The 55,612-nt window shown below is 71.8% G+C and carries 53 protein-coding genes (2 of these 53 running past the window's edge); 23 read left to right on the top strand and 30 right to left on the bottom strand.

Going from position 1 to position 55,612, the window contains the following annotated elements; translation table 11 throughout:
* Window positions 1-262, bottom strand: the beginning of a protein-coding gene (locus OG439_RS01915; RefSeq protein ID WP_326947606.1) for a hypothetical protein. The gene continues 818 nt to the left of window position 1, outside the view; only the first 262 of its 1,080 coding nucleotides appear in the window; it begins with the start codon at window positions 260-262; the stop codon falls past the left edge of the window.
* Between the two features lie 153 nt (window positions 263-415).
* Between OG439_RS01915 and OG439_RS01910 the strand changes: the two genes are divergently transcribed.
* The gene (locus OG439_RS01910; RefSeq protein WP_326947605.1) at window positions 416-976 is read left to right on the top strand and encodes a TetR/AcrR family transcriptional regulator; all 561 of its coding nucleotides are present in this window, start codon (window positions 416-418) and stop codon (window positions 974-976) included.
* 6 nt (window positions 977-982) lie between these two features.
* Here the strand turns inward: OG439_RS01910 and hsaB are convergent, their stop codons facing one another.
* The 5 genes from hsaB to OG439_RS01885 are packed head-to-tail and all read right to left on the bottom strand — an operon-like array spanning window position 983 to window position 6,079.
* A complete protein-coding gene (gene hsaB / locus OG439_RS01905; protein WP_326947604.1) occupies window positions 983-1,513 on the bottom strand; it encodes a 3-hydroxy-9,10-secoandrosta-1,3,5(10)-triene-9,17-dione monooxygenase reductase subunit in 531 nt (176 codons plus the stop codon).
* 5 nt (window positions 1,514-1,518) lie between these two features.
* Window positions 1,519-2,433, bottom strand: coding sequence for an iron-dependent extradiol dioxygenase HsaC (gene hsaC / locus OG439_RS01900; protein ID WP_326947603.1), 915 nt, complete (start codon window positions 2,431-2,433; stop codon window positions 1,519-1,521).
* Window positions 2,433-3,281, bottom strand: coding sequence for a 4,5:9,10-diseco-3-hydroxy-5,9,17-trioxoandrosta-1(10),2-diene-4-oate hydrolase (hsaD, locus tag OG439_RS01895; protein ID WP_326947602.1), 849 nt, complete (start codon window positions 3,279-3,281; stop codon window positions 2,433-2,435). Before hsaD ends, hsaC begins: the two co-directional genes overlap by 1 nt.
* On the bottom strand, window positions 3,281-4,444 hold the full coding sequence (gene hsaA, locus OG439_RS01890) for a 3-hydroxy-9,10-secoandrosta-1,3,5(10)-triene-9,17-dione monooxygenase oxygenase subunit (RefSeq protein ID WP_326947601.1): 1,164 nt from the start codon (window positions 4,442-4,444) through the stop codon (window positions 3,281-3,283). The genes hsaD and hsaA overlap by 1 nt, the downstream gene beginning before the upstream one ends.
* A gap of 33 nt (window positions 4,445-4,477) precedes the next feature.
* On the bottom strand, window positions 4,478-6,079 hold the full coding sequence (locus tag OG439_RS01885) for an FAD-binding protein (protein WP_326947600.1): 1,602 nt from the start codon (window positions 6,077-6,079) through the stop codon (window positions 4,478-4,480).
* A gap of 101 nt (window positions 6,080-6,180) precedes the next feature.
* Between OG439_RS01885 and kstD the strand changes: the two genes are divergently transcribed.
* The 6 genes from kstD to OG439_RS01855 all read left to right on the top strand — a co-directional run bounded on the left by kstD (window position 6,181) and on the right by OG439_RS01855 (window position 11,734).
* Entirely contained in the window at window positions 6,181-7,845 is a 1,665-nt protein-coding gene (gene kstD, locus OG439_RS01880; RefSeq protein ID WP_326947599.1) for a 3-oxosteroid 1-dehydrogenase, read from the top strand.
* Window positions 7,842-8,978, top strand: a complete 1,137-nt coding sequence (locus OG439_RS01875) for a Rieske 2Fe-2S domain-containing protein (RefSeq protein WP_247063339.1) — start codon at window positions 7,842-7,844, stop codon at window positions 8,976-8,978. The genes kstD and OG439_RS01875 overlap by 4 nt, the downstream gene beginning before the upstream one ends.
* Entirely contained in the window at window positions 8,975-9,232 is a 258-nt protein-coding gene (locus tag OG439_RS01870) for a hypothetical protein (protein ID WP_247063338.1), read from the top strand. The genes OG439_RS01875 and OG439_RS01870 overlap by 4 nt, the downstream gene beginning before the upstream one ends.
* Entirely contained in the window at window positions 9,225-10,265 is a 1,041-nt protein-coding gene (locus tag OG439_RS01865) for a ferredoxin--NADP reductase (RefSeq protein WP_326947598.1), read from the top strand. The genes OG439_RS01870 and OG439_RS01865 overlap by 8 nt, the downstream gene beginning before the upstream one ends.
* 9 nt (window positions 10,266-10,274) lie before the next feature.
* On the top strand, window positions 10,275-11,120 hold the full coding sequence (locus OG439_RS01860; RefSeq protein WP_326947597.1) for a MaoC/PaaZ C-terminal domain-containing protein: 846 nt from the start codon (window positions 10,275-10,277) through the stop codon (window positions 11,118-11,120).
* 161 nt (window positions 11,121-11,281) lie between these two features.
* Window positions 11,282-11,734, top strand: coding sequence for a riboflavin kinase (locus OG439_RS01855; RefSeq protein ID WP_247063332.1), 453 nt, complete (start codon window positions 11,282-11,284; stop codon window positions 11,732-11,734).
* 1 nt (window position 11,735) lies between these two features.
* On the opposite strand, the gene OG439_RS01850 is transcribed toward OG439_RS01855, so the two are convergent.
* From OG439_RS01850 to OG439_RS01825, 6 genes are all read right to left on the bottom strand, one after another.
* Window positions 11,736-12,245: a DUF5134 domain-containing protein gene (locus tag OG439_RS01850; protein WP_326951468.1), complete on the bottom strand. Its 510-nt coding sequence runs from the start codon at window positions 12,243-12,245 to the stop codon at window positions 11,736-11,738.
* A 182-nt stretch (window positions 12,246-12,427) separates the two neighbouring features.
* The gene (locus OG439_RS01845) at window positions 12,428-13,597 is read right to left on the bottom strand and encodes a lipid-transfer protein (RefSeq protein ID WP_326947596.1); all 1,170 of its coding nucleotides are present in this window, start codon (window positions 13,595-13,597) and stop codon (window positions 12,428-12,430) included.
* Window positions 13,594-13,980, bottom strand: a complete 387-nt coding sequence (locus OG439_RS01840) for a MaoC family dehydratase (RefSeq protein WP_326947595.1) — start codon at window positions 13,978-13,980, stop codon at window positions 13,594-13,596. Before OG439_RS01840 ends, OG439_RS01845 begins: the two co-directional genes overlap by 4 nt.
* Entirely contained in the window at window positions 13,977-14,888 is a 912-nt protein-coding gene (locus tag OG439_RS01835; RefSeq protein WP_326947594.1) for a bifunctional MaoC family dehydratase N-terminal/OB-fold nucleic acid binding domain-containing protein, read from the bottom strand. Before OG439_RS01835 ends, OG439_RS01840 begins: the two co-directional genes overlap by 4 nt.
* Window positions 14,885-16,039: an acyl-CoA dehydrogenase family protein gene (locus tag OG439_RS01830; protein ID WP_326947592.1), complete on the bottom strand. Its 1,155-nt coding sequence runs from the start codon at window positions 16,037-16,039 to the stop codon at window positions 14,885-14,887. Before OG439_RS01830 ends, OG439_RS01835 begins: the two co-directional genes overlap by 4 nt.
* 5 nt (window positions 16,040-16,044) lie before the next feature.
* The gene (locus OG439_RS01825) at window positions 16,045-17,091 is read right to left on the bottom strand and encodes an acyl-CoA dehydrogenase family protein (RefSeq protein ID WP_326947591.1); all 1,047 of its coding nucleotides are present in this window, start codon (window positions 17,089-17,091) and stop codon (window positions 16,045-16,047) included.
* An 86-nt stretch (window positions 17,092-17,177) separates the two neighbouring features.
* On the opposite strand from OG439_RS01825, the gene OG439_RS01820 reads away from it, so the two are divergent.
* Both OG439_RS01820 and OG439_RS01815 read left to right on the top strand, forming a co-directional pair.
* Window positions 17,178-18,062, top strand: a complete 885-nt coding sequence (locus OG439_RS01820) for an alpha/beta fold hydrolase (RefSeq protein WP_326947590.1) — start codon at window positions 17,178-17,180, stop codon at window positions 18,060-18,062.
* 9 nt (window positions 18,063-18,071) lie between these two features.
* Window positions 18,072-18,566 carry a nitroreductase family deazaflavin-dependent oxidoreductase gene (locus tag OG439_RS01815; RefSeq protein WP_326947589.1) on the top strand — a complete coding sequence of 165 codons (495 nt, stop codon included), beginning with the start codon at window positions 18,072-18,074 and terminating at the stop codon, window positions 18,564-18,566.
* Here the strand turns inward: OG439_RS01815 and OG439_RS01810 are convergent.
* Complete coding sequence (locus tag OG439_RS01810; RefSeq protein ID WP_326947588.1) at window positions 18,553-19,947, bottom strand: WS/DGAT/MGAT family O-acyltransferase; 1,395 nt, start codon at window positions 19,945-19,947, stop codon at window positions 18,553-18,555. The genes OG439_RS01815 and OG439_RS01810 overlap by 14 nt on opposite strands.
* Window positions 19,948-20,011: 64 nt before the next feature.
* On the opposite strand from OG439_RS01810, the gene OG439_RS01805 reads away from it, so the two are divergent.
* Window positions 20,012-21,244, top strand: a complete 1,233-nt coding sequence (locus OG439_RS01805; RefSeq protein WP_326947587.1) for an alpha/beta hydrolase — start codon at window positions 20,012-20,014, stop codon at window positions 21,242-21,244.
* On the opposite strand, the gene OG439_RS01800 is transcribed toward OG439_RS01805, so the two are convergent.
* From OG439_RS01800 to OG439_RS01790, 3 genes are all read right to left on the bottom strand, one after another.
* Window positions 21,238-22,398: an SWIM zinc finger family protein gene (locus OG439_RS01800; protein ID WP_326947586.1), complete on the bottom strand. Its 1,161-nt coding sequence runs from the start codon at window positions 22,396-22,398 to the stop codon at window positions 21,238-21,240. The genes OG439_RS01805 and OG439_RS01800 overlap by 7 nt on opposite strands.
* The gene (locus OG439_RS01795; RefSeq protein WP_326947585.1) at window positions 22,398-25,448 is read right to left on the bottom strand and encodes a DEAD/DEAH box helicase; all 3,051 of its coding nucleotides are present in this window, start codon (window positions 25,446-25,448) and stop codon (window positions 22,398-22,400) included. The genes OG439_RS01800 and OG439_RS01795 overlap by 1 nt, the downstream gene beginning before the upstream one ends.
* Window positions 25,449-25,756: 308 nt before the next feature.
* On the bottom strand, window positions 25,757-27,811 hold the full coding sequence (locus OG439_RS01790; RefSeq protein ID WP_326947584.1) for an acyl-CoA dehydrogenase family protein: 2,055 nt from the start codon (window positions 27,809-27,811) through the stop codon (window positions 25,757-25,759).
* 146 nt (window positions 27,812-27,957) lie between these two features.
* On the opposite strand from OG439_RS01790, the gene kstR reads away from it, so the two are divergent.
* Both kstR and OG439_RS01780 read left to right on the top strand, forming a co-directional pair.
* Window positions 27,958-28,590, top strand: a complete 633-nt coding sequence (gene kstR / locus OG439_RS01785) for a cholesterol catabolism transcriptional regulator KstR (protein ID WP_247063307.1) — start codon at window positions 27,958-27,960, stop codon at window positions 28,588-28,590.
* Complete coding sequence (locus OG439_RS01780; protein ID WP_326947583.1) at window positions 28,587-29,219, top strand: maleylpyruvate isomerase family mycothiol-dependent enzyme; 633 nt, start codon at window positions 28,587-28,589, stop codon at window positions 29,217-29,219. The genes kstR and OG439_RS01780 overlap by 4 nt, the downstream gene beginning before the upstream one ends.
* Window positions 29,220-29,223: 4 nt before the next feature.
* Here the strand turns inward: OG439_RS01780 and OG439_RS01775 are convergent, their stop codons facing one another.
* Entirely contained in the window at window positions 29,224-30,216 is a 993-nt protein-coding gene (locus OG439_RS01775) for a TIGR03557 family F420-dependent LLM class oxidoreductase (RefSeq protein WP_326947582.1), read from the bottom strand.
* Between the two features lie 46 nt (window positions 30,217-30,262).
* Entirely contained in the window at window positions 30,263-31,093 is an 831-nt protein-coding gene (locus OG439_RS01770) for an LLM class F420-dependent oxidoreductase (RefSeq protein WP_326947581.1), read from the bottom strand.
* A gap of 107 nt (window positions 31,094-31,200) precedes the next feature.
* On the opposite strand from OG439_RS01770, the gene OG439_RS01765 reads away from it, so the two are divergent.
* Entirely contained in the window at window positions 31,201-31,911 is a 711-nt protein-coding gene (locus OG439_RS01765) for a class I SAM-dependent methyltransferase (RefSeq protein ID WP_326947580.1), read from the top strand.
* A 48-nt stretch (window positions 31,912-31,959) separates the two neighbouring features.
* Here the strand turns inward: OG439_RS01765 and icmF are convergent, their stop codons facing one another.
* Window positions 31,960-35,193: a fused isobutyryl-CoA mutase/GTPase IcmF gene (gene icmF, locus OG439_RS01760; RefSeq protein ID WP_326947579.1), complete on the bottom strand. Its 3,234-nt coding sequence runs from the start codon at window positions 35,191-35,193 to the stop codon at window positions 31,960-31,962.
* Window positions 35,194-35,331: 138 nt separating this feature from the next.
* Here icmF and OG439_RS01755 point away from each other — a divergent pair, with 138 nt between their 5' ends.
* The 3 genes from OG439_RS01755 to OG439_RS01745 are packed head-to-tail and all read left to right on the top strand — an operon-like array spanning window position 35,332 to window position 36,534.
* Entirely contained in the window at window positions 35,332-35,676 is a 345-nt protein-coding gene (locus OG439_RS01755) for an ArsR/SmtB family transcription factor (protein ID WP_326947578.1), read from the top strand.
* Window positions 35,669-35,899 carry an SRPBCC domain-containing protein gene (locus OG439_RS01750; protein WP_326947577.1) on the top strand — a complete coding sequence of 77 codons (231 nt, stop codon included), beginning with the start codon at window positions 35,669-35,671 and terminating at the stop codon, window positions 35,897-35,899. The genes OG439_RS01755 and OG439_RS01750 overlap by 8 nt, the downstream gene beginning before the upstream one ends.
* Complete coding sequence (locus tag OG439_RS01745) at window positions 35,896-36,534, top strand: DUF899 domain-containing protein (RefSeq protein WP_326947575.1); 639 nt, start codon at window positions 35,896-35,898, stop codon at window positions 36,532-36,534. Before OG439_RS01750 ends, OG439_RS01745 begins: the two co-directional genes overlap by 4 nt.
* 66 nt (window positions 36,535-36,600) lie before the next feature.
* Here OG439_RS01745 and OG439_RS01740 read toward each other — a convergent pair whose 3' ends face one another.
* The 4 genes from OG439_RS01740 to OG439_RS01725 are packed head-to-tail and all read right to left on the bottom strand — an operon-like array spanning window position 36,601 to window position 43,132.
* Complete coding sequence (locus tag OG439_RS01740) at window positions 36,601-37,164, bottom strand: GTP-binding protein (protein ID WP_247063294.1); 564 nt, start codon at window positions 37,162-37,164, stop codon at window positions 36,601-36,603.
* Between the two features lie 28 nt (window positions 37,165-37,192).
* Window positions 37,193-37,906, bottom strand: coding sequence for a DUF742 domain-containing protein (locus tag OG439_RS01735; RefSeq protein ID WP_247063293.1), 714 nt, complete (start codon window positions 37,904-37,906; stop codon window positions 37,193-37,195).
* 7 nt (window positions 37,907-37,913) lie between these two features.
* Entirely contained in the window at window positions 37,914-38,366 is a 453-nt protein-coding gene (locus tag OG439_RS01730) for a roadblock/LC7 domain-containing protein (RefSeq protein ID WP_247063292.1), read from the bottom strand.
* Entirely contained in the window at window positions 38,363-43,132 is a 4,770-nt protein-coding gene (locus OG439_RS01725; RefSeq protein ID WP_326951467.1) for a sensor histidine kinase, read from the bottom strand. The genes OG439_RS01730 and OG439_RS01725 overlap by 4 nt, the downstream gene beginning before the upstream one ends.
* Before the next feature lie 1,005 nt (window positions 43,133-44,137).
* Here OG439_RS01725 and OG439_RS01720 point away from each other — a divergent pair.
* Both OG439_RS01720 and OG439_RS01715 read left to right on the top strand, forming a co-directional pair.
* Window positions 44,138-44,584: a DUF485 domain-containing protein gene (locus OG439_RS01720; protein ID WP_326947574.1), complete on the top strand. Its 447-nt coding sequence runs from the start codon at window positions 44,138-44,140 to the stop codon at window positions 44,582-44,584.
* Window positions 44,581-46,191: a solute symporter family protein gene (locus OG439_RS01715; protein ID WP_326947573.1), complete on the top strand. Its 1,611-nt coding sequence runs from the start codon at window positions 44,581-44,583 to the stop codon at window positions 46,189-46,191. The genes OG439_RS01720 and OG439_RS01715 overlap by 4 nt, the downstream gene beginning before the upstream one ends.
* Before the next feature lie 65 nt (window positions 46,192-46,256).
* Here the strand turns inward: OG439_RS01715 and OG439_RS01710 are convergent, their stop codons facing one another.
* The 5 genes from OG439_RS01710 to OG439_RS01690 all read right to left on the bottom strand — a co-directional run bounded on the left by OG439_RS01710 (window position 46,257) and on the right by OG439_RS01690 (window position 49,219).
* On the bottom strand, window positions 46,257-46,601 hold the full coding sequence (locus tag OG439_RS01710; RefSeq protein WP_326947572.1) for a DUF3817 domain-containing protein: 345 nt from the start codon (window positions 46,599-46,601) through the stop codon (window positions 46,257-46,259).
* Between the two features lie 23 nt (window positions 46,602-46,624).
* Window positions 46,625-47,029, bottom strand: coding sequence for a hypothetical protein (locus OG439_RS01705; protein ID WP_442788236.1), 405 nt, complete (start codon window positions 47,027-47,029; stop codon window positions 46,625-46,627).
* Window positions 47,030-47,148: 119 nt separating this feature from the next.
* Window positions 47,149-48,066, bottom strand: coding sequence for a lytic transglycosylase domain-containing protein (locus OG439_RS01700; RefSeq protein WP_326947571.1), 918 nt, complete (start codon window positions 48,064-48,066; stop codon window positions 47,149-47,151).
* A gap of 141 nt (window positions 48,067-48,207) precedes the next feature.
* The gene (locus tag OG439_RS01695) at window positions 48,208-48,690 is read right to left on the bottom strand and encodes a helix-turn-helix transcriptional regulator (RefSeq protein WP_247063287.1); all 483 of its coding nucleotides are present in this window, start codon (window positions 48,688-48,690) and stop codon (window positions 48,208-48,210) included.
* Between the two features lie 361 nt (window positions 48,691-49,051).
* A complete protein-coding gene (locus OG439_RS01690) occupies window positions 49,052-49,219 on the bottom strand; it encodes a hypothetical protein (RefSeq protein ID WP_323333010.1) in 168 nt (55 codons plus the stop codon).
* A 101-nt stretch (window positions 49,220-49,320) separates the two neighbouring features.
* On the opposite strand from OG439_RS01690, the gene OG439_RS01685 reads away from it, so the two are divergent.
* Together OG439_RS01685 and OG439_RS01680 are read left to right on the top strand one after the other, a co-directional pair.
* A complete protein-coding gene (locus OG439_RS01685; RefSeq protein ID WP_326947570.1) occupies window positions 49,321-50,094 on the top strand; it encodes a crotonase/enoyl-CoA hydratase family protein in 774 nt (257 codons plus the stop codon).
* A gap of 92 nt (window positions 50,095-50,186) precedes the next feature.
* Window positions 50,187-50,717, top strand: coding sequence for a GNAT family N-acetyltransferase (locus tag OG439_RS01680; RefSeq protein ID WP_247063279.1), 531 nt, complete (start codon window positions 50,187-50,189; stop codon window positions 50,715-50,717).
* A gap of 18 nt (window positions 50,718-50,735) precedes the next feature.
* Here the strand turns inward: OG439_RS01680 and OG439_RS01675 are convergent, their stop codons facing one another.
* The gene (locus OG439_RS01675; protein ID WP_247063278.1) at window positions 50,736-51,872 is read right to left on the bottom strand and encodes a CaiB/BaiF CoA transferase family protein; all 1,137 of its coding nucleotides are present in this window, start codon (window positions 51,870-51,872) and stop codon (window positions 50,736-50,738) included.
* Between the two features lie 23 nt (window positions 51,873-51,895).
* Complete coding sequence (locus tag OG439_RS01670; protein WP_326947569.1) at window positions 51,896-53,047, bottom strand: acyl-CoA dehydrogenase family protein; 1,152 nt, start codon at window positions 53,045-53,047, stop codon at window positions 51,896-51,898.
* Window positions 53,048-53,154: 107 nt separating this feature from the next.
* On the opposite strand from OG439_RS01670, the gene OG439_RS01665 reads away from it, so the two are divergent.
* The 3 genes from OG439_RS01665 to OG439_RS01655 all read left to right on the top strand — a co-directional run.
* On the top strand, window positions 53,155-53,772 hold the full coding sequence (locus tag OG439_RS01665) for a TetR/AcrR family transcriptional regulator (RefSeq protein WP_247063276.1): 618 nt from the start codon (window positions 53,155-53,157) through the stop codon (window positions 53,770-53,772).
* 81 nt (window positions 53,773-53,853) lie between these two features.
* Window positions 53,854-54,891 (top strand): hypothetical protein, encoded by a 1,038-nt coding sequence (locus OG439_RS01660; protein ID WP_326947568.1) that lies wholly within the window; start codon window positions 53,854-53,856, stop codon window positions 54,889-54,891.
* Window positions 54,892-54,984: 93 nt separating this feature from the next.
* Window positions 54,985-55,612 carry the 5' end (the start) of a succinic semialdehyde dehydrogenase gene (locus tag OG439_RS01655; RefSeq protein ID WP_326947567.1) on the top strand. Its footprint extends 983 nt past the window's final position, so only the first 628 of its 1,611 coding nucleotides appear in the window; its start codon is at window positions 54,985-54,987; its stop codon lies beyond the right edge, outside the window.

Here is a 55,612-nt window from a genome sequence, read left to right as displayed (position 1 = left end):
CGGACTCGGCGAACTTCCGCGACGGCCACAGCACGCAGGCGAAGGCGAGGGGTCCGTCGCAGACCGAGCGCAGCGAGGACGCGAGATCGGCGTACAGGTGCCTCGCCGTGACGGGGTCGTCGTCCCAGCCGTGGCTGAGCACGACGAGGTCGGTGGTCGCGCGGTCGGCGGCCAGCTCCCGCACGGCCGCGCCCCGGTCGCCGGCGAGCCCACCAGCGCGGTCGAACCCGACCTCCGCGGCCGGGAAACCGGACAGCTGCACGAACTCCTCCTCGGGCGGCGACGACCCTGTGAAGTCGCCTTCTCGACGGCCGTTGTTACCGCTCGGCCGCGCCGGGCGGACTGCCCGGCACCGCTCCCCCGGGTTAAGCTGACAACTGTCCGGTTACTTTCGCGAGGGAAGGGCGGTGCCGTCGTGCCGGGTCGTGAGCGCCGGTCGGACGCGGTCGCCAACCGCGACCGGATCGTCGAGGCCGCGCGGGCCGAGCTGAGCGAGTCCAACGGCGCGGCCGCCGACCTGAAGCTGCACCGGGTCGCCAAGGCTGCCGACGTCGGGCAGGGCACCCTCTACCGGCACTTCCCGACCCGCGAGCACCTGCTCGCGGAGGTGTACCGGTACGAGCTGACGCAGCTCGTCGACGCCGTGGCGCCGCTGCTGGCCGGGCACCCGCCGCTCGAGGCCCTGACCGCCTGGCTCGACCGGCTGGTCGAGTACGCGCGGGTCAAGCGCGGTGTCATGGCGGCGATCGAGGCCTCGGCGTGGCAGGACCTCTACGCGGGCCAGCACCACCGGCTCGACGAAGCGCTCGAAACGCTGCTCCAGCGGGGAAAAGCCGTCGGTCAGGTACGCGAAGAGGTCGACGCGGCGGACGTCATCCTGCTCCTGGGCGCGCTGTCGCGGGTGCCCGAAGCCGAGTGGGACACGCGGGTGCCCAAGATCGTGACAGTGATCGTCGACGGTCTCCGCCCGCGGTGACGCGGGTCAGAGCCAGTCGTCCGGGCGGGGCCACGGCATCAGCGCGGCGAGCGCATCCCGCGCCGGCTCGGTGACCGAGTACCGCCCCCGGTGGAACAGCAACGGCCGCTCGTCCGACGGCGCGCCCAGCGCCGTGACGCGCCCGATCACCACGTAGTGGTCGCCGGCTTCGTGCACCGCCTCCAGCTCGCAGTCGATCCACGTCAGCGCGCCTTCGAGCAGCGGCGCCCCGGACGGCGCGGGCGTCCAGCCGAAGCGGGCGAACTTGTCCTCACCGCGGGCGCCGAACACCGCGCTGACCTCCTGCTGGTTCTCGGCCAGGACGTTGATCGCGAACCGGCCGGCCGCGGCCAGGACCTGCCAGGTGCGGGACGTCTTCGCCGGGCAGAACAGCACGAGCGGCGGGTCGAGCGACAGCGCGGCGAACGACTGGCAGGCGAACCCGGCCAGCGTGTCGCCGTCGCGACCGGTGACGACGGTGACGCCCGTGCAGAAGTGCCCGAGGACACTGCGGAACGCGGTCCGGTCGACCGCCATCGCCGTCACGGCGCGCCGGGCGGCCGGGCGCCGACCGAGAAGTCGTGGCCCCACAGGGAAACGGCCGTGCTCTCGCGGGTGATCCAGTTCTCGTCGTCGACCTGCCGGCCCTCACAGCCGAACTCGATGTCGAACCCGCCGGGGGTCTTCATGTAGAACGACAGCATCAGGTCGTTGACGTGCCGGCCGAGCGTCGCCGACATCGGCACCTTGCGCCGGATCGCGCGGTCGAGGCACAGCCCGACGTCGTCGGTCTGCTCGACCTCGACCATCAGGTGCACGATCCCGCTCGGGGTCGGCATCGGCAGGAACGCCAGGCTGTGGTGGCGCGGGTTGCAGCCGAAGAACCGCAGCCACGCGGGCGCGCCGTCGGCCGGCCGGCCGACCATCTGCGGCGGCAGGCGCATCGAGTCGCGCAGCCGGAACCCGAGGACGTCACGGTAGAACCGCAGCGAAGCCTCGTCGTCCTTTGTGGACAAGACGACGTGGCCGAGGCCCTGCTCGCCGGTGACGAACCGGTGCCCGTACGGGCTGACCACGCGCCGGTGTTGCAAAGCGACGCCGTGGAACACCTCCTGGGTGTTGCCGGACGGGTCATCGAAGCTGATCAGCTCGTCGACGCGGCGGTCGGCCAACTCCTCGGGCGTACCCTCCTTGTAGGGCACCGAAGCACTGTCCAACCGGGACCGGATCTCGGCCAGCTCGCCGGCGTTCGCGGCCTCCCAGCCGGTGGTCGTCAGCCGGTCCGCGTCGCCGGGCGAGATCACGAGACGCGCCGGGAAGTCGTCCATGCGCAGGTAGAGCGCGTCGGGGTTCTCCCCCTTGCCCTCGACCATGCCGAGCACCTTGAGCCCGTACTCGCGCCACGCGGCCATGTCGGTGGCTTCGACGCGGAGGTAGCCCAGCGACCGGATGCCCATCAGGAACTCCCGAGGAAGTCGAGGGCCAGCCGGTTGAATTCGTCGAACTTCTCCAGCTGGGCCCAGTGTCCGCAGCCGCCGAACACGTGCAGCTGCGCGCGCGGGATGGTCTTCAGCGCGACCAACGCGCCGTCGAGCGGGTTGACGCGGTCTTCGCGGCCCCAGATCAGCAGCACCCGCTGGCGCAGCCGGTGGGCCTCACGCCAGAGCATGCCCTCTTCGTAGGTTTCGGGCTGGGCGAACGACATCCCCATGGCCCGCATCGCGGCGAGCGACTCCGGGGTGTTCGCCGCGGCGAACCGGTCGTCGATCAGTTCGTCGGTGATGAGCGCCTGGTCGTGGACCATGATGCGCAGGAACGCTTCCATGCGCTCGCGGCTGGGTTTCGCCCCGAACTTCCCGAGGTTCTTGACGCCTTCGGTCGGGTCGGGTGCGAACAGGTTGACGCTCAGCCCGCCCGGCCCCATCAGCACGAGCCGCCCGGCGCGCTTGCCGTGGTTCAGCGCCAACCGGACCGCGGCCCCGCCCCCGAGCGAGTTGCCGATGAAGTGCGCGGTTTCGACGCCGAGCGCGTCCATCAGGCCCGCGACGGCGTCCGCGCTGTGGCGGAAGTACTGCGGGTGCGCGGTCGGCTTGTCCGACCGGCCGAAGCCGGGCTGGTCGACGGCGATCGTCCGGTAGTGCTTGGCGAACTCCGGCAGGTTGCGCCCGAAGTTGCTCCACGCCGACGCGCCGGGCCCGCCGCCGTGCAGCAGGATCACCGTCTCGGCGTGCTCGGCGCCGGCCTCGTGGTAGTGCAGCTTCAGGCCCCCCGCGACCTCGGCGTACTTCCCTTCCGGCGCGGCCATCAGTACATCGCGTTCTCGACGGGGAGCCCGAAGGCGCCGGTGCCGTACATGACGTAGGCGCGCTCGGCGTCGTTGGCCGCGTGCACCCGGCCGGCGTGCGCGTCGCGCCAGAAGCGCTGGATCGGCGTACCGCGCTGGATGGCCCGGCCGCCGGAGTTCTCGAAGAGCCGGTCGATCGCGCCGATCGCGCGTTCGGTGCCGCGCACCTGGTCGCGCCGGACGCGCAGCCGCAGGTCCACGGGCAGCCGCTCTTCGCGCTTGGCCAGCTGGTACAGCTCGTCGATGTTGCGGGTCAGCTGCAGCCACGCGGCGTCGATCTCGCTGGCCGCCTCGGCGATCCGGACCTTGGCGAACGGATCCTCTTTGGACTGTTCACCGGCGTACGCGGCGCGCACCCGCTTGCCCTGGTGCTCGACGTGCGCGTCGTAGGCGCCCTGGGCCATGCCGATGATCGGCGCGGTGATCGTGGACGGGTGCACCGACCCGTACGGCAGCCGGTACAGCGGCCCGGGGTTGACGGCCTGGCCCGGCACCTTGCACTTCGACGTCGCGATGAAGCTCAGCGCCCGGTGCTGCGGGACGAAGACGTCTTCGACGACGATGTCGTTCGACCCGGTGCCGCGCAGCCCGACCGTGTCCCAGACGTCCACAATGGAGTAGTCCGCGATCGGCAGCAGGTACGTGCAGAAGTCGACCGGCTTGCCGTCCTTGAACGCCGGCCCGCCGAGCAGCACCCACGTGCAGTGGTCGCAGCCGGACGAGAAGCTCCACCGGCCGGACAGCCGGTAGCCACCCTCGACGACCTCGGCCTTGCCCATGGGGGCGTACGACGAGGAGATCCGGACGTCCTCGTCGCCGCCCCACACCTCTTCCTGCGCCTGAGCGTCGAACAACGCCACGTGCCACGGGTGGACGCCGAGGATGGAGGCGACCCAGCCGGTGGACCCGCACGCGCTCGCGATCAGCTTCACCGCGGTGTAGAAGCTCACCGGGTCCGACTCGAAACCGCCGTACGGCTTCGGTTGCAGCATCTTGAAGAACCCGGTCTCCTGCAGGGCCTTGACGGACTCCTCGGGCACGCGGCGCGCGTCCTCGGTGTCCTGGGCCCGTTCCCGCAGGACCGGCAGGAGGTCCCGGACCCCGGCGATCACCTGCTCGCTCATGCGCGTTCCTCTCTCGCGTTCACTCCCGCAAGACTAGAACACGTTCTCGTTTTTGTCGAGAACGCCCTGCGCCAAGGCCGAGTTGATCCCCGCCCTGCGGCCGGAAAACACGCAGTCGGCCAGCGAGAGACCGCTGACGTAGGACCTGGAACAGATTCCCACCGCGGTGCGCCCGGCGGCGTACAGCCCCTTGATCGGCGCACCCCCGGCGTCCCGGACCGCGCCGGTGTCCTCGTCCACGACCAGGCCGCCGAGCGTCAGCATCGGCGTCGGGTACCCGAGGTTGGGCCGCACCGAGACGTCGATGAGCGAGAACGGCGGGTTGTCCAGGCGCCGGGCGAACTCGGCGGGCTTGCCCATCGGGTCTTCGGCACCGTGGTAGGCCTCGACGCTCGCGCGCAGGCCCTGGGGGTCGACACCGGCCTTGCGTGCTGCTTCTTCGACCGTCGAGCCGACGACGCGCCCGCGCCGCAGGAGGTACCGCAGCTGCAGGCCCTGGAACCACTGGCTCTGCTTGGTGCCGTCACGCCGGGCCTCGGCGACGATCGGCGCGTCGACCAGCAGCCAGCCCTTGCTTTCGTGCCGCTCGATCAGCCGCTCGCCGACGGCGGCGCCGTAGCGCGACTCGTCGATGATCCGGCGGCCACCGGCGTCGACGATGATCCCGCCGAGGAACGCGCTCGGCGGCGTCACGAACCGCCACGCCGAGATCCGGCCCAGTTCCGCGGTCGCGCCCCCGGCCTCGACACCCAGCCGGATGCCCGAGCCGTCGTCGGCGGCGGTGCCCAGCGGCAGGCCGCCGCGGTAGGCGGGCGCGTGCTCGCGCACCATCGCGCGGTTGGCGATGAACCCGCCGGCGGCGAGGACCACCCCGCGCCGCGCGGTGATCCGCAGCTCGCGGGCGTGCGCGCGTTCGAGCCGTTCGACCCGGCGGTGCAGGGGTTTCCGCAGCGCCGGGATGTAGATGCCGGGCTTGGCGGAGTACGACGCGAGCCGCCGGTGCCGGGCCTTCACGGAAGCCGAGGCGTCCCGCAGGCTGTCCGTGACGACCCCGGTGATGCCACCCTGGTCGTCGTGGATCAGCGAGCGCACCCGCGTCTGCGGCAGCACCCGGATCTCCCGGCGCCGCACGGCTTCGGCCAGGCGCGTCATCAGCATCTTCCCGGACGTGCCGGGGCCTTTGACGCGGTGCCCGCGCGGGGCCGGTTTCGCCGCGTCGCGGAACCCGCCGGCGGCCTCGCTGCCGGAGTAGTACAGGTAAAACTCGTCACTCGGGTACGACGTCTTGTACGGGCAGAGGCTGCCTTCGAACGGGACGCCGTTGCCTTCCAGCCAGGTGACCATCTCGCGACTGTCCTCGCAGAACCGCCGGAGCGTCTTGCCGGAGACGACGTCCCCGGCTTCGAGGCGCAGGTATTCGTACATCGCGTCGACCGTGTCGTCGACCCCCGCGTCCTGCTGCTGGCGGGTGCCGCCGCCCGCGTAGACCACGCCACCGCTGACCGCACTGGCGCCACCGCCGGCGAAGCGCTCGACGATGACGACGTCCGCACCGGCGTCGGCGGCTTCGAGGGCGGCGCACGCGCCGGCCGCACCGAACCCCACGATGACCACGTCCGCGACGAGTTCGTCCATGGTTCGCTACCCTAGAACTGAAACACGTTCTCGTCTATGGTGGCCGAAAGCGACCCTCAACTGGATACTTGTCTTGTGGAACACGTTATAGGTGAGGTGGCATGACGGAGCAGTTCGACGTCGTCGTGGTCGGCAGCGGCGCTGCCGGGATGACCGCCGCGCTGGCCGCGGCTCACGGCGGCCTGAGCGTCGTACTCCTGGAGAAGGCGGCCTGCTTCGGCGGCTCGACCGCGCGCTCCGGCGGCGGGGTCTGGCTGCCGGGCAACCACGCGTTGCGCGCCGCCGGGATCGACGACCCGCCCGAGCGGGCGCGCGAGTACCTCGCCTCGATCGTCGGGGACGTCGTCCCGGCCGTCCGGCGCGACACGTTCCTCGCCCACGGGCCCGAGGTGCTGCGGTTCGTCTGCGACCACACGCCGCTGAAGTTCCGCTGGGTCCGCGACTACAGCGACTACCACCCCGAGGCGCCCGGCGGGCGGCCCGGCGGCCGGTCCGTCGAGCCCGTCGCCCTCGACGGCCACCTGCTCGGCGACGAGCTGGCCCACCTCGAACCGCCCTACAGCGCTCCCCCGCTCGGCGTGCCGATCACCCAGGCCGACTACCGCTGGCTGAGCCTGCTCCTGCGGCACCCCCGCGGCGTCGTCCGGCTGCTGTCGCTCGGCACGCAGTGGCTGGCCGGCCGGATCCGGCGGCAGCACCTGCTGGCCATGGGGCAAGCGCTTGCGGCCGGCCTGCGGATCGGCCTGACCAGGGCGAACGTCGAGGTCCGGCTCAACACGGCGCTGGTGGACCTGCAGGTCGAAGGCGACCGGGTCACCGGGGTGGTCACCGCGCAAGGAGTCATCGCGGCCCGCCGCGGCGTGATCCTCGCCAGCGGTGGCTTCGAGCAGAACCTCGAGATGCGCGAGAAGTACCAACGCGCCCCGATCGGCACCGACTGGACCGTCGGCGCGGAGGCGAACACCGGCGACGGCATCACCGCCGGGCTCAAGCTCGGCGCGGCCCTCGACCTGATGGACGACGCCTGGTGGGGCCCGACGCTGCCGCTCACCGGCGGGCCGTGGTTCGCGCTGGCCGAGCGCTCGCGCCCGCGTTGCGTCATGGTCGACGCGCGCGGGCAGCGGTTCGTCAACGAGTCAGCGCCCTACGTCGAGGCTGTGCACGCGATGTACGGCGAGGGCGACGGCCCGGGCGAGCACATCCCGACCTGGCTGGTGTTCGACCAGCGTTACAAGGACCGCTACATGTTCACCGGCGTCGGGCCGCGCCAGCCGCTGCCCGGCCGCTGGTTCAAGGCCGGGATCGCGGTCAAGTCGTCGTCGCTGGCCGGGCTGGCCGGGAAGATCGACGTCCCGGCGGATGCGCTGGAAGCCACGATCGAGCGCTTCAACGGCTTCGCGCGCAAGGGCGTCGACGAGGACTTCCAGCGCGGGCTCAGCACGTACGACCACTACTACGGCGACCCGCGCAACAAACCCAACCCCAGCCTCGGCCCGCTCGACAAGGCGCCGTACTACGCGGTGAAGATCGTGCCCGGCGACCTCGGCACCAAGGGCGGGCTGCGGACCGACGAGCACGCACAGGTCCTGCGCGAGGACGGCTCGGTCGTGCCGGGCCTGTTCGCCGCGGGCAACGTCAGCGCGGCCGTGATGGGCCGCACGTACGCCGGGCCCGGCGCGACCATCGGCCCCGCCATGGTGTTCGGCTACCTTGCGGCGACGCGGCTGGCGCACGAAGATCAGAGGACCACGGGAGGGCAGCGATGACGCAGGAATCGGTACGCACCATCTACGCCGGTGAGCCACCGACGCGGTTCGCCCGGGGCTGGCACTGCCTGGGGCTGGCCGAGCGCCTCCGCGACGGGAAACCGCACGCCATCACGGCGTTCGGCACCAAGCTGGTGGTGTTCGCGGACTCGAAGAGCGACCTGCACGTGCTCGACGGCTACTGCCGGCACATGGGCGGCGACCTCACCCAGGGCACGGTCAAGGGCGACGAGATCGCCTGCCCGTTCCACGACTGGCGCTGGAACGGCAGCGGCAAGTGCGTCGCGATCCCCTACGGCAAGCGGGTTCCGCTGCGCGCGCGAACCCGCTCGTGGCAGACGCTGGAGCAGAACGGCCAGCTGTTCGTGTGGCACGACCCGGAAGGCAATCCGCCGCCGGCCGAGCTGGCGATCCCGCGGATCGAGGCGGCCTACAGCTCCGAGTGGAGCAACTGGACGTGGGACTCGATCTTCATCGACGGGTCCAACTGCCGTGAGATCATCGACAACGTCGTGGACATGGCGCACTTCTTCTACATCCACTACGCGTACCCGACGTACTTCAAGAACATCTTCGAAGGCCACATCGCGACGCAGTACCTCAACACCAAGGGCCGCCCGGACATGGGCATGGCGTCCAACTACGGCGGCGAGGACAACCTGCTGCGGTCCGAGGCGTCGTACTTCGGGCCGTCGTACATGATCAACGACCTGGTGAACTCCTTCCAGGGGTACGAGATCCAGAGCGTGCTGATCAACTGCCACTACCCCGTGTCGCCGACGTCGTTCGTGCTGCAGTACGGCATGAAGGTCAAGAAGCAGGACGGGCTTTCGGACGAGCACGCCGACAAGATCGCGTCGAAGCTGGCGAAGGGCATCGGCGCCGGGTTCCTGCAGGACGTCGAGATCTGGAAGCACAAGACGCAGATCGAGAACCCGCTGCTGTGCGAAGAGGACGGTCCGGTCTACCAGCTTCGCCGCTGGTACCAGCAGTTCTACGTCGACGCCGCCGACGTCACCGAGGACATGACCCGGCGCTTCGAGTTCGAAGTGGACACGTCGAAGGCGAACGAGGCGTGGTCGGCCGAGGTGGCGGAGAACCTGGCCAGGCAGAAGGCGGAGGCCGAGGTGTGACCACGTCGGAGACCGTCGAGTTCCTGACCGGCGGGCTGCGGCCGCACGAGTGCCGCGCCTGCGGGACCTGCGTGCTGGTGAAGAAGAACAGCATCAGCCACACCAGCATCCAGTGGACCACGAACGCGGCCGAGAGCTGCCCGGTCTTCGCCGACGCCGACCGCCCGACCGCGTTGCTCGACACCTGCCCGAAGCTCTCGGACAGCATCGACGACGCGGTGCGCGAAGGCACACTGGCGGTCGCGGATGGCTGAGCGGGTCTACACCCTGACGGTCGCCGACGTCGTCGTCGAGACGCCGGACGCGCGTTCGGTGGTGTTCGAGATCCCCGGCGAGCACGCGTCGGCGTTCCAGTATGCGGCCGGGCAGTTCCTGACGCTGCGGATCCCCAGCGAGCGCACCGGTTCGGTGGCGCGGTGCTACTCGCTGTCGAGCGCGCCGCACGAGAACCGCGTGCAGGTGACGGTCAAGCGCACCGACGGCGGGTACGGGTCGAGCTGGATCTGCGACGAGCTGCGGGCCGGGATGACCCTGGACGTGCTGGCGCCGGCCGGCGTGTTCACACCGTCCTCAGTGGACGAAGACTTCCTGCTCTTCGCCGCGGGCAGCGGGATCACGCCGGTGATGGCGATCCTGAAGACGGCGCTGGAGCAGGGCTCCGGCCGGGTCGTGCTGGTCTACGCGAACCGCGACGAGGCGTCGGTGATCTTCGCCGGCGAGCTGACGTCGCTGGCGAAACGCTACGGCGACCGGCTGGTCGTCGTCCACTGGCTGGAGAGCGTCCAGGGGCTGCCGGACGTGCCGCAGCTGCGCGGCCTGGCTTCCGCGTACCCGGCGCACGAGGCGTTCCTCTGTGGTCCGGCGCCGTTCATGGCGGCCGCGCGGGAGGCGCTCGGGCAGCTCGGCGTGCCGCGGAACCGGGTGCACGTCGAGAAGTTCTCGTCGCTGTCCGGGAACCCGTTCGACTCCGTCGAGGAGCCGGTCGCCGAGCCGGAGCCGGACTCGGACGAGGCGCCCGCTTCCCTGACCGTGACGCTCGACGGCGAGACGCGGTCGATGGCGTGGCCACGCCGCCGCAAGCTCCTGGACCACTTGCTGGAGGCGGGCCTCGACGCGCCGTATTCGTGCCGCGAGGGACAATGCAGTGCGTGCGCGTGCCGGATCGAATCGGGCGAGGTGAAGATGCTGCACAACGAGGTCCTCGACGCCGAGGACATGGCGGACGGCATCGTGCTCGCCTGCCAGTCGCTGCCGGTCACCGACGACGTCTCGATCAGCTACGAATAGGAGCACCGCGTGCCCATCGATCCCGCCGTCGCGATCGGCGCCAAAATCGGGGAAGTGAGCTTCGCCTGGACGTCGTCGGACGTGCTGCTCTACCACCTGGCACTGGGCGCGGGCCCGGACGAGCTGCGCTACACCTACGAGCGTGACCTGGTGGTCGTCCCGACGTTCGCCACGGTCGCGGCCAACCTGCGCGTGTTCGAGCCGCCGGCGGTGTCGTTCCCGGGGGTCGAGATCGACCTGGCGAAGGTGCTGCACGGCAAGCAGGAGATCACCCTGCACGGGCCGATCCCGGTCGAAGGCAAGGCGGTGGCCCGCTCGCGGGTCGCGGACGTCTACGACAAGGGCAAGGCGGCCGTGATCATCCAGGAGGTCGACGTCACGTCGTCGGACGGCAGTCCTCTGTGGACGGCCCGGTCGAGCATCTTCGCCCGCGGCGAAGGCGGTTTCGGCGGGTCACGCGGGCCGTCGGACCGCATCGAGTGGCCCACGCGCGAGCCGGACGCGGTGCTCGAAACCCCGACGCTGCCGCAGCAGGCGCTGCTGTACCGCCTGTGCGGCGATCGCAACCCGCTGCACGCGGACCCGGCGTTCGCGGAGGCGGCCGGCTTCCCGCGTCCGATCCTGCACGGTTTGTGCACTTACGGCGTGGTCGCCCGGGTCCTGATCGACGAGTTCCTCGACGGCGACCCGTCCCGGGCCGGGTCGTTCGCGACGAAGTTCGCCGGCGTGGTCTTCCCGGGCGAGACCCTCCGGACCCGGGTCTGGCGCGAGGACGACCGCCTGCTGGTGACGACATCGGCCGTCGAGCGCGACGACGCCCCGGTACTGGCGGACACGGTCCTGACGTTCGCCTAGCGGGCCTGCCGCGGCTTGTCGTGAGTGGTTAGGGCGGTTCTAACCGCCCTAACCACTCACGACGGCCGGGGCGTGGCCCGGGTCACTCGCGTCCAAGTGGTGATCGACCCGTCGTGCGCGCGCTAACGTGGACGGGAGCGACCTCGGGAGGACGGAACACGATGCCGGAATACTTCGTGGTGCGGGGCACCGTCGAGCACGGTGACGAGCGCGGCCGGGAGCTGGGCTTCCCCACCGCTAATGTCGCTCTCCGTGACCAGGACGGGTCCGTCGGCGACGGTGTGTGGGCGGGCTGGGTGCAGCGCGGGGACGGCACGCGCATCGCCGCGGCCGTGTCCGTCGGGCGGCGGCCGACCTACTACGGGGCCGACGGCTACCGGCTGCTCGAAGCGCACCTGCTGGACTTCACCGGCGACCTCTACGACGAGACCCTCGTCGTCTGGCTCGGCGCCCACCTGCGGGACCAGCAGGCCTACGCCTCCGCCGAGGACCTCGTCACCGCGCTCAAGAACGACATCGCCGTCGCGACGCAGTGGACCGCCGGCCACCCCGCCGCCGCGCTGCCCGAACCCGGCGACAGCCCGCTCGGCGAGGTCCGGCACATCCCCGAATAGGTCACAGGGCCGCGGCGAGGAGCATGTAGCCCATCCCGGCGCCCATCACCACCCGGCAGGCCGCGCGCGAGGCGTGCCCGGACACCGACACCACGGGACCGCGCACCATCAGCACGCCCGTGCGCGCCGCGTCGACGACGAAGTAGGCCGCGGCGGCCACCGCGACCAGCGGCACCGCCAGCCGGGCGTCCATTGTGGACATCGTCAGCCACGGCCCGTGCGCCATCCCGTCGTGGGGCATCGCCGTGACCATGTAGAGCATCGCCGCCGCGGACAGCGCGTGGTGCGCGCAGCCGGACCGGCGGCCGCGCCACCAGCTGACGGCGAACCAGCCCGCCGTCAGCACCAGCACCGCCTGCCAGCCGGCCGCCGGGATCGGGCCGCCGACCGGCGAGAGCATCGCCACCATCGCCACGACCAGCAGCAGCTCGGCCAGGTCGCCGTTGCGGACGCCGTGGCCGAGGCGGACGTAGTCGAGCCGGACGAGCCGCAGCACGCAGGGCAGCACCATCGCGGCGAAGACCGCAGTGAGCACCCAGTCCACGCCGGCCACTACGGGACGGCCGGCGGCTCGGCGGGTTCGCGCATGACGGCCTCACTCTGCGTCGCGGACAGTCCCTCCACCGTGACATCCGGCGCGGACCCGCACCAGCCGTCAAAGAGGTGACACCCGTTGACCCACAAGGGGGACCGTCAGTCACTCGTGAGGACGAGCCCGCTCGTCGGCACGCCGGTGCCCGCCGTGACCAGCACCCGGGACGCGCCCGGCACCTGGTTGACGGCGTCCCCGCGGATCTGCCGGACGCCCTCCGCGATGCCGTTCATGCCGTGGATGTAGGCCTCGCCGAGCTGGCCGCCGTGCGGGTTCAGCGGCAGCGCGCCGTCGAGCTCCAGCGCGCCGTCGGCGATGAAGTCCTTCGCCTCGCCGCGGCCGCAGAACCCCAGCTCCTCCAGCTGCATCAGGACGTACGGCGTGAAGTGGTCGTACAGCACGGCGACGTCCACATCGGACGGTCGGAGGCCGGACTGGGCCCACAGCTGCCGGCCCACGACGCCCATCTCCGGCAGCGCGGCCAGGTCGTCGCGGTAGTAGCTGGTCATCACGTACTGGTCCGGCCCGCTCCCCTGCGCGGCCGCGGCGACGACCGCCGGCGGGCGGGCCAGGTCGCGAGCGCGTTCGACGCTGGTGACGACCAGCGCGACCCCGCCGTCGCTCTCCTGGCAGCAGTCGAGCAGGTGCAGCGGCTCGGCGACCCAGCGCGACCCCTGGTGCTCCTCGAGGGTGATCGGCCGGCCGTGGAACCAGGCGTTCGGGTTGGTCGCCGCGTGCTTGCGGTCGAGCACCGCGATCCGGCCGAAGTCCGCGCTCGTCGCGCCGTAGTCGTGCAGGTACCGCTGCGCGACCATGGCGACCGTGGCCGCCGGGGTCGCGATGCCCATCGGGTAGTGGAAGGCGTTGTCCACACCGGACGAGTTGACCTGGCCGGCCGCGGCCGAGGACACCTGACCGAAGCGCATCCCCGAGCGTTCGTTGAACGCGCGGTAGGCGACCACGACGTCGGCGACGCCGGTCGCCACCGCCATCGCGGCCTGCTGCACGGTCGCCGCCGCCGCGCCACCCCCGTAGTGGATGCGGCTGAAGAACTCGAGTTCGGGGATGCCCAGCTCACGCGCCAGCGCGATCTCCGCGTTGCCGTCCATGGTGAACGACACGAGCCCGTCCACTTCGGACGGCGCGATCCCGGCGTCGGCCAGTGCGTGCGACACGCATTCCGCGGCCAGCCGCAGCTCGGTGCGTCCGGAGTCCTTCGAGAACTCCGTCGCGCCGATGCCGGCGATGGCCGCCTTGCCCGAGAGCGTCACGGCAGCGTCACCTCCACGGTCCCGGCGACGTGCTCGCCGAGACTGTCCACACCGGACACGGAGACCACGGCGTCCCGGCCTTCGCACGAGACCACGCGGCCGGTGAACGTCAGCGTTTCGTAGGCGTAACACGGCACGCCGAGCCGGATCTTGATCGACCTGATCAGCGCCTCCGGCCCGGCCCACGCCGAGACGAACCGCTGCACCAGGCCGGTGTCGGTGAGGATGTTGAGGAAGATGTCCTTCGAGCCGCGCCGCACCGCGGCGTCGCGGTCGTGGTGGACGTCCTGGAAGTCACGGGTGGCCAGCGCCGTGCTGACCACGAACGTCGGGGTCGCCTCGATCGTCAGCGGTGGCAGTTCGGTTCCTTCGGTGACGGTCATCGGGCCACCTTCCAGGCGGGCAGGGTCAGGTCGTCGTCCACGGTGACGAAGGCGGCTTCGACGGGGAGTCCGATGTGGACGTCGTCCGGAGCCGCGTCCAGCAGTTCGGCCATCACCCGGACGCCCTCCTCCAGTTCCACGAGGGCCACGACGAACGGGAGGTCCTTGCCCGGCACCGGCGGGTGGTGGTGCACGACGTAGCTGAACACCGTGCCGCGGCCACTGGCCACGACGTAGTCCGGCTTGGCGTCGAGGTCGCCGTCCGGCGGCATCGGGCCGGGCGGGTGGCGCAGCGTCTCGCCCCAGCGCTGGATCCGCAGCTCCCCCGCTTTCAGGCCGTCCCAGAAGAACTCGGTGTCCTTGCTGATCACCGGCCGCAGCACCGGCGCCGGCGGCGGCTTCGGCGCGGGCGGCCGGAACTTGAGCACCCGGAACATCATCTCCGCCACGGCTTCGCCTTCGACGTACCAGGTCACGCGCGTGGTGACGAACCAGCCTTCGCCGAGCGCGGTCTTCTTGGGCCCGACCACGCTTTCCAGCGCCGTCCGCGCTTCGACCTGCTCGCCGTGACGCAGGTACCGGTGGTAGGTCTGCTCGGAGTTGGTCGCGACGACCGAGGTGAACCCGGCCTCGTCGAGCAGCTCCATCATCAGGCCGAGCGGGTCGTCGCTGCCGCGCAGCGAGTTCAGGCGGCCCATCGTCCACACCTGGGCCATCGCCGGCGGGGCGACGAGTCCCTTGTGGACGCTCTTCGCGGCGAACTCCGGGTCGACGTACACCGGGTTGTCGTCGCCGATGGCCTCGGTCCAGTTGTTGACCATCGCCTGGTTGACGGGGTCGCGCGCGAGGCGCGGCGCGCACTCGCCACGGGCGGCGATCTCGGCTGCGGCTTCCTTGATGTCGGTCATCGTGGCACCCTCGGCAGTCCCAGGCCGATCGAGGAGATCAGCTCCCGTTGGATCTCGCTCACCCCACCGCCGAACGTCAGCACGATGTTGCGTTTGGCCTGCAGGTCCAGCCATTCCGCCAGCTCCGCGGTGTCCGGGTCGGCCAGGTCGCCGTGCCGCCCGATCAGCTCCTCCATCGACCGGCCGATGCGCTGGATGACCTCGGAGCTGAACACCTTGGTCGCGGACGCGTCGGCGACGACGACCGGCGCGCTCGCGGCGGACGCGGCGACCTGCCAGTTCAGCAGCTCGTTGACCCGCGTCACGGCGAAGGCGTCGGCCAGCACGGCCCGGACGTCCGGCAGGTCCAGCAGCGCGTGCGCGGCGGCCCAGGTCCGCACCCGGTCGTACAGGCCGCCGATCCGCCCGGCCGGGCCGAGCATGACGCGCTCGTGGTTGAGCTGCGTCGTGATCAGCCGCCAGCCCTCGTTCTCCTGGCCCACCAAGCGGTTCACCGGCACGCGGACGTCCGAGTAGTACGTCGCGTTGACGTGGTGGGCGCCGTCGCAGGTGATGATCGGCGTCCACGAGTAACCGGGGTCGCTCGTGTCCATGATGAGGATCGAGATGCCCTTGTGCCGCGGCGCGTCCGGCGCGGTCCGCACGGCGAGCCAGAGGTAGTCGGCGTCGTGGCCGCCGGTGGTGAAGATCTTCTGGCCGTTGACGACGTACTCGTCGCCGTCGCGCACCGCCGTCGTCCGCAGCGCGGCGAGGTCGGTGCCGGCCTCGGGTTCGGTGTAGCCGATGGCGAAGTGGATCTCCCCGGCCAGGATCTTGGGCAGGAAGAAGGCCTTCTGCTCGTCCGTGCCGTACTGCTGCAGGGTCGGCCCGACCGTCTGCAGCGTCACCGACGGCAGCTGGACGTCGGCGCGCGAGGCTTCGTCGACGAACAGGTGCTGCTCGATCCCGCCGAAACCCTGCCCGCCGTACTCCACCGGCCAGCCGACGCCGAGCCGGCCGTCGCGGCCTATCCGGCGGACGATCTCGCGGAACACCGGCCCGTGCCGTTCGCGGCGCATCGCCTGACGTTCCGCCGGGCTGATCAGCCCGGCGAAGTACTCGCGCAGCTCGGTGCGCAGCTCCCGTTGCGCCGCGGTCAGTTCGACGTGCATCCCACTCACCCCGCCACTCGTTCGCTGAGCCTGCCGAGCCGGTGCGCGGCGCCGCCGAGCGCCCGGCCGAGGTCCTTCACCTGCGACGAATACCGGTGCAGCGGATAGGTTTCGTCGACGCCGACGCCGCCGTGCAGGTGGTGGCAGGTCGCCAGCGCGACCGGCGCCTGCTCGGCGAGCCAATAGGCGGCGACGTCCAGTTCGGCGCCGGAGTCGAGACCCGAAGCCAGCCGCCACACCGCCGACGTCACGGCCAGGTGCACGGTCCGCGCGGCGACGTAGACGTCCGCGATCTGGCCGGCCACCGCCTGGAACGTCGCGAGTGGACGGCCGAACTGGACCCGCTCGCCGACGTGTTTCACGGTCAGCGCGAGCGCGCCGGCCAGCAGGCCGTCACCCAGGGACAGTGCGCCGGCCAGCGCGAACCGGTGCAGCGTAGCGATCGCGCCCCGGTCGGCGAGCAGATCGGACTCCTCGACGACGACGTCGTCCAGGCGCACGGTGTATTCCGGCGGCCCGGCGGAGGTGCGCGTCGGGACCAGCGTGACGCCGTCGGCGCGCGGGTCGACCAGGAAGACGGCGGTGCCGCCGGGTGTCGTCACGGGCGTCAGGATCCGGACGGCCTCGCCGGCGTACGGGACGGCGGTCTTCAGGCCGCTGAGCAGCCAGTGGCCGTCACCCGCCCGGGTGGTCGTCGCCGGCTGCTTCACGAGTGGCGCGGACGGCTCGTGCAGCGCCGCGGTGAGCAGCGTCTCCCCCGCCGCGACCTGGGGCAACAGCTCCGCGCGCTGCCCGGGCGTGCCGAGCGCCGCCACCGGCAGCACCCCCAGGGCGAGCGCGGCACAAGCGGGCACGGGCGCGGCGGCGCGACCGACCTCGGTGAGCACCTGCGCGACTTCGGCCACGCCCAAGCCGTCGCCCTCCAGGTCGGGGGGCAACGCGAGGGCGAGCAGGCCCGCGTCGGCGAGCGAGCGCCACGGGTCGTCGGCGCTCAGCACCTTCGCGGCGAGTGCGCCGATCTCCGTCTGCGTATCGTCAAGAGTGAAGTCCACGCCTGTCCTCCGGATCGGCGCAATACTGAAACCTGTTCTAGTCTTAGCCGTAAACGTCCTGGACGGCAACCCCTTGGAGGAGCGGAATGCCGGTGATCGAACCGGGCGGCGCGGGCTGGCGCGCGACCCGGCGGCTGGTCACCGTGCCGCCGACCGCCGGGGTGCCCGACCCCGTCCCCCTCGACCTGCCCGGCCGCGGCAGGACGGTCGTCACCGACGTCGGCCGGCGGCACGCGCCCGCGCTCCTGCTGCTGCACTCGGTGGCCTGCACCGGCTTGCTCACCTGGTACCCGGCCCTCGACCGGCTGGCGCAGCACTACCGGGTCGTCGTGTTCGACCAGCGGTGGCACGGCCAGGGCAGCCGTTCGCCCGAGTTCCGGCTCGCCGACTGTGCCGCCGACGTCACCGCCGTCGCCGACGCGCTGGGCATCGGCCGGTTCGCCGTCGGCGGCTACTCGATGGGCGGGATGGTCGGGCAGCTCGTGGCCCGCACGGAACCAGAACGTGTTACCGGATTGGTGCTGTGCTCGACGGCCAGCAACTTCCGCCGCGGCCTGCGCCAGCGCGTCGCCCTCGACGTCTTCGGCCGCACGTTGACGCGGCTGCGCGAACGCATCCGGCTCGGCACGATCCCCGGCGAGCCGCGGCGTGAGCAGCTGGCCCGGCTCGAAGACCACCGGTGGGCGCTGCGGGAGTTCCGCTCGACCACGCCGTGGGAGATCGCGGTCGCCCTCGACGAGATCGGCCGGTTCGACTCGACGTCGTGGCTGCACACGCTGCGGCTGCCGACCGCGGTCGTCGTGACCACCCGGGACCGGTTCATCGCGCCGGACCACCAGCGCTCGCTCGCGCGCCGGATCCCGGACGCGGCGACCTACGAAGTCCCGGCGGGGCACGCGGCCTGCGTGCTGGCCGCCGCCAAGTTCGTGCCCGCGCTGCTCGCGGCGGTCACGTCCGTGCACGCTCGCTAAGGAGTTCACATGGGACGCTTCAGCCTGCCCGACGAGGCCCCCGGTGGCCTGGACTCGCCGGTGACGGCCAAGGTCATGAAGTACGGCGCGAAGGCCCAGGTGGCCGTCTTCCGGCTGACCGGCGGGCGCGTCGGCAGCACCTGGCGGGTCGGCGCCGGCTTCCGCAAACCGGTGCCGACGCTGCTGCTGGAGCACCGCGGGCGCAAGTCCGGCCGGCTGTTCACCACCCCGCTGCTGTACCTGCGCTCCGGCGACGACGTCGTCCTCGTCGGTTCCCAGGGCGGGCTGCCCAAGCACCCGCAGTGGTACTTCAACCTGGTCGCGCACCCCGAAACCCGCATCCACCTCAAGGGGCGTCGCGACGTCGCCGTCACGGCACGGGTCGCCGGGCCGGCGGAGCGCGCCGACCTCTGGCCGCGGCTGGTCGAGCTGTACGCCGACTTCGCGAAGTACCAGGCGTGGACCGAGCGGGAGATCCCGGTCGTGGTGCTCAGCCCGCGGTAGGCCCGGCCTTCAGCAGGTCCGCGAGGGCCTCCGGGAGCGCGTCGGCCAGCGGCCAGAGGTCCTTGACCAGCTCGCGCGCGCCGATCAGGCCGATGTGCACCTTGCCCGCGTTGGACAGCACGGTGACGTTCAGCCCGGCGCCGTGGAAGACCGGCCCGAGCGGGTAGAGCCCGGTGATCCGCGCGCCGAGCAGGTACAGCGGCATCGGCGGGCCGGGCACGTTCGAGACGACCAGGTTGTGCACCACCGGGTGCTTTTCGGCCAGCCGCAACGCCGAGTAGGCGCGCACGGCCATGCCGAACGCCGTCGCCGCGGAGAACTGCGCCCAGTCCTGCAGCATGTCGGCGTCGATGTCGTAGTGGTGGTCCTTCGACAGCCGGTTGGCCTCGGCGAGGAAGAACACGCGTGCGGCCGGGTCGGCCAGGTGCGTCGGCAGGGAGGCGAAGAAGGCCGAGACCTTGTTGCTGCCGTGGTCGCGTTCGGTCCGGTCGTGCACCGACACCGGGACGGTCGCGACCAGCGGGTCCTCCGGCAGCTCGCCGCGCGCGTCGAGGAACTCCCGCAACGCCCCGGCGACGAGGGCGAGCACGACGTCGTTGACCGTGACGCCGAAGGCGTTCTTCACCGCCTTGACATCGTCCAGCTCGAGCTGGGCGAACGCGACGCTGCGGTGGCCGGTGATCGTGCCGTTGAGCGACGTCCTCGGCGCGGTGAACGGGATCGGCATCCCCTTGCCGCGCAACGCTTTCCCGAGCCACCGCGGGACGAGCTCCAGCAGGTCCGGCAGCAGCCGGGCGACCTCCAGCGGTCCCTTCACGACGTTGAAGACGCTGGAGCGCAGGATGTCGAACGCGGCCGGGACGCCGGAGTTGGCCCGCTCGGTGACCTCGGGCGCCGGCGCGTCGGGTTCGAGGCCGGCGAGGTAGGTGATCAGGCTGGCGCCGCTCACGCCGTCGACGCTCGCGTGGTGCATCTTCAGCAGCACGGCGATCTCGCCGTCGGCCAGGCCTTCGATGACGTAGAGCTGCCACAGCGGGTAGGCGCGGTCGAGCTGCTGCCCGGCGATGTGCGCGCACAGTTCGGCCAGCTCGACGCGGTCGCCGGGAGCGGGCACGCCGATGCGGTGGACGTGGTGGTCGAGGTCGAAGTCCTCGTCCTCGACCCACACGGGGTGGCTGAGGTTCCAGAGTGGATTGTGCAGTTTGCGGCGGAACGCCGGGATCACCCGGACGCGTTCTTCCAAGCGCTGCTTGAGCTTCGCGAAGGTGTAGCCGCCGGGGACGGTCGAGCCGTCGAGGGTGAGCAGCCCGCAGACGTGCAGCACCTGCGACGACGTCTCCAGGTACAGGAAGCTCGCGTCGAGGCCGCTCAGTCTCTGCATGGCGCCAGCCTAAGCCACTTCCCGTGAGCGGCGCGTCACCCTACTCGTCGGTACCATAACTGGGGTGCAGCCGAACTTCTTGATCCGTCGCGCGCTCCAGCTCGGCCTCGCCGCGAACGCGCTCCGCCCGCTGCGAGCGCGTTCGACGTCGATCCCGGCGTTCTTCGCCGGCTGGCTGACGAGCGAGCTAGCGCCCCAGTTCCTGGCGTTGACGGCCGCCGACACGGCGGTCCACCTGGCGCGGCACGGTGCTCGTGACCGGTCCACTCGCGTCGGGCTCGCGCTCGCCGCGGCCACGGCCGTCGGGCTCGGCGCGTCGATCCGCACGGGCCACGGCGCCCGCGACGAGATCGAGCGCGCGCTTCGGGAAGCCCTCGGCGACGACTACGCGGAGGAGCTGGGCCGCTCCGACCTGGGCCTGCCGTGGGGCGAGCTGGCGCTGCCGTTCCGGATGGGCGCGCCGGACGTCAAGGTGGACCGCAACATCGCCTACGCCCCGGGCGGCAAGCGGTTCCTGCTCGACGTCTACCGCCCGCTGGAACCGGTGACCGGCGCGCCCGTGCTGCTGCAGGTCCACGGCGGCGCGTGGGTGATCGGCAACAAGGAGGAGCAGGGCCGGCCGCTGATGCGCTACCTGGCGCGGCGCGGCTGGGTGTGCGTCGCGATCAACTACCCGCTCTCCCCCACCCACCGCTGGCCGGCGCACATCGTCGCGGCGAAGCGGTCGCTGGCGTGGATCCGCTCGGAGATCGCCGCTTACGGCGGCGACCCGGATTTCGTCGCGGTGACCGGCGGTTCGGCGGGCGGGCACCTGTCGTCGCTGCTGGCGTTGACGCAGAAGGATCCGGCGCTGCAGCCGGGCTTCGAGGACGTCGACACGAGCGTCCAGGCGTGCGCGCCGCACTACGGCGTCTACGACTTCGCGGCGACGTCCGGCTCCCCCGCGAGCAAGTACCGTCTGGAGGGCCTGCTGGCGCGGCGGGTGTTCGCGGCCGACCGGGACCCGGTGAAGCACCTGGACGACTACATCGCGGCGTCGCCGTTCGACCGGGTTTCTTCGGAGGCACCGCCGTTCTTCGTGATCCACGGCCGTGACGATTCGCTCGTGCCGGTCCGGGAAGCACGCGAGTTCGTCCGGCGGCTGCGGGAGAAGTCGCCGAACCCGGTGGCGTACGCGGAACTGGCGGGCGCGCAGCACGCGTTCGACGTGTTCACCTCGGTTCGGAGCGCCCACGTGGTCCGCGGGGTCGCCCGGTTCCTGGACCACACGTACCTGCAGTGGAAGGCCGCTCAGTAGGCCAAGTCCACCGGGCTCGCCGAGGGCGGGCCGTCGAGGCGCCACTCCGCGCCCGACCGCACGAACCGGTACCAGCGGGCGTCACGGCCGTAGCGGAGCTGCCGGTCGCCCTGGGTGAGCCGGTTGCGCCAGATTCGCGGGGTGCCCGGGAAGCCCGCGTCGGCCAGGATCGTCTGGGCTTCGGCGAGCGGGCCGGGGCCGGGCTGCCAGGTCTCGCGCAACGCGGTCAGGCCGCCGCGGCCGGCTTCACGCCAGGCCGCCGCCCAGCGGGCCAGGTCGTGTGGCGGGACCTCGGCCGCCTCGGCCAGCGCGGCGACTTCGGGGGCGGACCGGCCGGCCGCGCGGCGGGTGAGGTCCTCTTCGAACGTCAGGTCCGCGGCCGTCGCGCCGCCGATCAGGATGTCCCGCGCCAGGGAGGCCGCGTCCGCGGCCAGCGCGGACAGGGCCGCCGCCGTCCAGCCGGTGCCGGCCGGCGGGTCGAGGTCCAGCACGGCCGGTCGTCCCGCGGTGCGCGGCGGGGGCGGCAGCGCCGGGATCGCGCCCGGCCGCCGGGCGTAGGCGGCCTTCGGCGAGAGCCCGTGGTCCTCGGGCTTGGGCAGCTTCGGCCGTTCGCCGCGCGCCGGCGCCCGGCGGGCCCGCAGCTCGGCCAGGACGTCCGCCCGCGGCCGGCCGCGCAACAGGAACAGCACGAACGGGTCGCGGTCCACCTCGTCGGCGACCAGGTAGTACACCGCGGCGACGTGCTTGCACGGGTTCGCCGAGTCCGGGCACGAGCACCGCGGCCGCAGGTCACCCGGCCCCGGCAGCAGGTCGGCGCCCGCCTCGCGGGCCTGCTCGGCGAGCGCGCCCGGCAGTTCGCCGTCGAGCAGCGCCGCCGCGTGCCCGAGCTGGGTGCCGACCACGCCCAGCAGGGTGTCCCACTCGCCGTCGGTGAAGGTGCGCATGGTGATCGTCACCCGGTAGGGCTGCGGCCGGCTGCCGCGCACCCGGGCGCTCACCGCCCCGGCACCGACGCTCAGCTCGCTGACCGTGTCCTTCCGCGCGTAGGTCCGCCCGCGCGGCAGGCGGTTCGGGTCGAGCTTCGCGCGCTGCTCCAGCGCGTCGACCCAGGCCCGGCCCCACCACGTCGTGCCGAAGTTCCGCCGCGGCGGCATCACCCGCTCCCGAGCCGCACCAGGTCGGCCAGCTCGTCGTCGGACAGTTCGGTGATCCAGTCTTCCCCCGCGCCGACGATCGACTCGGCGAGCCCGCGCTTCTTCTCGAGCACGACGGCGATCCGCTCCTCCAGGGTGCCTTCGGCGATCAGCCGGTGCACCTGCACCGGCCGGTCCTGGCCGATCCGGTAGGCGCGGTCGGTGGCCTGGTCCTCGACCGCCGGGTTCCACCAGCGATCGTAGTGGATCACGTGGGTGGCCTTGGTCAGGTTGAGCCCGACGCCGCCGGCCTTGAGCGAGAGCAGGAACACGGGGATCTCCCCGGCCTGGAACCGGTCGACCATGTCCTGGCGCTGCCCCGGCGAGCTCTCGCCGGAGAGCAGCTCGGTGGGCAGCCCGCGTTCCTCCAGCCGGCGCCGGAGCAGCTTGCACAGCTGGACGTACTGGCTGAACACGAGCACGCTCTCGCCCTCGTCGAGGATCACGTCCAGCAGCTCCTCGAACGCGGCGAGCTTGCCCGAGCGGCCGGTGAGCGCGCCGTGCGGTTCCTTGAGGAACTGCGCCGGGTGGTTGCAGATCTGCTTGAGCTCGGTGAGCAGCTGCAGCACCTGCCCGCGCCGCTGGATGCCCTGCGTCGCCTTGATCTCGGCGAGGTTCTCCCGCACCACGGCCTCGTACAGCGTGGTCTGCTCGGCGGTCAGCGGGACGAACCGGTCGGTCTCGGTCTTGGGCGGCAGCTCCGGGGCGATGTCGGGGTCGCTCTTGCGGCGGCGCAGCAGGAACGGCCGCACGGTCGTGGCGAGCCGCTCGGTCACGGCCTTGTCCCGGTCACGCTCGATGGGCCGCGCCACGGTGCGGCGGAAGCGGTCGAGCGGGCCGAGCAGCCCGGGCGTCGTCCAGTCCACAATGGACCACAGTTCGGTGAGCCGGTTCTCCACCGGCGTGCCGGTGAGCGCCACTCTGGCCCGCGCGGGGACCTTGCGCAGCTCCTTGGCCGTGGCCGACAGCGGGTTCTTCACGTGCTGCGCCTCGTCCGCGGCGACCAGCCCCCAGTCCACTTCGGACAGTGTCGCGCGGTCGCGGCGCAGCACACCATAGGTGGCCAAGACGACTTCATCGGGCGCGAGGTCGTCGAGGTGCCGGCGGCCACCGTGGAACCGGCGGACGGGGATGTGGGGCGCGAAGCGGGCGAACTCGCGTTCCCAGTTGCCGAGCAGGGAGGTCGGGCAGAGCACAAGGGTCGGCCCGCCGGGCTTCGGCTGGTCGCCCAGCGGGATGCCGTCGGCGGCGGTCTCCGGGGAAACGCCGCCAGCGGGTCCCGCCGAGTGTGTGAGTGCTGTCGGGTCCGCGGGTGCCGCCGAGTCTGCGGGCGCCGTAGAGTCAATGAGCGCCGCCGAGCCAGCGGGCGCCATCAAGTCCGTGAGCACCGTCGAGTCAGCGGGCGCCGTCGAGCCCGTGGGCACCGCCGAGTCCGTGGGCACCGCCGAGTCCGTGGGTGCCGGCGGGCCCGTGAGCGCCATCGAGTCAGCGGGCGCTGCCGAGCCCATGGGCGCCGCCGAGTCCGTGAGCGCGCGGCGGTGCAGGTGCAGGGCGATCAGCTGGATCGTCTTGCCCAGGCCCATGTCGTCGGCCAGGCACGCGCCCAGGCCCAGGCCGGTCATCGTCGCCAGCCAGGCCAGCCCCGCCTGCTGGTACGGCCTCAGCGTCGCCTGCAGGCCCGGTGGCGGGGCCGCCAGGTCGCCCGGGCGGTCGCGGAGGCGTTCCACCAGGCCGCCGAGGACCGAGGGGGCCGCGAACTCGACCCGTTCGCCGTCCAGTTCCAGCTCGCCCGTGAGCGCCGCCGCCAGCGCCTCGCCCGCGCCGAGCTTGCGGCTGCGGCCGCGGACCTTGGCCAGCAGCTGCGGGTCGACGCGGACCCACTGCCCCCGCAGCCGGACCAGCGGCCGCTTCGCCTCGGCCAGCGCCGTGACCTCGGCCTCGGTCAGCTGCTCGCCGCCCAGGCTGAGCTGCCAGCGGAACTCCAGCATGCTGCGCAGCGCGAAATCCGGGCCGGTGACGCTCGCCGGCGCCTGCGTCGCGCTCGCCTTCGCCTTGACCTCGCCCGCGAACATGCCCTTCGACCAGAGCACCTCGATGCCGGCGCCGCCCAGGTCACGGCTGCCGTCGGTGAGCAGGTCGACGACCTCGTCGTCCGACAGCGGCAGCTCGGCGGGCGCGGACTCGGCCAGCACCCGGCCCAACGGCGGCCACGCCCGCGCGCCACGCCGCAGGCCGAGCAGCACCTGCGTCTCCACCTGGTCACCGAGGCGGCTCAGCACCGCCTCCGGCGCGTCCCAGAGTGTCGCCGCTTCCACCACCAGGCTCGCTTCGGCCGTGCTGCGCACCGCGAGCACCCCGGCGAACGCGTCCTCGCCGCGCGCCTCGACCCGCAGGATCAGCTGGGCACCCCGCGGCTCGCGCTCCGCCAGCTCGGCCAGCCAGGCCGCGCCGTCCGGGCCGAGCAGCGCCGGTTCCCGCGCCGCGAACGCCGGGTCGCCCGCCCCGACCGGCGCCGCCGGGCTGCGCACCAGCAGGTCGGCCGTCGCGTCCCACAGCGCGCGCACCAGCGAGTCCGGCGAGTGCAGCCGGATGCGTTTCAGCCCGGTCAACGGCAGCGCGTACGCCTCCGGCGGCAACGCGCCGGCGAGCCCGCGCAACAGCTCCTCGTCCGCGGCGTCCAGCGGCCCGATCCGCCACGAGCCGACCCCGCTCGGCGTGACGGCCGGACGCAGCCGCCCCCGCGCGACGAGGTTCACCCCGGCGTTGACGGCCGCCGACCACGCCGCCACGGCCGGGCTCGCTTCGTCCCCCACGGTCAGCAGCCGCGGCAGCGCGCGCTCGAGCGGGACGAGCTCGGCGTCGACCTTCGTCCGCGCGAACTTCCCGCCTCGGGGCAGCACGAGCTCGATCGTGGTCCCGCCGGCCACGTCGCCGCCCCACAGCGCCAGCACGCCTTCCCTCGGCGGATCCGAGGGAAGGTAGGTGGCCTGGGTCTGTGCGCTGAACTCCACGCCCGCAACGCTAGATGACCGGTCCGACAGTTTCGGGTCCGGCGGCACGAACGGGCCGTTCGCACCGTCTCGCCATGCAACTCACACGCCGAAACGTCGCACCCGGACGGTCGGCCCGCGTACCTGGAGAGTCGGTTCGCGTGCCTGGAGAGTCGGTTCGCGTGCCTGGAGAGTCGGTTCGCGTGATTGGACGGTCGGTTCGCGTGATTGGAGGGTCAACTCACGTGATTGGAGGGACGACTCGCGTGATCCGGGCCGGGTCTCGCGTGATTGGGGGCGGGTCTCGCGTGATTGGGGGCGGGACTCGGCTAGCGGGGTAGGCCCAGCAGGCGTTCTGCCGTCAGGGACCGGAGGACTTGGGTGGTGCCGCCGGCGATCGAGAGGCAGCGGGTCATCAGGAACTCGTGTTGCGCGGCCGCCGCGGGGCCGGTCGCGGCCAGGGCGGCCGTGCCGGCCAGGGTCAGGGCGAACTCCGCGACGTCCTGGCGGTGCTGCACCCCGAGCAGCTTGCGGACGCTCGACTCCGCGCCCGGGTCCTGGCCGCCTAGCCGACGTAAGGCCGCACGTAGGTCCAGGACCGAGCCTGCGACGCCTTGGGCGACCAGTTCGCCGAGGCGGTCGCGGGCGACGTCGTCCAGCGCGGCGGCGTCCACTGTGGACACCAGCTGCTGCACGCTCTCGCCGACCGCCGAACCGCCGCCGATGGCCACGCGCTCGTTCGCCAGGGTCGTGCGCGCCAGCCGCCAGCCGCCGTTCGGCTCGCCGACGACGTCGGCGTCGGGCACGAAGACGTCGTCGAGGAACACCTCGTTGAACACGGCCTCGCCGGTGATCTCGCGCAGCGGCCGGGTGGTGATGCCTTCGGCGCGCATGTCGACCAGGAAGTACGTGATGCCCTTGTGCTTGGGCGCGGCCGGGTCGGTGCGGGCCAGGCAGATCCCCCAGCCGGCTTCGCGGGCCAGCGACGTCCACACCTTCTGCCCGCTCAGCCGCCAGCCGCCGTCGACCCGCCGGGCCGCCGTCCGCAGCGCGGCCAGGTCGGAACCGGCGCCGGGCTCGCTGAACAGCTGACACCACGTCAGCTCGCCCCGCAGGGTGGGCCGGGCGAACCGCTCGCGCTGCTCGTCGCTGCCGTGCTCGAGGATCGTCGGCACCGCCCACGCGCCGATGACCAGGTCTGGCCGGCGAACACCGGCGGCGGCCAGCGCACCGTCGATCCGCAGCTGGGCAGCGGCATCGGCACCGCGCCCGAACGGCACCGGCCAGTGCGGCGTCAGCAACCCCGCGTCGGCCAGCGCGACCCGCTGCTCGGCTTCGGGCAGCGCGGCGATCCGCGCGACCTCCTCCCGCAGCGAAGGATCGTCACCGACGTCGACGCCGAGGGTGCGTTCGGTCCCGGCGAGCGCGAGGGCCGCCGCCCGCCGCCGCCACGGCCCGGAGCCGCCGAGCCACTGCCGCAGCGCGACGGCCCGGCGCAGGTAGAGGTGGGCGTCGTGCTCCCAGGTGAAGCCGATCCCGCCGAGCACCTGCACGCAGTCCTCGGCGTTGGCGACGGCCGCGTCGAGGGCGACGACGGCCGCGCTCGCCACCGAGAGCGGGTGCTGCCCGTTCGCGGCGTCCCAAGCCAGCGCTTCGGCCGCTTCGGCGCGGCAAAGCATCTCGGCGCACAGGTGCTTGATCGCCTGGAATCCCCCGATCGGCTGACCGAACTGCTCGCGGACCTTGGCGTACTCGACGGCGATGGTCAGCGTCCGCCGCGCCACCCCGGCGGCCTCGGCGGCGGCCAGGGTCGCGGCCAGCTCGGCCACCGGCGGCAGCGTGAGGACGTCGCCGGAGACGTCGGTGACCCGGACTCGCCCCAGCGGCCGGGAGAAGTCGAACGGCGCCACGGGCTCGATCGTGACGCCGGGGGTGCCGGGCGCGAGCAGCACGTGGCCGTCGCCGGAGGGCACCAGCAGCCAGGCGTCCGGGTGCGCGCCGGGCACGAGGACGTCGTCGGCGGGCTCGTCCAGCAGCACCGCGATCGTGGCCGTTCCTTCGGCCACCGCCGTCAGCAGCTCCTTCGCCTCGGCCACCGAAGCGAGCAGGAGCCCACCCAGGGCCGTGCTCAGGACGGGCCCTGGCACCAGTTCCTCGGCCGCCGCGGCGAGCCCGGCGGCGAGATCGGCGACGCTGCCATCGGCCCCGCCCGCGGCGGCCGGCAGCGCGACGCCGAACAGGCCGAGATCGGCGAACCCGGCGGGAATCCCCGCCGGGGGCCCGGTTTCCGCCGCCCGGACCGCGTCACGCGGCCGGCAGTCGGCGGACCAGGCGTGGATCGCCGCGGCCAGCGCGGCCTGTTCGTCGGTGAGCGCGACCGGCATCGGGTCTCCTCGCGGTTACGGGACACTACTCGCGAGTGTAGAACGTGTTACAGTTTTTCGCCCAGTGGGTCATTTGTTGAACGTTTCGCCAGGACAGGTACTCTACGTCGTGAACTGGAACAAGTTCCGAAGGACGGGGGAAGCCGATGCCCGGCAAAGCCAAGGCACCGACCAAGGCGCGTGGTAACGGGCTGAGCGCGATCGGCGCCGACGAGCTCGGTTCGGCCGCCCAGCGCGACCGCCGTCGCCGGATCATCGACGCGACCCTCGCCCTGGCCTCGAAGGGCGGCTACGACGCCGTCCAGATGCGAGCCGTCGCGGAGAAGGCGGACGTCGCCCTCGGCACGCTCTACCGGTACTTCCCGTCGAAGATCCACCTGCTCGTCTCCGGGCTGGCGCGCGAGTTCGAGCGGGCGCAGGAAAAGCTGGAGCGCCAAGCCATCCCGGGTGAGACGCCGGCCGAGCGGCTGATGTTCGTGCTGGGCCGCAACACGCGGCTGATGCAGCGCGACCCGCACCTCACCGAGGCGATGGTGCGCGCGTTCATGTTCGCCGACACGTCCGCCGCGGCCGAGGTGGAGCAGGTCGGCCTGCTGATGGAGAACATGTTCGCCCAGGCGATGGGCATCACCGACCCGACCGAGGCCGACCGCGACATCTTCCACGTCGTCGCGGACGTCTGGATGGCGAACCTGGTGGCGTGGGTGACTCGCCGCGCGTCGGCCGCCGACGTCGCGAACCGCCTCGAACTGTCGGTCCACCTGCTGCTCGACAAGTGATCCCGACGGCGGGGGTCGCCGACGCGCACCGCCACCTCCTCCGCGCCCTGGGCGGCCTGACCGACGCCGACGTCGGCGCCCCCACGACGTTGCCCGGCTGGACGCGCGGGCACGTCCTGGCCCACGTCACGGACGCCGGGCGCGCGCTCGCGGACCTGGTGGAGCACGCCGGGCGCGGGGTGCTGATCCCCCTCTACGACCCGGCGACGCACGACCGCGACGGCATCATCGAGGCCACCGCGGACCGGACCGCCGACGAACACCGGAGCGCCCTGCGCGAGCACTCCGAGCGGCTGGAAGTCGCGTGGAGCCGGGTCGCCGACTGGGACCAGCCGGTGAACTACCGCGACGGGAAGCTGTCCAGCACGGTGTTCGCGCGCTGGCGCGAGGTCTGGATCCACGCCGTCGACGTCGGAGCCGCGACCCCGGCCGACTGGCCGGGCGACTTCTGCGAACACGCCGTGGACTTCCTCAAGGAACGCCTGCCGCACGACGCGATCGTCACCGGGCCGCCGCGCGCGCTCGCCGCGTGGCTGTCCGGAAGGGACACCGGTGACGGCCTCACCGGCGACCTGCCGGAGCTGGGCCCGTGGCCGAGCGGGCGCCCCCGGAGCGGGGACGCCCGCTGAGCCGCTAAGCGCTGAGCTTCGGCAGGACTTCCTTGCCGAAGGTGCTCAGGAACTCGTCTTGGTTGCGGCCCACGTTGTGGATGTAGATCCGGTTGAAGCCGGCGTCGACGTACTTCTGCAGCGCCGCGCGGTGCACGTCCGGGTCGCTCGAGACGACCATGCGGCCCTCGAAGTCCTCACGCCGCACCAGCTTCGCCATCTGCGCGAAGTCGAACGGCGAGCGGACGTCGGCCTTCGGGAACTTCATGCCGCCGTTGGGCCACTGGTCCAGGGCGTTGGCCCAGGCCGTCTCGTCGTCCTCGGCCCACGACAGGTGCACCTGCAGCAGCTTCGGCATCGAGTCCGGGTCCTTGCCGGCCTTCTTCGCACCCTGGTTGAAGTTGTCCACGATGCCGGCCAGCTTGTCGATGGACGCGCCGGGCGTGATCAGGCCGTCGGCCAGCTCACCGGTCTTGCGGGAGGTGTACGGGCCCGCGGAGGCGATGTAGACGGGCGGCGGCGGGCCGTCGGGCAGCGTCCACAAGCGCGTGTTGTGCAGCTTGAAGAACTCGCCCGAGTGCTTGACGTCCTTGCCGGTGAACAGCTTCCGGATGATCTCGAGGGCCTCGAACATCCGCCGGACCCGCTCCGGGGCCTCCGGCCAGTAGCCGCCGACGATGTGCTCGTTGAGGGCCTCCCCGGAACCGATGCCCAGCCAGGTCCGGCCCGGGTAGGTCGCCTCGAGGGTGGCCGCGGCCTGCGCGACCATCGCCGGGTGCAGCCGGAACGACGGGCACGTCACGCCCGGGCCGAGGTCACCGGTCGTGTTCTCGGCCAGCGACGCCAGCACGCTCCACACGAACGAGGCCTCACCCTGCTGGGGCACCCACGGCTGGAAGTGGTCGGCGGCCATCTGGCCGGAGAACCCCTGCTCCTCGGCCAGCTTCGCCAGCCGGATCGACTCCCGCGGCGAGAACTGCTCCAGCGCCGCGGCGAGACCGATTTGCACTTCACTCACGCGTCCTGCTCCTTCATCTTGATCCTCTCCCGCCATCGAACCACGATCACCGGTGCGCCGCCGCCACCTCGGCGAGCTCGTCGAGCGCCTTGAGCGTCTCGGCCTCCGGCAGGGTCTCCAGCATGAACGTGTAGCGCTCGACGCCCGCGTCGCGGAAGCCGTCGATCACCTTGGCCTTCGTGTCGCCGCCGAAGACGGCGAACTGGACGTCTTCACGGCCTTCGGCGTTGAGCCGGTCGCGAACCTTCTTGGCCTCGTCGAAGTGCAGGTTCCCGCGCAGCAGCCAGCCGTCGCCGTACTTGATCAGCCGCTTGATCGCGGCCTCGCTCTCGCCGCCGATGTAGATCGGGGGGTGCGGCTGGTGGACCGGCTTCGGCCAGGCGTAGATCGGGTCGAAGTCGACGTGCTCGCCGTGGAACTCGGCCTCGTCCTTCGTCCAGATCTCCTTGAGCGCGGCCAGCTGCTCGTCGATCAGCGCGCCGCGGGTCTTCGGGTCGGTGCCGTGGTTGGCCATCTCCTCGCGGTTCCAGCCGACGCCGACGCCGAACAGCGCGCGGCCGTCGGAGATCAGGTCGAGCGAGGCGACCTCCTTGGCGGTGTGGATCACGTCACGCTGGATCAGCAGCGCGATGCCGGTGCCGAGCAGCAGCTCCGACGTCGTGGTCGCGGCCGCGGTGAGCGCCACGAACGGGTCGAGCGTGCGCTTGTACTTCTCCGGCAGGTCGCCGCCGCCCGGGTACGCGCTGTCGCGGCTCACGGGGATGTGCGAGTGCTCGGCCAGGAACAGCGAGTCGAACCCGCGTTCCTCCAGCGCGGCGCCCAGCACGTCCGGCCGGATGCCCTCGTCGGTCACGAACGTCGAGATCCCGAATTTCATACCAACGACTACCCCTCGCTCCGCCGCCGTATTCCCCGGGTTGACAGCCGGCCACCGACCGTCGCACGATGGAGTTATCTCATCATACGTTGAATAAGGGGGCAAGGATGACGAATCCGGGCACGAGCGCCGAAGATCTCGACTTCGAGCAGGCCTACCGCGGCGCCACCCCGATCGGCCGGAAGATGCCGTGGGACCTCGGCGCACCGCAGCCGCTGGTGGTCGCGCTGGCCGACGCCGGCGGGTTCACCGGCGAGGTGCTCGACATCGGCTGCGGCCTCGGCGACAACTCCGGGTTCCTCGCCTCGCGCGGGCTGAGCGTCACCGGGTTGGATGGCGCGCCGTCGGCCGTGGAGCAGGCCCGCACCCGCGCCCCGGGAGTCACCTTCGCCGTGGCCGACGCGACGAAGCTCGAAGGTTACGAAGGCCGTTTCGACACGGTGCTCGACAGCGCGCTCTACCACTGCCTGAACGAGGACGCGCGGCGCGAGTACCTGGCCGCGCTGACCCGCGCGACCCGCCCGGGCGCGCGGCTGCACCTCTTCTGCTTCTCGCAGGAGGTGCCGAACGCGTTCCCGGCGCCGTACCTGATCAGCGAGGCCAACCTGCGCGAGACCGTCGGAAAGGACTGGACGATCGAGCGGCTCGAACCCGCCGTCTACACGACCGCGTTCGACGCGCAGGAGCTGCAGGCCAGCGTCCAGGCGTTCCTCGACCCCTCGGCCGACACGTCCGCACTGGCCGCCCTGGACACCGACGCGAACGGGCGGGTGCTGGTACCGGTCTGGCAGCTGACGGCGGTGCGTTCGGCCGGGTGACCGGCGCCATGCCCGGCCGCCGATTCTCCGGCGGCCGGGCGTGGCGCGCTAGACGTTGCGGCGGTACTGGCCGCCGACCTCGAAGAACGCTTCCGTGATCTGGCCCAGTGAACAGACCCGGGCCGCGTCCATCAGGACGCCGAACAGGTTGCCGCCGCGGGTGGCCGCCTCGCGCAGGGCCTTGAGGGCCTGCTGGGCGTCTTCCTTGTGGCGGTGCTGGAAGTCCGACAGGCGGTCCAGCTGGGACTTCTTCTCGTCCTCGGTCGCGCGGGCCAGCTCGACCTCGATGTCGTCCTCGCCCGCGCGCGGGTTGCGGAAGGTGTTGACGCCGATGATCGGCAGCGAGCCGTCGTGCTTCTTGCGCTCGTACAGGATCGACTCGTCCTGGATCTTGCCGCGCTGGTAGCCGGTCTCCATCGCGCCGAGCACGCCGCCGCGCTCGGAGATGCGGTCGAACTCGACCAGCACCGCTTCCTCGACCAGGTCGGTCAGCTCGTCGACGACGAACGAGCCCTGCAGCGGGTTCTCGTTCTTCGACAGGCCCCACTCCTTGTTGATGATCATCTGGATGGCCATCGCGCGGCGCACCGACGACTCCGACGGCGTGGTGACCGCCTCGTCGAACGCGTTGGTGTGAAGTGAGTTCGCGTTGTCGTAGAGCGCGCACAGCGCCTGCAGCGTGGTGCGGATGTCGTTGAAGCTCATCTCCTGCGCGTGCAGCGACCGCCCGGACGTCTGCACGTGGTACTTGAGCTTCTGCGACCGCTCGTTCGCGCCGTAACGCTCCTTCATGGCCACGGCCCAGATCCGCCGCGCCACCCGGCCGAGCACCGTGTACTCCGCGTCCATGCCGTTGGAGAAGAAGAACGACAGGTTCGGCGCGAAGTCGTTGATGTCCATGCCGCGCGCCAGGTACGACTCGACGTAGGTGAAGCCGTTGGACAGCGTGAACGCCAGCTGCGAGATCGGGTTCGCCCCGGCCTCGGCGATGTGGTAGCCGGAGATCGACACCGAGTAGAAGTTGCGGACGCCGTGTCCGATGAACCACTCCTGGATGTCGGCCATCATCCGGAGGCTGAACTCGGTGGAGAAGATGCAGGTGTTCTGGCCCTGGTCCTCCTTGAGGATGTCGGCCTGCACCGTGCCGCGCACGTTCTTCAACGCCCACTCGCGCAGCTCGGCGGCCTCGTCCTCGGACGGGTCGCGCCCGTGCTCGGCCTTGAACGCCTCGACGCGCTGGTCGATCGCGGTGTTGAGGAAGTAGGCCAGGATCGTCGGCGCCGGGCCGTTGATCGTCATCGACACCGACGTGTTCGGCGCGGTCAGGTCGAAGCCGTCGTAGAGGACCTTCATGTCCTCGAGCGTCGCGATGGACACCCCCGACGTGCCGACCTTGCCGTAGATGTCGGGGCGGGTGTGCGGGTCGTGGCCGTAGAGCGTCACCGAGTCGAACGCCGTCGAGAGGCGCTTGGCCTCGGAGTCGGCCGAGAGCATCTTGAACCGGCGGTTGGTGCGGAACGCGTCACCCTCGCCGGCGAACATCCGGGCCGGGTCCTCGCCGTCACGCTTGAACGGAAAAACACCGGCGGTGTAAGGGAAGTAACCAGGAAGGTTCTCGCGGCGCAGGAACGACAGCAGCTCGCCCGACTCGGCGTACCGCGGCAGGGCGACACGCGGGATGCGGTTGCCGGACAGCGTGTCGCGCCACAGCTGGGTGCGCAGCTCCTTGTCGCGGATCTTCACGACCAGCTCGTCCTGGCGGTAGTCCTCGGCCAGCGCGCGGAAGCGTTCGAGCAGCTGGGTCGCTTCGCCGTCCACATCGGACTTCGCGGTGGCGAGCAGCCCGTCGAGGGCGTCGGTCGAGGCGTCCACCTTGGCCAGTTCGTCGCGGGCGGTCGTCAGCGCTTCGTGCTTGCGGATCGCCGCGACCTGCTTCTCCGTCGTCGCGTGGTACCCGCGGACGGTCTCGGCGATGTCGGCCAGGTAGCGGGCCCTGGTGCCCGGGATGACCGTGCTCGCGTCCGTCGACACCTTGCCCTCGACCTGCGGCAACGTCCCGGCCGAGACGGTCAGGCCGCGCTCGGCGAGCAGGCCGCGCAGCTGCTGGTACAGCGCGGTGACGCCGTCGTCGTTGAACTTCGCCGCGCTCGTGCCGTACACCGGCATGTCGTCCGGGCCGGACTCGAACGCCTCGCGGTTGCGCACCAGCTGGCGGGCGACGTCGCGGCGGGCGTCCTCGGCGCCGCGGCGCTCGAACTTGTTGATCGCGACGACGTCGGCGAAGTCGAGCATGTCGATCTTCTCCAGCTGCGACGCGGCGCCGAACTCCGGCGTCATCACGTACAGCGACTGGTCCACGAAGTCGACGATCCCGGCGTCACCCTGGCCGATGCCCGGCGTCTCGACGATCACCAGGTCGAACCCGGCGGCCTTGCAGGCCAGGATGGACTCGCTCAGGCCGGCCGGGATCTCGCCGGACGTCGTCCGGGTGGCCAGCGAGCGGAAGTACACCGGGGAGCCGTCGAGGCAGTTCATCCGGATGCGGTCGCCGAGCAGCGCGCCGCCGCCCTTGCGCCGCGACGGGTCGACCGCGAGCACCGCGATCCGCAGCTTGTCCTCCTGGTCCAGCCGGAAGCGCCGGATCAGCTCATCGGTGAGCGACGACTTGCCCGAGCCGCCGGTGCCGGTGATGCCGAGGACCGGCACCTCCCGCTTGGCCGCGGCTTCGGTGATCCCGCTCAGCACGTCACTAGACAGGCGCTCGGCCTGCAGCTGCGTGATGACGCGGGAGAGCGCGGCGACGTCGCCGGACAGCACCTTGTCGAGGGCCGGGCCGTCGGCCGCCAGATCGACGTCGCAGGCCTTGATCATCATGTTGATCATGCCCGGCAGGCCCATCTCGTAGCCGTCTTCGGGCGAGAAGATCCGGGTGACGCCGCGCGAGTGGAGCAGGTCGATCTCCTCGCGCACGATCACCCCGCCCCCGCCGCCGAAGACCTTGATGTGGCCGGCGCCGCGCTCGCGCAGCAGCTCGACCAGGTAGGAGAAGTACTCGACGTGCCCGCCCTGGTAGGCCGAGATGGCCACCCCCTGGACGTCTTCGGCGATGGCCGCGGTGGCCACCTCGTCGACCGACCGGTTGTGGCCGAGGTGCACGACCTCCGCACCCTGCGACTGCAGGATCCGCCGCATGATGTTGATCGACGCGTCGTGGCCGTCGAACAGGCTCGACGCCGTGACGAACCGGACGGGGTGCGCGGGGCGGTACAGCTCACTGCTCATCCCCCCAAAATACTTTGACTTCCTACTATTGGAAACCCGACGGCCGGTGACGCGGGTCTCACGGCGGCTCGGGCACACCTTGACAACCACCAGCTGGACGCTATGTTTAACCAGTCCGTTAATTAACAAGGTGCTGAAATGACGACTGCCACCGATCACCTGAGCCGCACGTTCTCGGCGCTCGCCGACCCGACGCGGCGCGCCATCCTCGCCCGGCTTTCCGCCGGCGAAGCGACGGTCAGCGAGCTGGCCGGGCCGCTGCCGATGAGCCTGCCCGCGGTGTCCCGGCACCTGAAGGTGCTGGAACAGGCCGGGCTGATCACCCGCGGCCGCACCCGCCAGTGGCGGCCCTGCCGGCTAGAGGGGAAACCGCTGGAGGACGTCGCCGACTGGGTGGCCGCCTACCGCCGGTTCTGGGAGGGCGGCTTCGACCGCCTCGACGAGCACCTGCGGGAGCTTCGGAAAGGAGCCGAAGGTGCCTGACTCCGCACTGACCATCACCCGCGTGTTCGACGCGCCCCGCGAGCTCGTGTTCACGGCGTGGACCGACCCGGACCACTTGGCGAGCCGGCTGGGCCCGAGCGGGTTCACCGGGTGCGCCGTCACCCTCGACACCCGCGAACGCGACGGCCACCACGACGGCTGGACCTCCAGCTTCGCCGACCTGGCCGGCTCCTTCCCCACCCGACGAGAGGACACCCGATGACCGCGATCGTCTCCCCGCAGGAATGGCAGGCCGCGCGCGACGCGCTGCTGGTCAAGGAGAAGGAGCACATGAAGGCGGCCGACGCGCTCGCCGCCGAACGCCGTCGCCTGCCGATGGTCCGCTTCGACGCGACCTACCCCTTCGACGGCGCCGAGGGGAAGGTCAGCCTGCTCGACCTGTTCGAGGGCCGCCGCCAGCTGATCGTCTACCACTTCATGCTGCACCCGGGCGACGAAGCGGGCTGCCCGGGCTGCTCGCTGCTGGTCGACAACCTGCCGCACCTGGCGCACCTGCACGCCCGCGACGTCACGTTCAAGGTCGTCGCGCCCGCGACGCTGCCCGAGATCGAGCGGTACCGGACGCGCATGGGCTGGGACGTGCCGTGGGTGTCCGCACACGGCACGAGCTTCACCGAGGACTGCGGGGTCGGCGCGGGCTTCGGCGTCAGCGTCTTCCTGCGCGAGGGCGACGACGTCTTCCGCACGTACTTCACGACCGGCCGCGGCGGCGAGGTGTTCCTGGCGTCGCACCGCTACCTCGACGTCACCCCGCTCGGCCGGCAGGAGGCCTGGGAAGAGGAGAGCCACGGCGCCGACGCGCCCAGCTCCTGGTGGCGCCGCCACGACGAGTACTGAGAGTTGCGGGCGCGCTTCAGCGCCGCGACGCCGGGCCCGGGGCACTTCCCCCGGGCCCTGACGGCGTCAGCGCGCGTTGGCCGCCCGCAGCGCGATCCACTGCCGCATCGCGTACTCGACCAGCGTGATCAACGTCTGCTTCGTCGACTCCCGGTCCCGGGCGTCACAGCGGACGATCGGGATGTTCGGGTCGATCGACAGCGCCTCGCGGACGTCGTTGATGTCGTGCTCCAGTACGCCGTCGAACGTGTTCACGCCGACGATGTAGGGCAGACCGCGGTCCTCGAAGAAGTCGATCGGCGCGAACGAGTCCGCCAGCCTGCGGGTGTCGGCCAGGATCACCGCGCCGATGGCGCCGCGGACCAGGTCGTCCCACATGAACCAGAACCGCTGCTGCCCGGGCGTGCCGAACAGGTAGAGGATCAGGTCCGCGTCCAGCGACACCCGGCCGAAGTCCATCGCGACGGTGGTCGTCGACTTGTTCGGCGTCTGGTCGAGGTTGTCGATGCCGCGGCTCGCGTCGGTCATCATCGCCTCGGTGGTGAGCGGAACGATCTCCGACACCGACCCGACGAACGTCGTCTTCCCCGCGCCGAAGCCGCCCGCCACCACGATCTTGGCGGATGTCATGGTCGGGGGCGCGGTTTCCCGCGGTGCCTTAAAGCCGACGGAGTCCACTCAAAACCCTTTCCATCAACACCAGATGTGCCTCGGCGCCGTCATTGCCCGTTATCGTCTTGTGCACCGTGACCAGCCCCGCGTCCGCCGCGTCGCTGATCAGCACCCGGGCCACGCCCAGAGGCAGCCGCATCACCGACACGATCTCGGCGACCGAACGGGGGGTCCGGCACTCTTCCATGATCGAGACGCACTCGATCTGCTCCGCGGCAACCTCGGGGAAGCCACCGGTAGCGTAGTCCCTCGCGGAGACCAATGTCTCCAGCTCCAGGGCGTAGTTTGCCCGAGTGCGTCCGCCGGTTAGCGCGTAGGGCCGGACAATCGCCGTCTGATCCTCGGGAGAGGGCGCCTGCTCGAACACCGCGGGCATCACAAACTCGCCGCTGGGTGGGCCCGGATCGAACAAACCCCCTGGTCGGGGGCCATCCGAGTCGGTACTGCCGGGTGGAGAGACTAAAGAGGTCACTCGATCTCCTTGGTCGGCCGACGGCGCTGGTGGCGCCGGCGGTTCCGCGGCCGCGTGCGCACCGGCGGCCGGGGGTGGCGGGGACTCCTTGCCCTTCTTGCGCTTCCGGCGGGCACGGCCGGAATCCAGGGAGAACCCGTTGAAGACGTCGGCAAAAGTGCCGTCGCCTCCATGACCGGGGGCCTCCGCCTCCGGGGGTTCGCCGGCAGATCCGGAACCCGTGCTCATCGCGCCATCATCCCACCGGTTCGCCGATCAGGGACCCACCCGAACCCTGGAGCTGGGCGCGCAGCTCCGGGGTCAGGATCTGGCCGACCCGGTCGACGAGCATCGTCATTTCGTACGCGACCTGGCCGATGTCGCAGTTGGGGGCGGCGAGCACGGCCAGGCACGATCCGTCGCTGATCGACATCAGCACCATGATCCCCAGCTCCATCTCCACCACCGTCTCGTTCACCGCGCCGGCCTCGAAGCACCGTGCGGCGCCCTGAGTCAGGCTGACCAGTCCCGACGCGACCGCGGCGAGCTGGTCGGCCCGGTCGAGCGGAAGCCGGTTCGACGCGGACAGCAGCAGGCCGTCCGCCGAGACGACCACCGCGTGCGCCACGCCGGGTACTCGCTCGGCGAAGTCGTTGACCAGCCAGCCGAACTGATTCTGCGTCGGCTGAGCGCTACTCGGCGAGGTCATTCACCCTCCAGTGTCTCGTGGTTCGTCTCGGTCGCCCGAGCGTTGCGGTGGCGTCCGCGCTCGATGCCCTGCTGGAAACTGCGCAGGCGACCGCGCACGTCGTGTGCGTCGCGTTGTGGTCGGGGGGCCGCGGCCCCGGTGGGCGGTGCGGCGCTGCCCGGGAGCAGCTGCTCCCCGCGGCGGCGCCGGGGCAATCCTGCCGAAGTGAACGTGGCGGGCGCCGACTGGGACACCGCTTGCACGGTCCGCCAGCCTTCGTCCGAGCCGAAGTTCCACTCCGCCGTCGCCTCCAGGGCGGCGTCTTCCCGGCGGGGCGTCGGAGTCTCGTCCGGCAGCTCGGCCGGCTCGGGTGCCGAGCCGGGCCGCCGGGTCGGCAGCGCCGGGGGCGGCTGGTCCTGGAAGGCGGGGTGTCCGCCCTGCTGGGGCAGCTCCTGCTGGTCCGGCCGCTGGCCCGGTTGCTGCCCTGGTTGCTGTTGCCCGGGTTGTTGCTGACTGGGTTGCTGTTGCCCAGGTTGCTGCTGGCCCGGTTGCTGCTGGCCCGGTTGTTGCTGTCCGGGCCGGCTCGGGTGTTGTCCGGGCTGCGGGAAGGCCGACGGCTGCCGGTAGGCCCCCGGCGGCTGTTCTTGGAACGGACGGCCGGACCCCGGCTGCGGCGGCATCGGCGGCTGCCCGCCGAATTGCCGCGGCAGGGAGAACTGCCCGGAGCCGGGCTGCCGGTACGCCTGCGGCCCACCAGGCTGGTGCGGCCCCGACGGCCGGGGTTGCCGATCGCCGGGCTGCTGGTAGGCCGAGGGCGGCCGGAACGCCTGCTGCCCGCCGGGCTGGTAAGCCCCCGGCCGGGACGGATCGCCGGGCTGCCCATCGGGCGGCTGAAAGGCCGCCCGCTGCGGCGCCGACGGCCGGGAACCGGGATAGGGCCCCGCTTCCGGCCCACCGGACTGCGGGAACTGCGACCCGTCGGACGGCAGGAACTGGGTTCCATCAGACGGCGGGAACTGCGGCCCGTCGGACTGCGGGAACTGGGTTCCATCAGGCTGCGGGAACTGCGGTCCACCGGACTGCGGAAACTGCGACTCGTCGGACTGCTGCTGCTCGGCCTGCTGACCCGGCTGCGGCCCGCCGAACTGGTGGAACCCCGACGGCTGACCCGCCGGCTGCGGCTCACCGGAATGCCGCGCCGCGGACGGCTGGCCCGGCTGCTGGGGATCGGGCTGCCCGCCCGGCTGCCGCTGGCCAGGTTGCTGCCCGCCCGGCTGCTGCTGGCCTGGTTGCTGACCCGGCTGTCGCAGGCCGTTCACCTGGTTCGGCTGCGGCAGGCCGTTCGGCTGCTGGCCTGGCTGCGACGGACCGTTCTGCTGACCAGACTGCTGCTGTCCGTTCGGCTGCTGGCCTGGCTGCGAGAGACCGTTCTGCCTACCAGACTGCGGCAGGCCGTTCGGCTGCTGCTGGCCGTTCGACTGCTGTCCTGACTGCGGCAGGCCGTTCTTCTGACCGGACTGCGGCTGTCCGTTCGACCGGCCCGACCACTGCTGCCCCTGCTGCGGCAGACCGTTCGACTCGGCCGGCGACTGCTCGTCCGGCTCGAGCGAGCCGTACGACTCGTCCTCGCCGGCCTGCGGCAGTCCGGCCGGCTGACCCGACCACTGCTCGGCCTGCGACAACCCGTTCTGCTCGGCCGCCGGCGACAACCCGTTCTCGCCCGGCTGCGGCAAGCCGTTCTGGCGGCTCAGCTGAGCGTCGGGCTGGGCGTCCGCCTGCGACAGCGAGTCCTGCTGCTCGCTGCCCGTCTCCGCGCCCTGGGCCGCTGCGGCTTCGCGGGCTTCCTGGCGGCCCCGGGTCACGCCCTGCTGGAAGCTGCTCAAGCGGCCGCGGACGTCCGCCGGGTCGCGGACCGGGAGGTCCGAGCCCGCCGGGGCCGGTGAGGCGAAGGCCGCCGGGCTGGAGGTCGCGCTGCCCGGCATGAGCTGCTCGCCGCGGCGGCGGCGCGGGAGGCCCGCGTCGGTGAACGCCGTCGGCTCGGCCTTCGTGACCGCCTGGACCGTGCGGAACTCTTCGTCGCTCGCGAAGTCCCAGCTGCGGCCCTCCGGCTCCGCGGCCGGCTCCTCTTCGGGCGCCGCTTCCTCGTCGGCGACGGACTCCTCGTCGACGACCGGTGTCGCCGCGGCCGGCACCGGCTTCCCGGCGGTCTTCTCAGTAGCGGTCTTCTCAGTAGCGGTCTTCTCGGCGGCCGGCTTCTCAGTGGCCGGCTTCTCAGTGGCCGGCTTCTCGGCGGGCTTGTCCTCGCGGAACCACGCGGACAGCATCTCGTCGAAGATCGGCGTCGTCTCGGAGCGGTCCAGCGCCGGTGCCGGGGCCGGGGCCGGGGCGGGCTTGGCCGCCGGGGACGGCTTCCCGGTCGCGTGCCGCCACCAGTCGCTGAGCGTGGTCTCGTTGGCGGAGAACAGGTCCTTGCCCGAGGGCAGGTCGTCGTGGCGCGGCGGCTGCGGCACCGGCAGCACCGCGGGCACCGGCGGCAGGGTCGGCCGCGGCGGCGGGGCCGGGTCGTCCTTCGGGATCGGGGCGAACAGGTCCGTGCCCGAGATCTCCAGGTCCGTCGGCGGCCGCTCGGCGCCGGGGCCGTGCCCGTTGGCCAGCCCGGCGAGGTCGCTGGCCGACGGCCACCGCTCCTCCCCCATCGGCGGCTGCTGCGGGACGACCGGCTGCGGGCGGGAGCTGCCGTTGACCTGACGGCGCGGCAGCATGCCGGCCGAGCCCAGGGGCGACTGCTGCACCGTGCCGATCTGGCCGGTCAGCGGACCGTCGGTCACCGGCATCACCAGCTCCGCCGGGACGACGACGGTGGCCCGGACGCCGACGATGTCCTTGCCGCCGTGCAGCGAGACCCCGATCCGGTGCCGGCTGGCGAGCCGGCCGACCACGAACAGGCCCATCCGGCGGGACGTCGCCAGGTCGACCGACCCGGCCTCGGTCAGCCGGGTGTTCGCCTCGGTGACCTCGGCCTCGTTCATGCCGATGCCCTTGTCGAGGATGTCGATGTTGAGCGAGCCGTCGTCGCCCAGCCGCGACGCCACCGTCACCGACGTCTCCGGCGCGGAGAACGCGGTCGCGTTGTCCAGCAGCTCGGCGACCAGGCGCATCAGGTCGCTCGCGGCGTACCCGACGATCCGCGCCGGGGGCGGCGGCTGCACCTGGACCCGTTGGTACTGCTCGATCTCCGACACCGCGGCGCGGAGCATGTCGGTGGTGCCGACCGGCTTGCCGGAGCGGCGGCCCGGCTCGGCGCCGGAGAGGACCATCAGGTTCTCGTTGTTGCGCCGCATGCGGGTGGCGAGGTGGTCGAGCTGGAACAGCGTCGCCAGCTGGTCGGCGTCCTCTTCGTCGCGCTCCAGCTGCTCGATCAGCTGCAGCTGCCGCTGCACCAGGCTCTGGCTGCGCCGGGACAGGTTGACGAACACGCTGCCGTAGCCGGTGCGCATCGCGGCCTGCTCGGTCGCCAGCCGCAGCGCCTGGTGGTGCACCTTGTCGAAGGCGCGCGCCACTTCGCCGACCTCGTCGTCGGTGCGGATCGGCACCGGCGTGACGTCCGTGCCCTGCGCGCGGCCTTCCTGGATGTTGCGGACGGCTTCGGGCAGCGCGGTCTCGGCGACGTCGAGAGCGCTGCGGCGCAGCACCTTCAGCGAGCGCAGCAGCTGGCGGGTGATGAGGAAGACGACCGCGACGGCGAGCACCAGCGCGGCGAACAGCAGCACCGCGAGCAGGCCCGCGCCGCTGCTGGCCTCCTCGACCATCGACGACGACGTGTCCGACGCCTGCGTGCCGAGGCGGTCGGCGACCTGGGCGATCTGCGCCCGCATCGCCGTGGACGCGATGTTCCAGTCGGTCGCGGAGAGGGCGCGGAAGGCGGCCCGCGCGGTGTCGGGCTGCGCGCCGAGCACGGACTCGACCATCCGGGCGCGGCTCTGCGCGTCGGTGCCTTCGGCGATCGCCGAGAAGTCGCGCTGCAGCGCGTCGCCCGCCGCGGCCCGGAAGTCGACGAGCCGGTCGGCCAGCCGCAGCTCGGCGGCGCGGAGGGTGGCCAGCTCGCTCGGCGAGAGCGCGCCGCGGTTGATGCCGTAGGACACCATCGCCTGGCTGAGCGACACCTGCTCGCCCGCGACGAGCAGCTCGTGCAGCCCGGCGGGCGTGCCGCCGAGGGTGCCGTCGCCGGCGCCGGCGGTGGCCGCGGTGTCGAGGCCGATCAGCGCGCCGGTGACCCCGGAGTACGCGGTGACGGCCTGGCCCGGGTCGAGCTGGCCGCCGTCGACCTGACGGCGGAGGAAGTCGAGGTTGTTGACCTGCGCGGTGGCCGCGCCCGCCGCCCCGGCCACGCCGGGCTCGATGGCGGACCCGCGGGCCTGCGCGTCGGTGAACGGGCCGACCGCGGCGTCGGTCGCCTTGCGGGCCGTCGCCAGCTCGGGCGTGCCGCCGACGGTGCCGTCGGTCAGCATCGCCGCGGTGACCGTGCGTTCCTGTTGCAGCGCGCTGGTGAGCGCGCGCACCTGGACGCCGAGCGCGACGAGCCGGTCGAGCCGCTGGTAGTCGTCCGAGCGGCCGACCTGGCCGGCGATCGTCGTGATGCCGAGCACCATCGCGAGGACGATGGGCACGACGGTGACGGCCGAGAGCTTGACGGGGAGGCTCCAGTCGCGCCAGCGCACGAGCGCCTGCAAGACGGCCTTCCCCTTCGACCGCCGGGGTGCTCGGCCGAGCAGTTCCCCGACGGGCACCTGACCTTCTCCTGCAACGGTCACGTGAGTGACTCCCTGTCCGGCGTCATGGATCCGCGTCGGCCGCACGGCGTCCCGGCTCGCGGCGTTCCGGCGGGCGGTCGTGCCGCCACCGCCCAGCCGCTCCCCGGGCCCCCTCGCACGTCCCCGGCTGCCCCTCCGGCCGCGCGCAGCGAGCACCGTCCCGGCGTCCCGTTCCCGGGACTCTGCACGTGCACGGCGCAAGTTGCGGTCTGCACGGTCGTCGAGATCAACTTAATCGGTGCCAATCGGATCGCTGCGGTCAGCTGGGCCAAAGAATCGTACCCCCGCGGCCCGGCCGGTCAATTGTGTTCCCGACTCGGGCCCTGACCTGCGAAAAGTACTTTCCGGCCCGGTAGTGGGCGGACTCATTCTGCACGGCCGGGGCGGAAGAGGGAATTCCGATTACCGGACGCGGCCGTCGTGGGCGTCCGGTCGTCACCCGATTAGCCCACCTGGCCGACCAAGTTCCCTCGGACGATCTACACTCCGTACCCCCATCGAGTGGGTCAAGTCTCAATGTGTGCCCGATGTTGTGGCATTCCGGGCGATCGTCGCTCGACCTGGTGATTCCATTCGGGAGCACGGATGACCAGTGGATCTCCTCCGCCACGCCCGCACCGGGGGGACCCTCTCCGAGGCGACCCCGGACCCTCACGACTACTCCAGGTGACACGTCTTGACGACTGTCCAGCACGGTTAGCCCATTTGCCCCGGCTACCGCTAAGTAGGACAGCGCGGCGTCACAATTCTTTCCTCATTGTGGGTAACCCGTCCGCGAACTCGACTAAGTCCGGGTTTCGACATTTTCGACAAGAAAACGAATACCGCGCCGCGGTGACCCGCAAACGACCCGGCGCCTTTTCGGGCAGCCGGACGGCGTAGTTACGATGTGCGCTTCGCAGTCCGCAAGGGCGGCCCGGTGCCCTGCTCGCAGGGCCAGCAGCCCCGCCGCCACGGAAGGCTTTCTGCCGGAGGCAACCCATGTACGACGTCGCGCGCCCCGCGACGGGCAACGCCCTGGAAGAGACCGGCCAGATGCCGGCCCTGTTCACCGGGGATCACCCGTCCGATGGCCGACACGGCCAGCACCGCCAGCCCCGTCCCCGCTCGGGTCCCGACTACGCCGGGATCCAGGCCGGCCGCGAGTTCACCGCCCTGCGCCGGCGGTTCCGCGGGTTCGTCTTCCCGATGAGCCTGGCCTTCTTCGCCTGGTACATGACCTACGTGCTGCTGGCCGCCTACGCGCACGACTTCATGAGCACCAAGGTGTTCGGCCAGGTCAACGTCGGCATCCTGCTCGGCATCGGCCAGTTCGCCAGCACCGCGCTCGTCACCTGGCTCTACCTGCGCTACGCCCGCACCCAGCTCGACCCGCGGGTGGCCGAGCTGAGGGCCCGCGAGGGCCTGACCGAAGGGACCCCCCGATGACGGCACCGACGGCACCGACGGCCGTGCTCGCCGCGGGTGTGCCCGCCAGCGACCCGATCGTCAACACCGCCGTGTTCGCCCTGTTCGTGGCGATCACGCTGTACGTCGTCTACCGGGCCAGCTCCCGGAACTCCTCGACGTCGGACTACTACGCCGCGGGCAGCGCGTTCACCGGCCGCCAGAACGGCATCGCGCTGTCGGGCGACTTCCTGTCGGCGGCGTCGTTCCTCGGCATCGCCGGCGCCATCGCGATCCACGGCTACGACGGCTTCCTCTACTCGATCGGGTTCCTCGTCGCCTGGCTGGTGGACCTGCTGCTCATCGCGGAGCTGCTGCGCAACACCGGCCGGTTCACGATGGGCGACGTCCTGAGCTTCCGGATGAAGCAGCGCCCGGTCCGCGCCGCGGCGGCGACGTCGACCCTGGTCATCTCGTTCTTCTACATGCTGGCGCAGATGGCGGGCGCCGGCGGCCTGGTGGCGCTGCTGCTCAACGTGCACTCCAAGCTCGGCCAGGCGCTGGTGATCGGCGTCGTCGGCCTGATCATGGTGCTGTACGTGCTGGTCGGCGGGATGAAGGGCACCACCTGGGTGCAGATCATCAAGGCGGCCATCCTGCTGATGTGCGGCGTGCTGCTGACGGTGTTCCTGTTCGGCAAGTTCGGCTTCGGGTTCTCGAACCTGCTGTCCTCGGCGGCCGAGAACAGCCCGCTCGGCGACAAGCTCCTCGAGCCGGGCGGCTCGTACGGCAAGAACGGCACCACCAAGCTCGACTTCGTGTCCCTGGCGCTGGCCCTGGTGCTCGGCGCGGCGGCCCTGCCGCACGTGCTGATGCGCTTCTACACGGTGCCGAACTCGCGGGAGGCGCGCCGTTCGGTCGTCTGGGCGACGGCGTGCATGTTCGTGTTCTACCTGTGCACGCTGGTGATCGGCTTCGGCGCGGCGGCGCTGGTCGGCGCGGACGAGATCAAGGGCGCCCCGGGCGGCGAGAACTCGGCGGCGCCGCTGCTGGCCCTGCACGTCGGCGGGACGCTGCTGCTCGGCATCATCGCCGCGGTCGCGTTCGCGACGATCCTGGCCGTGGTCGCCGGGCTGACGATCACCGCGTCGGCCTCGTTCGCCCACGACGTCTACGCGAACATCTTCAAGCGCGGCAAGGCCGAACCGGCCGACGAGGTCCGGGTGGCCCGGCTGACCGCGATCGTGGTCGGCGCGCTCGCCATCGTCGGCGGGGTGCTGGCCAACGGGCAGAACATCGCGTTCCTGGTGGCGCTGGCCTTCGCCGTCGCGGCGTCGGCGAACCTGTCGACGCTGCTGTTCTCGTTGTTCTGGAAGCGGTTCAACACCACCGGCACGCTGTGGGGCATCTACGGCGGCCTGACCGCGTGCCTGCTCCTGGTGGTCTTCTCCCCGGTCGTGTCGGGCGCCCCCGACTCGATCCTCAAGGGCGTCGACTTCGCCTGGTTCCCGCTGAAGAACCCGGGCCTGATCTCGATCCCGTTCTCGTTCCTCTGCGGCATCGTCGGCACGCTGGTCGGCAAGCCGAAGGCGAACGCGGAGAAGCACGCCGAGATGGAAGTCCGGTCCCTGACCGGCATCGGCAGCTGAGCCGCTGAGCTGTTCGACGACGTCCCGGGCGGCCTGCGTCACGCGCGCAGGCCGTCCGCGGCCGGTTACAGCTTCCGGCCGGCCTTGACCTTGTGCGTCACCTTGCGCTCGACGAGGAACGAAACGAACGGGACGCAGCCGGCCAGCAGCACCAGCACGGTGCCCTTGATCGACCAGCGGGCCTTGATGGCCAGGTCGATGGTCAGCACCAGGTAGATCATGTACAGCACGCCGTGGATCGGCGAGTACACCGCGGACGGCGTCGGGTTGTCGAAGCCGTAGCGCAGCACCATCACGAAGCACAGGCCGAGCAGGCCGACGCCGGTGACGTAGGCGGCGGTGCGGAACCGGACCAGGGGGCCGGTGAGCGGGACCGCGGTCTGCGCGGCGCCGTCGGTGCGGGTGGTCATCGGGACGTCCTCACTTTGCGGCCTCACTCTGCGGCCTGCTGGTCGCGGGCGTTCAGCTCGCGCAGGTAACGGTTGTACGCGGCCAGCTCCTCGTCCTCGTCGTCCACCGGCGTCGGCACGCCGGGGCGAGAGCGAGGGGCGGGCACTTCGGCGACGGGGGCCGGTGCTGTGGCCGATTCCGGCGCCGGTTCGGCCTCGGCCTTCTGCCGCAGCTGCCGGATCCGCCAGAACATGAAGGCCGGGAACAGCCCGAACAGCGGCCACTGCAGGACGTAACCGAGGTTCTGGAAGGTGCCGTTCGCCGAGGTGAACCGGTCCCACTGCCACCAGGCGAGTCCGCAGCAGATCAGCAGGCTCACCAGGCACGTCGCGACGATCGCGAGCCGGCGGCCCCAGGGGGACCCCGCCGGCGGAGGGGATGCTGGCACGAGGCCCAAGCTAGCACTGGCCGGCTGAGGGGCGGCGATCGACCGCGCCCGGGGTGGCCGGGCTCTCAGCGCAGGTCGGCGGCCCTTTACCGGCCCGTGGGCTCAGCCTTGCTTGCGGCTCAGCCTTGCTTGCGCACCGACTGGGCGGCCTTCGCGTAGCCGTCGGCCAGGCCGAACACCTTCTGCGCGTACTCGGTCGAGTTGTTGTACGACAGGATGCCCGCCCACCAGCCCGACGGGCTCTGCATGTCACGGCCGCCCGCGCACAGGTAGCGGGCCGCGGCGAGGGCGGCGTCGTCGATCTGCTGCGGGTCGCCGAGGCCGTCGCCGTTGCCGTCGGACGCCCACTTGCGCCACGTGCTGGGGATGAACTGCATCGGCCCGACCGCGCGGTCGACCCCCGCGTCGCCGTCGTAACGGCCGCCGTCGGTGTCGCCGATGGCCTGGACGCCGGACGAGCCGTCGAGCGGGACGCCGATGATCGGCTTCGACGGCCGGCCGTCCGCGCCGAGCACGGCGCCGGCGTACTGGCCGTGGTTCGACTCGATCCGGCCGATGCCGGCGAGCGTCGCCCACGAGATCTTGCAGTTCGGCTGGTTCGCGCGCATCGCCAGCTCGGCGTTGCCGTAGGCGGTCAGCGCCCGCGCCGGGACGCCGCTGGCCGCGGCGACCTGGCCCGCCCACTGCGAGAGCGTCGCCGGACCGGTGGCGCTGCGGGACTGGGCCTGCTGCTGCGGCGGCGTCTGCGGGTCGGCCCCGCCCGCGACGGCGCCGCCGGCCGGGACGACCGAGCCCGGGCGGACGTCGGCCGCCTTGACCTGCAGGGCGGGGATCTCGGTGGTGGTCGGGCCCGCCTCGGGCGTCGACGCGCGGGTGACGAGCCAGACGCCGCCACCGGCGACGGCCAGCACGACGAAGACCACGATCAGCCGGGTGAGGACGGCGACGCCCGCGGAGCGCGGTGCCGGGGCAGCGGGGGCGGGCTCGTCGACGGAGTCGATCGGGTCGTCCTCGGTCTTTCCGGTACTCGTGCGCACGAAACTCCGGTCCTCCGGTGTGGTTGTCGACGATCAGTCAACGAGCCCGCGCAGGTTAGCGTTACGCGGGTCGCCGAGATCGTCTCACCACACCGGTTCACCCGGCCGAGTGAAGTCCGCCCGGTCAGGCGGACATCACGGTCAGGCGGACTTCTGCTGACGCGCGAGCCGCGCCACGCACCAGGCCGGGGCGCTGCCGCGGCGCAGGTGCTGCAGAACGGTCATCGGGCCGAGGCGACGGCTGAGGTCCGACGGCGAGAGACCCGCCGCGCGGTAGTCGAGGGCCCGCTGGTCGAGCGGGCTGATGCCGGCGTCCCACCACTCCTCGGCCTCGGCGACGCCGCCGACCATCTGCCACCAGCCCGCGGCGGCGGTGAGGAGCTCTTCGGGCACTTCCGGCAGCCTGCGGCGCATCGCGTCGAGGTAACCGGGGTCGGCCGCTTCGACCTGGGCCCAGCGGGCGGAACCCGACCGGGCGCGCTGGCCGGGGATGCCCGGGGCTTGTGCGGGGGCGTCGGCCAGCCACGCGGAAGCGATGCGGTCGACCTCCTGCTCCTCGGGGGTCTGCTCGCGCTCGGCGGCCCACTGCCGGATCAACGCGTCCACTCCGGGATCTCCGGTCATCCCTGCCTCCTCATAGGTCCCCGACGGACAGGTCCTGACACCTGTCCCACGCGGCTGCGCCGCAAGCACCAAGTGCACCTTGCTGAGTGGAAACTGCCTGCGTACCGGGGTTCCCGAGGGGTTCGGAGAACCACCTGATCACGCAATGTGAGCACCGTAGGGCCGGGGTGGTCTCCTTCGCCAGACCCCGGCAGGCACGAATTCGCCGACCTGCGCGTTTTCAGTCGCAATCCACCCGGATGGTCGAGCGTAGAGCCCGAAATCTGGGATTCGTGACGCTGAGTGATTTACCGGCCGATGACACGCGCGGTGACCACCGGCGCACCCGATTGCGGCGCCGGTTCACGGGACTGGCCCAGGGTCAGGAAAAAAGCGTCCGGAAGAAGGTGACGATCGCTTCGGCGCCGTCCTTCAGCCACCCGAGCACGCGGTGGACGAAGTCGGCGGACTGCGTGGGCTGGGTGATCAGGAAGAACAGCACGAGCGCGACCACACCCACGATGAGGATCTTCTTCACGCCGCTCGACATGTGCTTCCTCCCCGGCTCGCCAACCCGTCCGGGAGTGGCAGGGTCCCTACTCTAGGAGAGGCTTGCCCGGAAGACACCCCGATCAACCCCAGGGAGCCCCGATGACGCGGAACGTGCTGGTCGAGCGGGACGGCGCCGTGACGACGATCACCATCGACCGGCCCGCCGCCCGCAACGCCGTCGACGGCCCCACCGCGGCCGGGCTGGCCGCCGCCTTCCGCGCGTTCGACGCCGATCCCGAGGCCGCCGTCGCGGTGCTGACCGGCGCGGGCGGCGCGTTCTGCGCCGGCGCCGACCTCAAGGCCATCGGCACCGATCGGATGAACCGCACCCACCCGGACGGGGACGGCCCGATGGGCCCGACCCGGATGACGCTCGGCAAGCCGGTGATCGCGGCCGTCCACGGGCACGCCGTCGCGGGCGGCCTGGAGCTGGCGCTGTGGTGCGACCTGCGGGTCGCGGACGCCACCGCGGTGTTCGGGGTCTTCTGCCGCCGCTGGGGCGTCCCGCTGATCGACGGCGGCACCGTGCGGCTGCCGCGGCTGATCGGCCAGTCCCGGGCGATGGACCTGATCCTGACCGGACGGCCGGTCGACGCCACCGAGGCGCTGGCCATCGGCCTGGCGAACCGGCTGGTCCCCGCGGGCGAGGCGGTGCCGGCGGCGCAGGAGCTGGCCCGGCAGCTCGCCGGGTTCCCGCAGGCCTGCCTGCGCGGCGACCGCGCGTCGGCCCTCGGGCAGTGGGGGCTGGCCGAAGACGACGCGCTGGCCGCGGAGTTCGGCGCCGCGTTGGGCACCGGCGTCCTCGCGGCCGAGGCGGTCGACGGCGCGGCGAAGTTCAGCGGCGGCGCGGGCCGCCACGGCAGCTTCGGCTGAGCTGCTACCCGCTCTGTGACCGGGCGTGCCTCCACCGGGTGGAACCCGGGCTGTCACGGCGAATCCGGTCGATCGGCCGATAGGGTCGGCGGATGGACGACGACGTCAGCAGAGTCGTGCTCCGGCCGGTCGCGGAGTCCGACCTCGACCGGCTCGAGCAGCTGACCAACGACCCGGTCGCGGCGGGCGCGCACCAGTGGTTCGGCTGGCACGACCCGGGTTACCTGCGCCGCCGGTGGCGCGAGACCGGGATGCTGAGCGTCGAGACCGGCATGCTGGTGCCCACGCTCGGCGGACGCCTGCTGGGCCTGGTGTCCTGGCACCGCAGCCGCAGCGGGCCGACGTCGTACTGCTGGAGCATCGGGCTGGTGCTGGTCCCCGAGGCGCGCGGCCACGGCCACGGCACGGAGGCCCAGCGCCTGCTCGTCGAATACCTCTTCGCGCACACGCAGCTCAACCGCGTCGAAGCGACGACCGAGGTCGACAACCGCGCCGAACAGCGGGCGCTCGAGAAGGCCGGCTTCACGCGCGAAGGAGTCCTTCGCGGCTACGGCTTCCGAGACGGCCGGTGGCGCGACAACGTCATCTACTCGGTCGTCCGCTCCGATCTGGCACGCGACTAGCTCGCGCGGGACTAGGCGCTAGGCGATCGCCCCGGCCTCCCGAAGGGCCCCGAGGTCCGTGACGCCCAGCTCGGCCAGCACCGCTTCGGTGTCGGATCCCTTGGTGCGCGGGGCTTCCGGCGTTTCCGGCGGCGTCCGGCCGAAGCGCGGCGCCGGGGCCGGCTGGACCAGGCCGCCGATCTCGACGAACGTGCCGCGGGCCGCGTTGTGCGGGTGGCTCGCCGCCTCCTGCGGCGACAGCACCGGCGTCAGGCAGGCGTCGGTGCCGTCCGCGCGGGCGACGAGGTCGTCGCGCGTGTGCTTGCCGATCGCCTCGGCGACGATCTCGCGCAGCTTCGGCCACTGCGTCTTGTCCACGTGCAGCGGCAGTTCGGCCGGGTCGAGGTCGAGGACCTTGACCAGGTCGCCCCAGAACCGCATCTCGATCGCGCCGACGGCGACGTACTTGCCGTCCGCGGTCTCGTAGGTGTCGTAGAACGGGGCGCCGCCGTCGAGCATGTTGTCCCCGCGCCCGCCGCCCCACAGCCCGGCCGCGGCCATGCCGTGCAGGCTGGTGGTGAGCAGCGCGGCGCCGTCGACCATGGACGCGTCGACGACCTGGCCCTCGCCGGAGGTGTTCCGCTCGTACAGCGCGGCGAGGACGCCCATCGCCAGCAGCAGCCCGCCGCCGCCGAAGTCGCCGACGAGGTTGAGCGGCGGCACCGGCCGCTCCCCCGCGCGCCCGATCGGCTCGAGCGCGCCGGAAATGCCGATGTAGTTGATGTCGTGGCCGGCCGCCGTCGCCAGCGGGCCGTCCTGGCCCCAGCCGGTCATCCGGCCGTAGACCAGCCGCGGGTTGCGGGCGTGCACGACGTCCGGGCCCAGCCCGATCCGCTCGGCGACGCCCGGGCGGAAGCCCTCGATGAGGACGTCGGCCGTGTCGCACAGCTTCAGCACCAGCTCGACACCTTCGGGCGTCTTGGTGTTGACGCCGATCGTCCGGCGGCCGCGGGCCAGCGGGTCGACCGGCAGGCCGAGCACGTCCTCCCCCGGCGTCGCGCGGTCCACGCGGACGACGTCGGCGCCGAGGTCGGCGAGGATCATCGTGGCGAACGGCCCGGGCGCGAGCCCGGCCAGCTCGACCACCTTCAGGCCGCTGAGCGGACCTGCCTTCATAGCGTGGTTCCCTTCGGAGCGGCTCAGAGCGAGCGGGAGATGATTTCCTTCATGATCTCGCTGGTGCCGCCGAAGATCCGGGAGATCCGGACGTCGGCCCAGGCGCGCGCGATCGGGTACTCGGACATGTAGCCGTAGCCGCCGAAGAGCTGCACGCAGTCGTCGACCACCTTGTTGACCCGCTCGGTGGTCCACAGCTTCGCCATCGCCGCGCCCTGGACGTCGAGCTCGCCCTTGAGGTGGCGTTCGACGCACTGGTCGAGGAACGCCCGCGCGACAGCGGCCTCGGTGGCGGCTTCGGCGAGCTTGAACTTGGTGTTCTGGAAGGAGAAGATGGGCCGGCCGAACGCCGTGCGCTCCTTCGTGTACTCGAGCGTGAGGTCGACCGCCGCCTCCAGCCCGGCCACCGCCGTGACGGCGATGATCAGCCGTTCCTGCGGCAGCTGCAGCATCAGCTGGATGAAGCCCTGGCCCTCGGCGTCGCCGAGCAGGTTGGCCGCGGGCACGCGGACGTCGTCGAAGAACAGCTCGGCGGTGTCCTGGCCCTTGAGCCCGACCTTGTCGAGCACCCGGCCGCGCCGGAAGCCCGGGGTGTCGGTCTCGACGGCGATCAGCGAGACGCCCTGGGCGCCCGCGTCCGGGTCGGTCTTCACCGCGACGACGACGAGGTCGGCGTGGAAACCGTTGGTGATGAAGGTCTTCGCGCCGTTGATGACGTAGTGGTCACCGTCGCGCACCGCGCGGGTCTTGATGCCCTGCAGGTCCGAGCCGGTGCCCGGTTCGGTCATCGCGATCGCGCCGACCATCTCGCCACTGGCCATCTTCGGCAGCCACTCGCGCTTCTTCTCCTCGGAGCCGTACGCGCTCAGGTAGTGCGCGACGATTCCGTTGTGGACGGTCACGCCCCACGCGCTGTCGCCGGAGCGGGCCTGCTCCTCGTAGAGCACGGCCTCGTGCGCGAACGTGCCGCCGCCACCGCCGTACTCCTCGGGGATCGACAGGCAGAGCAGGCCGACCTCGCCCGCCTTGTTCCACAGCTCGCGGTCGACCTTCTTCTCCGCCGCCCAGCGCTCCTGGTTCGGGACGAGCTCCTTCTGCATGAACGACCGCGAGAGCTCGCGGAGGTCTTCGAGCTCGGTCGTGCTCCAGGAGCTCTTCGGGAGTTTCAGCGGCACGGGGACCCTCCTGCGGGACGAGTGCTGGAAAACATGACGGTCAGCATGTAAGTTCTCTTCGGAATGTACATCCGTTCAGGCCGGTAGGTAAAGCAGGGGAGGCCGGAGTGACCGAGACGGGTCACCGCACCCAGGCGCAGCGGCGGGAGCAGACCCGCACGGCGCTGCTCGACGCCACCATCGACTGCCTGGTGGACCTCGGGTACGCGCGCACGTCGGTCCAGGAGATCTGCGCCCGCGCGGGCGTGTCGAAGGGCGCGGTGCAGCACCACTTCACCGCGAAGGCCGAGCTGATGGCGGCCGCCGTCGAACACCTCACGAACCGGCTGCGGAGCCAGCTCGCGGCGTCGCTGGACCGGCTGCCCAGCGGCGGCACCGGCGTCGCCGCCGCGATCGACCTGCTCTGGACCGGCTACTCCGGCACGCTCTCGACCGCCGTCACCGAGCTGTGGGTCGCCGCCCGCACCGACCCCGAGCTGCGCGCGGCCATCCGCCCGGTCGACCGCGCGCTCGGGCGCGCCACGCTCGAGCACGTCACCCAGGTCGCCGGCGAGCTCCCGCCCGAACGCGCGGAGATGCTGTTCTGGCTCACCGTGAACCTGACCCGCGGGCTGGCGCTGGACGCCGAGCTCGGCGGCGACCCGAAGCGGCGCCGCCAGCTCCTGGAGGAGTGGAAGCGGATCGCCGTTCTGCTCTACCAGGACGCCACCACTGCGCCGAGCTGACCAGCGCGGCGCACCAGTGTCACTTGACCCCTTATCCCGCAGGCCGATTCGTGGTCCAATCGCCGGAAAGAGGGAGAATCGATGACCCCCAGCGCGCCGCCGCCCCACCCTCAGCAGCCGTACCCGTACGGCCCACCACAGATGCAGCCGCCGCGGCCGCCGTCAGCGTCGCCGTCCGCCGATCCCGGCGCGCTCTTCCGGCTGATCGCCGGGTTGTTCGGCGCGCTCGCCGCGGTCCTCGTGCTGGTCGGGTCGTTCCTGCCGCAGACGACGTTCGAGCAGATCGTCAGCGGCAAGACCGAGAGCAGCCAGACGATCAGCGCGTGGTCGCGGTCCTTCGACATCGAGCCCAGCCCCGACGCGCAGAAGTTCTACGAGAGCACCCACGTCGCGCACTACGGCATCCCGCTCTCCGTCGGCGCGGTGGTGCTGCTGGCCGGCGCTGCGCTGGCGCTGCTCGGCGTCCGCCGGTCGGCGAGCCCCGGCACGCGGACGGGCGCGCGGACGGCGTTGCTCGTCGGCGGCGCGGGCGTGGCCGCGGCGGTGTGGATGCTCGGCATGGACGTCTCGGCGACCCTGAGCTACGAGTCCGACGACGACTCGATCAAGTCGCACTACACGACCGGGACCGGGTTCTGGCTGCTGCTCGGCGGCGGAGCGCTCGCGGTGGTCGTGCTGGCGTTCGCCCTGCTGGCCGGCCGGCGCGCGACGGCACCCGCCGGTCCACCGGCGAACCTGCACGGCGGGCCGGGCTACCCGCAGCAGCAGTCGCGGCCGTACCCGGTCGGGCCGCAGCAGTCGGGCGGCTACCCGGGTTCGTCGCCGTACCCGGGACAGCAGCCTTACGGCGGCCCGCAGCAGCAGGCGTATCCCGGTCAAGGCCCGCAGTCCCAGCCGTTCCCCGCACAGGGGCCGCCGTCCCAGCCGTTCGCCACCCAGGGCCCGCCGTCACAGCCATTCCCGTCGTCACAGCCGTTTCCGGCGCAGCCTTTGTCGTCGCAGCAGCCCGCCGACGGCTACGAGGCGACGCAGGCCCAGCCGCATCGGGACGAGCCGCCGGCGGCGCCGACGACCGAGCCGACCTACCAGCTCCCGCCGCTGAACCCGCCCAAAACATGAAATAGATTCACATCGAGCTGGACAGCCGACGTACCGACGGTATGCTGTACTCGTCGGTAACCCCTGCGCGTCGCCGCGCGGAACGGAGACGTCATGACCAGCACGACCCCCGCGAACCCGGTCCACGACACCGCGCTCCCGCCGACCGTCGGCGGGGTCGCCGGTGCGCCGGCCGCGGCCCGGGCGGCCCAGCTCGTCGCCCGGGTGGCCGGCGGCGCGGACTCGGCCCCGATCCGGATGACCGCGCCCTTCACCGGGCAGCCGATCACGACCCTGCCCCAGGCCACCGACGCCGACGCCCGCGCCGTGTTCGCCGCCGCGCGGACGGCACAGCGGGCGTGGGCGGAGCACTCCCCCGCCGAGCGCGCCCGGGTGCTGACCAAGCTGCACGACCTGGTGCTGGCCAAGCAGGACGAGGTCCTCGACCTGGTCCAGGTCGAGGCGGGCAAGGCCCGGCTCGACGCGTTCGACGAGGTGAGCGCGACCGCGCTGGTCGCGGCCTACTACGGCAAGCACGCCGCGAAGATCCTCGCCCCGCGCCGCGTCGCCGGCGTCATCCCCGGCCTGACCCGCGCCGGTGAGCTGCGGCACCCCAAGGGCGTCGTCGGCGTCATCTCGCCGTGGAACTACCCGCTCGCGCTGACCGCGATGGACGTCTTCCCGGCACTCGCGGCCGGCAACGCCGTCGTACAGAAGCCGGACAACCAGACCGCGCTTTCCG

Origin of the sequence: Amycolatopsis sp. NBC_01307 (genome assembly GCF_035975215.1) — a bacterium.
Classification (GTDB): domain Bacteria; phylum Actinomycetota; class Actinomycetes; order Mycobacteriales; family Pseudonocardiaceae; genus Amycolatopsis.
Note: the sequence above shows the minus strand (reverse complement) of the source record. Positions and strands in the feature narration are given on the sequence as shown.

What these genes read in the sequence shown, in the direction of transcription:
- hsaB (WP_326947604.1), bottom strand. Translation starts at nt 1,513, where the DNA reads ATGGCGGTCGACCGGACCGCGTTCCGCAGTGTCCTCGGGCACTTCTGC.
- hsaC (WP_326947603.1), bottom strand. Translation starts at nt 2,433, where the DNA reads ATGGGCATCCGGTCGCTGGGCTACCTCCGCGTCGAAGCCACCGACATG.
- hsaD (WP_326947602.1), bottom strand. Translation starts at nt 3,281, where the DNA reads ATGGCCGCGCCGGAAGGGAAGTACGCCGAGGTCGCGGGGGGCCTGAAG.
- hsaA (WP_326947601.1), bottom strand. Translation starts at nt 4,444, where the DNA reads ATGAGCGAGCAGGTGATCGCCGGGGTCCGGGACCTCCTGCCGGTCCTG.
- OG439_RS01885 (WP_326947600.1), bottom strand. Translation starts at nt 6,079, where the DNA reads ATGGACGAACTCGTCGCGGACGTGGTCATCGTGGGGTTCGGTGCGGCC.
- kstD (WP_326947599.1), top strand. Translation starts at nt 6,181, where the DNA reads ATGACGGAGCAGTTCGACGTCGTCGTGGTCGGCAGCGGCGCTGCCGGG.
- OG439_RS01875 (WP_247063339.1), top strand. Translation starts at nt 7,842, where the DNA reads ATGACGCAGGAATCGGTACGCACCATCTACGCCGGTGAGCCACCGACG.
- OG439_RS01865 (WP_326947598.1), top strand. Translation starts at nt 9,225, where the DNA reads ATGGCTGAGCGGGTCTACACCCTGACGGTCGCCGACGTCGTCGTCGAG.
- OG439_RS01855 (WP_247063332.1), top strand. Translation starts at nt 11,282, where the DNA reads ATGCCGGAATACTTCGTGGTGCGGGGCACCGTCGAGCACGGTGACGAG.
- OG439_RS01850 (WP_326951468.1), bottom strand. Translation starts at nt 12,245, where the DNA reads ATGGTGCTGCCCTGCGTGCTGCGGCTCGTCCGGCTCGACTACGTCCGC.
- OG439_RS01840 (WP_326947595.1), bottom strand. Translation starts at nt 13,980, where the DNA reads ATGACCGTCACCGAAGGAACCGAACTGCCACCGCTGACGATCGAGGCG.
- OG439_RS01835 (WP_326947594.1), bottom strand. Translation starts at nt 14,888, where the DNA reads ATGACCGACATCAAGGAAGCCGCAGCCGAGATCGCCGCCCGTGGCGAG.
- OG439_RS01830 (WP_326947592.1), bottom strand. Translation starts at nt 16,039, where the DNA reads ATGCACGTCGAACTGACCGCGGCGCAACGGGAGCTGCGCACCGAGCTG.
- OG439_RS01820 (WP_326947590.1), top strand. Translation starts at nt 17,178, where the DNA reads ATGCCGGTGATCGAACCGGGCGGCGCGGGCTGGCGCGCGACCCGGCGG.
- OG439_RS01815 (WP_326947589.1), top strand. Translation starts at nt 18,072, where the DNA reads ATGGGACGCTTCAGCCTGCCCGACGAGGCCCCCGGTGGCCTGGACTCG.
- OG439_RS01810 (WP_326947588.1), bottom strand. Translation starts at nt 19,947, where the DNA reads ATGCAGAGACTGAGCGGCCTCGACGCGAGCTTCCTGTACCTGGAGACG.
- OG439_RS01800 (WP_326947586.1), bottom strand. Translation starts at nt 22,398, where the DNA reads ATGCCGCCGCGGCGGAACTTCGGCACGACGTGGTGGGGCCGGGCCTGG.
- OG439_RS01790 (WP_326947584.1), bottom strand. Translation starts at nt 27,811, where the DNA reads ATGCCGGTCGCGCTCACCGACGAACAGGCCGCGCTGGCCGCGGCGATC.
- kstR (WP_247063307.1), top strand. Translation starts at nt 27,958, where the DNA reads ATGCCCGGCAAAGCCAAGGCACCGACCAAGGCGCGTGGTAACGGGCTG.
- OG439_RS01770 (WP_326947581.1), bottom strand. Translation starts at nt 31,093, where the DNA reads ATGAAATTCGGGATCTCGACGTTCGTGACCGACGAGGGCATCCGGCCG.
- OG439_RS01765 (WP_326947580.1), top strand. Translation starts at nt 31,201, where the DNA reads ATGACGAATCCGGGCACGAGCGCCGAAGATCTCGACTTCGAGCAGGCC.
- icmF (WP_326947579.1), bottom strand. Translation starts at nt 35,193, where the DNA reads ATGAGCAGTGAGCTGTACCGCCCCGCGCACCCCGTCCGGTTCGTCACG.
- OG439_RS01755 (WP_326947578.1), top strand. Translation starts at nt 35,332, where the DNA reads ATGACGACTGCCACCGATCACCTGAGCCGCACGTTCTCGGCGCTCGCC.
- OG439_RS01745 (WP_326947575.1), top strand. Translation starts at nt 35,896, where the DNA reads ATGACCGCGATCGTCTCCCCGCAGGAATGGCAGGCCGCGCGCGACGCG.
- OG439_RS01740 (WP_247063294.1), bottom strand. Translation starts at nt 37,164, where the DNA reads ATGACATCCGCCAAGATCGTGGTGGCGGGCGGCTTCGGCGCGGGGAAG.
- OG439_RS01735 (WP_247063293.1), bottom strand. Translation starts at nt 37,906, where the DNA reads ATGAGCACGGGTTCCGGATCTGCCGGCGAACCCCCGGAGGCGGAGGCC.
- OG439_RS01730 (WP_247063292.1), bottom strand. Translation starts at nt 38,366, where the DNA reads ATGACCTCGCCGAGTAGCGCTCAGCCGACGCAGAATCAGTTCGGCTGG.
- OG439_RS01720 (WP_326947574.1), top strand. Translation starts at nt 44,138, where the DNA reads ATGTACGACGTCGCGCGCCCCGCGACGGGCAACGCCCTGGAAGAGACC.
- OG439_RS01715 (WP_326947573.1), top strand. Translation starts at nt 44,581, where the DNA reads ATGACGGCACCGACGGCACCGACGGCCGTGCTCGCCGCGGGTGTGCCC.
- OG439_RS01710 (WP_326947572.1), bottom strand. Translation starts at nt 46,601, where the DNA reads ATGACCACCCGCACCGACGGCGCCGCGCAGACCGCGGTCCCGCTCACC.
- OG439_RS01695 (WP_247063287.1), bottom strand. Translation starts at nt 48,690, where the DNA reads ATGACCGGAGATCCCGGAGTGGACGCGTTGATCCGGCAGTGGGCCGCC.
- OG439_RS01690 (WP_323333010.1), bottom strand. Translation starts at nt 49,219, where the DNA reads ATGTCGAGCGGCGTGAAGAAGATCCTCATCGTGGGTGTGGTCGCGCTC.
- OG439_RS01685 (WP_326947570.1), top strand. Translation starts at nt 49,321, where the DNA reads ATGACGCGGAACGTGCTGGTCGAGCGGGACGGCGCCGTGACGACGATC.
- OG439_RS01680 (WP_247063279.1), top strand. Translation starts at nt 50,187, where the DNA reads ATGGACGACGACGTCAGCAGAGTCGTGCTCCGGCCGGTCGCGGAGTCC.
- OG439_RS01675 (WP_247063278.1), bottom strand. Translation starts at nt 51,872, where the DNA reads ATGAAGGCAGGTCCGCTCAGCGGCCTGAAGGTGGTCGAGCTGGCCGGG.
- OG439_RS01660 (WP_326947568.1), top strand. Translation starts at nt 53,854, where the DNA reads ATGACCCCCAGCGCGCCGCCGCCCCACCCTCAGCAGCCGTACCCGTAC.